Raw genomic sequence first — 57671 nt, 5'->3', positions numbered from 1 at the left:
CGAGGAAAAGGCCTTTCCCAACCCGTGTAGAGGAGACCTGGTCCTGGCACCAACCAGCTGGCCTACGAGGCCGGCAAGTGAGGCGTGGCCGTCAGCACCCTCGTCGGCCGAGCTGGGACCCGGACGCGCTCGTCTGCCGGAAGGACGGTGCGCCAAACCCGCAGCCGGATGAGACGGGCGGCGGGCTCATCGGCATAGGCCTCAGCCCGCGACGCGAGTACGCATGACAGAACGCCCCCTGCACGACGACCACAGTCGTGCAGGGGGCGTTCTGTCATGCCCAGGGTCAGCGCAGCGTGGCGGTCGGCGTGAGAATGACATGGCCTTTCGTCACTCAGGTCAGCAACAGGTGAGCATCACCCGTCAGCGCCAACGACCAGGTCACCGCGCCTGCGCCACTGACGCTCAGATGACGAAGTTCAACTGACACTCCCCCGCAGACCATCACCAAGCGCCCTTCCTCCGGCCGCACCAAGGGCGGGATCACCGCCGTTCAGCCCGGCGGTGACAGCGCCTTCACCGAGAGCCTGTCGTACCGGTCGGGCAAGGACATCAAGCCGCCGTCCCGTAAGCGGCCGGTGCAGCAGATGGACGTGAGCGTCCGGTACACCTACCGGGCGCCCCACGAGGTCTACGGCAAGTCCGGCTACAGCGTGGTCTCCAACGACTTCCTCGCCGACGTCCGGCCGTGCTGATCGCCCAGCGCGGATCACAGGGGTGGACTGACCCGGCGCAGTGACCGTCACAGGGCTCCGGCGTCCCGGGCCGTCCAGACGCTCGGGTAGATCGGCCGGAAGCCGAGCTCCCGGCGGATCCGCTGGTTGGACACGATCCCGAACCACGGATCGGGGTCCGCGAGCTCGTGGACCCCGGCGGGCACCTCGACGCCGTTGACCTGGTACAGCTCGACCGTCGTGACGGGAGCATCATCGGCGATGTTGTAGATCCGGCCGGCGATACCCGGCGCGTACAGCAGACGCATCAGGCCCTGGGCGACGTCCGCGTGGTGGGCCATCTGCAGGCGCTGGTGCGGCGCCCAACGGGCGGCCCAATGCAAGGAGTTGGCGAGGTGCGGGTCGCCCTCGCCGTAGACGAAGGGGAGCCGCCCGATGCGTACGTCCAGGCTCTTAAGCGCGAGCAGTTCGCGCTCGGCCTCGGCCTTGGACTCGGGGTAGGCGCCCCACATCGCGCCGCCCGGCCGACTCTCGTCCTCCTCGGTCAGCGGGCGGCCCCGTCCGACGCCGTACACATTGCCAGTGCTGACCTGCACGAACCGCTCCACGCCGGAGGCCTGCGCGGCGCGGCCCAGGGCCACCGCGGCGTCCCGGTTGACGGCCCACGCCTCCTCGTCCGGCACCCAGCGGAAGGAGGCGGCGACGTTCACGACGGCGTCCACGCCGGCGAGCGCCTTGCCGAGTGTCTCCTCATCGCGCATATCTCCCACGGCGACCTGGGCGCCCAGCTCCGCGAAGCGCTCGCCACGGGCCGCGTCCCGCACCAGGACCCGCACCTGCTCGCCCGGCTGTCGCTGGACCAGCAGCCTCGGCACGAAGCGGCGTCCAACCTGTCCCGTCGTACCGGTCACCAAGGTCAGCATGATGTGCTCCTCACGCACTGTGTCGCCTGTCGTTGATGACCAGCCTCGGCGGATGCGGGGACGACGGGGAGAGACCTCTTCATCAGGGGATCGGGAGTCCCTGGATAAGCCGGCCAGCGTCCCGCACCCTGGAGAGTTGAAGGCTCCCCTCCCTGAAGGGAGGGGATTCTCCACCCTCCAGGGCTGCGTGGGGATTCACGGCTCAGGCCGCCTCTTGGTCCAGCGGACCAGGAGGTCTTACGCCCTCGGCACCGTCCGGGTTCCAACCTGCCCGGACCAGCATCACGCGGGCGGAGTTCTTGTCCCTGGGGGACACGGCTCCGCACACGGTGCAGGCATACGTTCTCATCGAGAGAGGGAGTGCGTGCTTGGTTCTCGCCCCGCACGTTGCGCAGTCCATCGTGGTGTGCGCCGGGTGCACGAGACGGACGTCCCGTGCGTGCTTGCGGCCCATCTCGAGCAGGGCACGCTTCGTCGCCGCGATGGCCGCGTCGGCCGCCTTGCGGGCCATGGTGGTCTTCGCGAGGAACTTCGGGCGGAAGTCCTCCACCGCCACTCCGTCATGATCGCGCATGACGGACTTGGCCCACTTGCGGCCGGTGTCCTCCCGCTGCCGCGCGATCTTCCTGTGCAGCTTCGCTGCCTGTGCCTGCGCCTTCCGGTAGCCGGTGGATGCACGCTGTCCTTTCGGTCGCCGGCGCCGGGCCATCATCCGCTGGTACTTCGCGAGCCGCTGAGCGGACCGCTTGCCGTGTTCGGCATGCGGAAGGTCGTAGGCGTCGTCCGTGGTGGTCGCGGTCTCCTTCACACCCCAGTCCACGCCCAGGACGTGGCCGGTCTCCACAAGCGGCTCGACCTGGGCCGGGGCGACGAAGGAGGCGTACCAATGTCCGAGCGTGTCCTGGTACACGCGCACACTCGACGGGTCGGCAGGAAGGTCCCGCGACCACACCACGCTCAGCACGATCTGGCCCGCAAGGTGCAGGCGGCCCTCCTTGAGGCGGAAACCGCGCCGGGTGTAGTTCAGCGACGGTCGGCTGTCACGCTTGCGCTTGAAGCGGGGCATCCCGGCCCGGCGGTGCTGCGCAAGCCCGTCCTTGATGTCCTTCAGCGCCTTCGCCCTCGACCTGGCGAAGTCCCGGATCACCTGCTGCTGCGGCACCGAGGCACCCTCGGCCAGCCACGCTGTCACCCCGCGGGCGTCGGTCAGCATCCTGTCCAGCTGCGCCGGACCACACGTCAACTTCTCGCCGCCCGCTCTGCTCTGCGCGTGGGCCTGCCGGGACTTGGCCACGCATTCGTTCCAGATCCAGCGGCAGCGATCCCACTCGGCTTCGAGTGCGCGCCGGGCTGTCTTCGACAGGCGTACACGGAAGGTGTACCGGGCATGCCCGGTGTCCTTCGTGGTCGCTTCTGTCGTCATGCATCCGAACCTACCTGGGAGGACTGACAGTTGAGAGTTCTTGACCGTTGTGGGCGGCATCACGGCCGTGCGGGGTGGACGCCGGATCGCCCTGACGGCGATCCGGCTGTCCCTGCCCTGCTCCGCAGGAGTCCGATTCCTCCCCGGCCTGAAGGCCGGGGCATCCTCGGAGAAAGCCGGTGAACCGAGCCGAACTCGCCGACTTCCTGCGCCGCGCTCGTGCCCGCCTGGACCCCTCCGACGTGGGTCTCACGGCCGGCGCCCGCCGCCGTACGCCGGGGCTGCGCCGCGAGGAGGTGGCCCAGCTGGCTGGCATGTCCGTGGACTACTACACGCGGCTGGAACAGTCCCGGGGCCCGCGCCCGTCCCGCCAGATGCTCACCGCGTTGGCCCGCGCCCTGCGCCTGACGGAGGACGAACGCGACCACCTCTTCCACCTCACCGGTGAAGAGCCGCCGCGCCGGGAGGCGACCAGCACGCACGTGCGCCCGGGCCTGCTCCTGGTGCTGGACCGGCTGCACGACACCCCGGCGATGGTGGTGACCGACTGCGGCGAGGTCCTGGCCCAGAACGCGCTGTCGCGGGCGCTGAGCGGAGACGCTCTCGCCCGCCCGCCCCGAGAACGCAACATGATCCGCCGCTTCTTCCTGGACCCGGCGGCCCAGGAGCTGTTCCCTCCCGAGGACCGCCCGGAGCGCGCCCGCGAGCAGGTCGCCGGCCTGCGAGCGGTGGCCTCGGCCCGCCCCACGGACCCCGAACCCGCCTCCCTCGTCGCCGAACTATGCGCCGCAAGCAAGGAGTTCGCCTACCTCTGGGACGAACACGAGGTCGCCGTACGCCGCGCCGCCACGAAACGCTTCCGGCACCCTGCGATCGGCATCCTCGAACTCGACTGCGAGATCCTCGTCAACTCCGACCACAACCAGCAGCTCGTTATCCACACGGCGCGCCCGGGCACAGAGTCGTACGAGCGCTTGCAGTTGCTGCGGGTGGTGGGCTTGCAGGACCTGACGCCGACGAGCTCCTGACCGCGTGCGCACCTTCCGAGTTCGCTCCCTGCCCACCGCACGTCGCCCACGATCCCGAACTTCGCGCCATCTGGGGCCGACAGCGGCACAACGTCTCCCACTGGCACAGGAAGGCAGACGACCACCCCTGCTACCGAGCACTCAAGCCCCTGCCCGACGGCCACGCCGAGCAGCTGGACGAGGCGATCGACAACACACCGCGCCCCGCCATTGAAGGCTCCTCTCCCTGAAGGGAGGGGATTCTCCACCCTCCAGGGCTGCGTGGGGATTCACGGCTCAGGCCGCCACCTGAGCCGGCGGCTCAGGTGGTCTTACGCCCTCGGCACCGTCCGGGTTCCAACCTGCCCGGACCAGCATCACGCGGGCGGAGTTCTTGTCCCTGGGCGAGACGGCTCCGCACACGGTGCAGGCATAGGTTCTCATCGAGAGAGGGAGTGCGTGCTTGGTTCTCGCTCCGCACTGCGCGCAGTCCATCGTGGTGTGCGCCGGGTGCACGAGACGGACGTCCCGTGCGTGCTTGCGCCCCATCTCGACCAGAGCGCGTTTGGTGGCGGCGATGGCGGCATCGGCTGCCTTGCGGGCCATCGTGGTTTTCGCGAGGAACTTCGGGCGGAAGTCCTCCACCGCCACCCCATCATGACCGCGCATCACGGACTTGGCCCACTTGCGGCCGGTGTCCTCCCGCTGCCGCGCGACCTTCTTGTGCAGCTTCGCGGCCTGCGCCTGCGCCTTCCGGTAGCCCTTGGATGCGGGCCGGCCCTTCGGACGCCGGCACCGGGCCATCATCCGCTGGTAGCGGGCGAGCCCCTGCGCGGCCCGCTTGCCGTGCTCGGCATGCGGGAGATCGTAGGCGCCATCCGTGGTGGTGGCCGTCTCCTTCACACCCCAGTCCACACCGAGCACCCGCCCCGTGAGGGCAAGCGGTTCGCTCCGCGCGGGGGCGACGAAGGACACATACCAGTGCCCGAGCGTGTCCTGGTACACGCGCACACTCGACGGCTCGGCCGGAAGAGCCCGCGACCACACCACGCTCAGCACAATCTGGCCCGCAAGGTGCAGACGACCGTCCTTCAGACGGAAACCCCGCTTCGTGTAGTTCAGGCTCGGCCTGGCCTCCCGCTTCTTCTTCCAGCGGGGCATCCCGGCCCGGCGGTGCTGCGCAAGCCCGTCCTTGACGTCCTTCAGCGCCTTCGCCCGCGACTTGGCGAAGTCCCCAATCACCTGCTGCTGCGGCACCGAGGCACCCTCAGCCAGCCACGGCATCACCCCGCGGGCCTCGGTCAGCATCCTGTCGAGCTGGGCCGGACCACACGTCAGCTTCTCGCCGGACCCCTTGGCTCGCTGGTGGACCTGCTTGGACTTGGCCACGCATTCATTCCAGAGCCACCGGCAGCGGTCCCACTCCGCTTCAAGTGCGCGCCGCGCGGTAGCCGACAGGCGCACACGGAAGGAGTACCGGGCATGCCCCGCCCCCTCCGTGCTCGCGTCTGTCGTCATGCAACCGAACCTACCCGGGAGGACTGACAGTTGAGACCTCTTGATCGCCACGGCTCGCTCACCTCGTCGCGGGTGGACGGTCCTTCGCCCTGGAGGCGAAACCCCTATTTCCTGTCCTGCTCCGCAGGAGACCGATTCCTCCCCGGCCTGAAAGCCGGGGCATCCTCGGAGGAACCCGGTGAAAACAAGCCTGCCTATCGCGCTTCTGTCCAGCGGTCGATGGCTGTACCGAAGCACGATAGTTGTCACCATCGGCGGCCACTGACCTGCGGTTTCAGCACGGCGAGGCAAGGTAGTTGTCACCAAGTCAGCACGCTACTTGTCACCACCAGCGCGGAAAGCACGGCAGTTGTCACCGGCTCCAGTACGCCGACGCTTTCTGCGACCTGCACGACGGGGACCGAGCAACTCAGATGGGTGCGGCTCCTTTGGAGGGACCTTTTTCATCGGAGCCAGTCTTGGCGGCTACCAGGCTGGGGTGCCGCGTCACTCCCTGGCATGATCTCGCCTGTGGGTGTGATGTATGACTACTTCTCCGCGGTATCGGACGAGTCGGCCGCCACGACCATCGACTTGCCCGGCGGGCCGGATGGTGTGGGGGCGAAGCTGCCAATGTCCGTCCCGGAGATCGTGCGACGTTACGGGCGCGACGGCCTTCGCGAGTTCCTCAGGTCGCGGCTTCGGCTGGCCGAGACGGGGTTCCACGCAGTGGCCACCAAGGGGTTCGACTCGACGACCGATCTCGGAGCGATCGAGGGGATCTTGACCGGGGTCGACTTCGACGAGTTCCTGGCACGGCCTCGGACCTCGCACGCCGTCGCCGAACGCGACGGAGGCGAGCGTCTGGTGCTCACCATCAGCGATGAGCTTCAAGCATTGCTCACGTCGCCGAGGATCCGGGTCCGCAGCATGGGCGGGCGTCGAGGTGGTGCACTGCGGCGGTGACCGTTCCCTGGCGTCAGGCGGTAGTTGGCGACGGACCCGGTGAGGCCAGTGACTGTTGACGTGGCGCGCGTAGCCGTGGAGGACCTTCTCGGCGTGGCCGCGTCCGAAGACCAGGAGCCGGTCGGTGCACTCCTCGCGTACCGAGCGTATGAAGCGCCCGGCATGCGGGTTGCAGTCGGGGCTGCGGGGAAGGACCTTGACCACGGTGATGCCCTCGCTGGCAACCACGGCGCCGAAGCCGGCGGTGAACTTCGCGTCGCGGTCGCGGACGAAGTGGACGAAGCCGGCCGCACGGTCGCCCTTGATGATCACCTCGCAGCCGTCCGGGGTCACCACCACCAGGACTTCAAGCGGCGACGTGGTCGGTCAGCCAGCTGAGCAGTGGTCTGAGTTCTTCGTGTGCGGCCAACACACGATCGAAGGCCTCCGACGTCTGCAACCATTCGTCACAGCCGAGATGCCGCACGGCACGCAGCGACCGATAGCGCAACAATGCTGCTCGAGGATGGTCGGCAGGGTACTCCCGGGGCCCACGCTTCAGAATGTCCCCGGTGATCTCGAACCCCTTGCCGCGTAGTTCCGCCAACACGTCGCTCAATACGCCTCCGCTTGCCTCAGCGGCGACCGCCGCCCTGAACCTACTGATCTGATCGGAGTCGGCGTACCACCACGCACCCTGGATGTGCAGGCCGTCCAGATTGAAGCGCAGCCCAACCTCGATGTTCCGGGCGATGCGTACCACAGCGGACTGGTTCTGCCACCACCACGGCGTCTTCCCATACCGCCACACAGAATGGTCCTCAAACGCGGGATCCGCCCACGCCAAGTCATGAAGCAGTGAGACCATCGGTTGTCGCACGAGACGTTCGCGCTCCTTGCGAATCTCACGCATCACCTCTTGTGACGGCTCACCTTCGAGACGCAACAAGATATCGAACGCCGATTCGTCCCAACCGGTGAACTGCCTCGACATGTACGTCAACTCCAGCCGTCGTTACACCAGTGCGGCAATGTTGTTCTGACGGGGCGGCTTCCGGGGCCTGCTGCCCAGTCCAGTCGAGTACGCATCTGCTGGGCGATGGCCGACGCGGGGGCACGGGACCGCTGTATGGCTCAAAGCGGCTCTGGGGCCGACCGGTCAGCAGGACCAGTCAGGGCGCGCGACTAAGCGCGGCGGCGGGGCCGATGACGCCGGGACCGAACTTGTCGCGGATGCGGTCGCTGACCTCTTCGGCGACCAAGCACGCTTCACGGACGCGGTCCAGGATGATCTGTCGGCGTCGGCCAGGTCTCTCGGCTTTGAGGACCTGGCCGGTCAGGCGGCCGCGTTGCAAGCCCGAGGCATCGATCAGCTGGTAGGCCATGAGTCGCAGGTCCTCCTCATGCGCGGAGGCCTCCGGCAGGCGGCGGGTCTTGTCCCACGAGGGTCCGCCGGCGAACCGCAGCGTCAGCGTCAGAGCGCGGGCCGTCTGGCCACGGCGGCGCCGCACGTGTCCGAATAGACCCCCGGCATCCGCGGCACCTCCGCCCCAGCCAGCGGCACCCATGCCGACCACGGAGCAAGGGACATGACCTCCTGACCGATCCGATCCGATCCGACCACGTCCACGGGCTGGGGCATGAGCAATCCTTTCGCCGGAGGTACGTCGCGTGCGCTGCGGCTCACAACCTGCGCCTACCTACAGGAAGGGTGGAACCCAGATGCGCATGCCCAGCTGCCGATAGGCGTCTGCGTTATCGCGGATCGTCCACCAATTCCGGCGGGTGAGTTGCAAAGAGGTCGACTGGCCGGGGTGGCGCTTGCCCAGGGCCGAGCAGATCTCTGTCAGGTCGGGCGGGAAGGCCAGGACGCCCATCACAGTGAACGCTTCGTAGAAGACGAGCACGTACCAGCCGACGCCGGGGATGCTCCGCACAGTGTGCTCGTTCGGCCAGTCGGAGAGAGGGTTGGCGAGGTACTTGACCTGTATGTACTCGCCGTCAGCCGATATCAGGTCGTAGTTCGCCTGCACCCGGGATTCGGCGAGTCGGCCTTGCCACAGGGCCGCGACCAGGTGCTCGGCGAACTCGGAGAGGGGGTCCCGGTTCGACTGACCGAGTCCCAAGGTCCCCAGCAGGGTTTGCCGCGCCAACCGGTAGGAGTCCAAGGCGCTCAACAGCTCGGGTAGGCCAGCGCCGTTCGGCGCAGGACGAAGAACGCTATCAGTCACGCAGCCACTATTTCGCACCAGGCCGCAGACCCACCAGTGGCACTGCGACACCGGAAGAAGTTGGCCGTTGCCCGCTGCGGCAGCGGCCAGCCTGGCCGCGCTCGGCGACGCGGTGTTGGGTCAGCAAGCCGCGTCCGGGCCGCCTTGTCGGTTACACCGTCTGCGGCAAGTCGACCGGCCGGGCAGCGGTGCGGTCACCGGTCACACAGGCGGTTGATCACCGTTTGTGCTGCGGCGATTGCGGCGAGAGCGTCCTCAGCAGCCCGGCCCTGGATGATGGTGGCCGGCAGCGCGGTGGCTGAGCAGTGCGTCGAGGCGGGCGCGGACCTGGGCGACGCCCTGGACCTCCGGCGCGAAGACGGCGCCCGTGCAGCCGAGTTCGTACGTTCAGTGCAGGACGTCCGAGAGGGCGCCTTTGTCGGTGAAGGATGCGAGCATCGGTGCCGCCAGGTTCGGGGCGACGCCGGCAGGGGGCGTGGGCGTGTCGATGGGGAGGGGGCCGGGGATGGGTGCGAAGGGGGACACACGGCGGATCCAGACGGCGGTGCTGGGGCACCGGGAGTCCGACGAGCCGCTGGTGTTACCGCTGGAGGCGTTCGAGTTGGACGTCTTCCGGCATCTGTACCGAGGGGCGACGTTCTGGTGCGGGGTGCTGCTGGGCGGCTGCGGCGGGCGGTTGACGACGAAGCTGTACACAGACCTTCTCTGAACTAAGAGACAGCACAGGCACGGGGCGGTTCGTATCGCATGCGGGGACACGAATTCGGATGCATCCCAACCGGCCACGAAAAGGAATTCCCGGGGTGGACGCCATGACCGCGGTCACCGTGCTGGCTGCGGTCGGGGACTTCCACCGCTTCGGCAGCGCCGACAAGCTCGTGTCCTACCTCGGCCTGAACCCGCGGGTGCGGCAGTCCGGCGGGACACGCCCACCACGGCCGGATCACGAAGGCCGGCTGTGGCAAGGCCCGCGGGATGCTGGTGCAGGCCGCGTTCGCCGCGCTGCGCTCCCCGGGCCCGCTGCGGGCCCTGCACCAGCGGATAGCGGCCCGGCGCGGGATGCAGATCGCGATCGTCGCGGTCGCCCGGAAGATCGCCGTCATCGCCTGGCACCTGGTCACCAAGGAACAGGACTACGCTTTCGCCCGCCCGAGCTTGGTCGCCTCCAAACGCCGCAAGCTCGAGCTGACCGCCGGCGCCGAACGCCGGATCGCCCGCCGAGGGGCGGGCTACGACTACAACAACAAGCAACTGCGCCGCCACGAACGCGAGATCGCCGAGCAAGCCGAACGCGCCTACGCTCTGCTGACCGCCCAATGGCAGCCCACGCGCCCGATCGGCAGGCCCCGCCTGCCCGCCGTTCCCGGCGCCGACCCGTGACCTGCCCTCCTTGACGATTACATCCGTGGTCCGCAGGTGGACCCCGTGCTCGGCCGGGAAGTCGTAGAACGCGAGCAGCTCATCCCGGTCGTCGGTGATCTTCGCGACGGCCTTGGGCCACTTTGTGCCGTACGTGCTTGAGAACGCCTCGATCGCCTTCTCGGCGTGGGCCCTGTCCTCTGCGTTGTAGATCTCCTGCATTGCCTTCGTCGCGCCCGGCTGTGCGGACTTCGGAAGACAGTTCGTCACATTGCGGGCTTTATGGACCCAGCAGCGCTGGTGCCGAGCAGTCGGGAACACCTCGATCAGGGCTTTCCACAGGCCCATCGCACCGTCGCCGATGGCGAGCTCGGGGTCGCGCATGCCGCGGCGGCGGCAGTCGCGCAGCAGGTCGGCCCACGACTCGGTGGACTCCCGCAGTCCCTCGGCCACCGCGATCAGCTCCTTGGTGCCGTCCAGGCGGACGCCGAGGAGGACCAGCACGCACGAGTGCGCCTGGCCGAGCCGCACCTTCGGGTGGACTCCGTCGGCCCATACGTAGACGAAGTCGCGGTCGGACAGGTCCCGGTTCTGGAAGGCGGCGTGGTCGTCACTCCACTGCTTCGTCAGCCGAGTCACCGTCGCGGCCGACAGCCCGTCGTGCCGCCGAGGAACTGCTCCAGCGCGGGCACGAAGTCTCCGGACGACAGTCCGTGCAGGTAGAGCAGCGGCAGCACCTCCGAGATCTTCGGTGACTTGCGGCACCACGGCGCAAGGATCTTGGAGGAGAACCGCTTGCGCTCGCCGGTGGCCTCGTCGACGCGGCGGTCGTTGACGCGCGGCGCGGTGACCTCGACTGGCCCGGCTGCGGTGACGACTGTCCGAGGCCGGTGGTGGCCGTTGCGTACGACCAGGCGCCGTCCGCGCTCGTCGGTCTCGGCAGCCAACTCGGCTATGTACTGGTTGACTTCCGCCTCCAGCGCGGCGGCCAGCATCCGGCGGGCGCCCTCGCGGACGATCTCGTCGATCAGGGAGCCGGACGCGATACTGCCGTCGGCGTTCACTACGCTCAGCGCGGGCGTGCCTTCCCGACCCGCGCTGCGAACGCGGGCCTACTCGGAGACCTTCAAGGGATCATCGGGAAGGTACGCCCTCCGCGTTCCTCCCGGCACCGATCCACAGGTTCCGAGCATTGCTCGTCCCGCCGACGGCGAGGGTGTCGTTGAGCATGGTGCGGTAGACCACGTCGGACAGGCGCTCGAGCGCACCGGCTGGGAGCAGACCCTCGAATACATGGCTGCCCAGCTCGAAGCCGATCAGGCGGCCGACCGCCGGATGGGGCTACGACGCCGCCCGGGGGGAGATGACTCGCCCCGACCGGGAAGGTTCGAGCGACAACCGATGAGCAGAGGCAACGCCTCGCCCTCCCGTTCTCGGTTGCCGACGGCATGTGAGGTGTGTGCCGACGACCTGGCCGATGGGGCCGAAGAGTGGGCGCTGTACTCCGCTGCCGAGCACGCTACGAGCACGCACTCTCCGAGGCCGAGCGGTTGGCCGGGGCGGAGCTCCAACGAGATGATCATGATGCACGGATCCAGCGTCCGACCGCGGCCATCTGGTTGACAGATCCCGGAGCGCTGGGAGACTTGTGGTCATTACCGCCGCACAGTAGTCGGGGGGCCACAGTGAGTCACCAGGACCGGCCCAGCAGAACGCGTCAGTCCCGCACTCTCTTTTGGATCGAAGCGGCGCTTGCTGGTGTGGCCTGCTTCCTGACGGTCCTCACCCTGTTCACCCGGGAGTGGATCGAGGCAGTGCTCAACGTGGACCCGGACGGCGGCGACGGTTCGCTTGAGTGGCTCATCGTCGTCGCTCTTGCCATGGTCACTGTCGTCTTCGCGGTGCTGGCCCGGCTGGAGTGGCGGCGCACGCAGCCGGTGAACGGCTGATGGCCGCCCGCCCGCGGACCTTGCCGGGTTCTCCCGACGAGCGGGCCGCCGACGAGGAGTGCCAGCGTCTGCTCGCCCTGATCAAGCAACGATGCCCGGGCCTGTTCCCGGGCGGCGAGGCCGGCAAGCCTTTGCCAGCCGGGGCACTCGGCCCGGAACTGCCGCTGAACGTCGACGAGACGGTGCAGGCATGCCGTCTCGTCGGGCGGCTCGTCGCGGGACTGCCGACCGTGAACCCCGACGACCCAGGGGTCGTGGTCTGGACCCTGGGGGAGGACGAGCTGGCGGTCTTCGTCGCGCAGATCGAGGTCGAGACGCAGGACGGCGCGATCGCCGTCGTCATCCCCGTCGCGTGCGACCAGACCGGACAGCAGAAGGTGACCGTGCGGTTCGCGGTCGGCAGTGCCAAACGGCCGGCCGGCATGCTGGCCGCCACCGACCACCGGCCGTTCGGTCCGGTCGAGATCGTCGATGTCTGGGGCGACGCGCTTGTGTCGTTCGCGTGGCAGGTGGTCACCGGGGTCAGCGTTCGGCTGGCGAATGCGGCGAACCGCGACGAGGACGGCCTGGGCCTCATCCCGGTGGGGCTGGCGGCCAGCCCGAACGGCCTGTCCATCGCGACGATGGCGCGGCATCAGTTCGACCGGCCCGGTGCCGGTCCCGGGGCGACCCGGCCTGGCATCCGGGTACGGCCGTGAGCCTGACCGCCGGCGACCTCGGCAGCCTTGGCAGCCTCGCCAAGGCGCTCGGCCTCGTCACCACCGCCGGCGACCTCAACAGCGCCTGGCTGAGCGAGCCAGGAACGTACCTGTCGAAGATCCTCGCCGACGACGGGCAGCGCGGAGCGCTGGTCGCGTTCGTCGACGAGGTGCTCGGCGACGCGACCTCGACCACCGACCCGCGTGGCCTGACCTGGCTGCCGGTCTTCGAACGCTCGGGTGACGGCGGGCCGGATGTCACGGTGTACGTGGTGCTCGACGACCACGCCGCGGACCATGTCCGGATCGGAGTCGGCGCGAGCGTGGCCGCCTCCGACCAGGTCGCGAGCCTGCGCACGCACGTCCCGCTCTTCCGCGCCGCCAAGGCCGGCCATCCGCCCGCGAGCAGTCCCGTGGTGCTCGGTACCGCCGACGGTTCGATCTCGCTGGACGTCCGGGTGACGGTGAGCGACCCCCTCCTGCAGGCCCTGGAGCTCGTCGCCGACGTCCCGACCGGCAGGGACGCGCCGACCATCGGCCTCAACCTGCTGGGCCTGCGGCTGCCGGGTGACACCGGGCCGCACGACCTCAGCCTGTCCGTGCACGACCTCGCCGAGCTCGAGGCGACCGTGCTGCAGCTCGTGCTCACCGTGGTGAAAGCCGGCGTCGCCGCGGCGGGCAGCGGACCGCTCGCGGCACTGGCGAGGCTGCTGGGCCTGCGTGACGGCAGCAGCGTCCCCGCGCTGCCGGTCGCCGACCTTGTCTCGCGCGGTGTGCCGGCGCTGACCGCGTGGTTCGAGGCGATGCTGCGCGGTGACGCCACCCGCGCCGCCTGGCTGGCCGAGCTCAGTGACCTCTTCGCCCCGCTCGGGGCCACCGCCGATACCGAAGCCGTGAACTTCTCGCTTGGTCCCGCCCGGGTCCGGCTGGGCGTGCACGTCAGCACGGGCACGGGCGGGCATCCGCTGCTCGTCCCCTTCGTCCGGGCCGAGGTCGGGACGGTGGCCGGCGACGCGATCGCGGCCGTCGAGGCCGATCTCGCCTCGATCGACCTCGGGGCGACGGGCAGCACCCGCGCGCTGGTGAGCTGCGCCGCGCACGCCGTCCTCGGCAAGCGCGCGGACGGCCACGGGACCGCCCTGCTGACCGGGGACCCCGCGGTTGACCGGCTGGTCTTCGGCTTCGGTCTTGACGCCACGCGTCGCCCCGTTCTCGTCCTCGCCGCGGAGCACGTCACCATCGGCGGCCAGCTGCACGACGTCATCGACCTCTCGTCGCCGGACGCGGTCGCGCAGGCGGCGGGGACCGTGCTCTCCGCGGCGCTTGACGAGGTCCTGGCCGGGCTGGGTCCCGTGCTCGCCGCTGCCAAGACCCTGCTCGGGCTGACCGCTCCCGCCGGTTTCCCCACCGTCCAGACCACCGACCTCGCCGCGTTCCTCCATGACCCGCTCGGCGCGGTCGCGGCCTACTGGCGGGGCCTGCTCGATACGCACGCAGACGCGGTGCCCGCGCTGCTCGGCATCGTGCGCGACCTGGTCGCGGATGCGAGCCAGGCCGCCGCGCCGATCACCGGGACCGGTACCGCGGCCGACCCCTGGGTGGTGCCCGTCATCGACCCGGTCGCCCTGCACGCCTGGGCCGTCGACGGCGTCCTGACTCTGGCAGTCGGGGCGCGGCTCGTCGTCGACACCCTCGGCCAGGGGTGCACGCGGCTCACCACGCGGGTGTCCGTCGCGCTGACCGCGATCGATCTCGCAGCGCGGCACGTCACGTTCGTCCCCGAGGTCACCGCCTCGCTCGGCGCTGTGGCGGTGGCGACGAACCAGGCGCTGGTGGACATCGGCCCGCTGTCCGTGCACGCCGACGAGATCGGCTTGCGGGCGGCCTGGCGCCCGGTGGGCGGGCTCTCCGTGGGCGTGAACGCTCCTGGCCTGGCCGTCGACGCAGAGGGCTTCTCGGTGCCGGTCACCCTGCCGGTCGTCGGTGCCGACGGCAGCGTCGTGCTCGACGCCGCCGGATGGGACGCGCTCGAGGGCCTGCTCGGTGCCCTCGGGGCGGCCGCTCCGGTCGGCCTCGTCGGCGACCTGGTCCGGCTGCTCGGCTGGCGGCTGCGCGGGCCGGGGGAGATCGGCGGCGGCGTACGGCTCCGGCTGGCCGACCTCGCGACCGATCCCGTCGCCGCGCTGACCACGTGGCTCGGCGCGCTGGCGGTCGAGGAAGCACCGGAACTTGTGCGGCTGCTGCGCCCGCTGGCGCGCTCGCTCACCGGCGGGCTCGGTAACGCCGGCGCGCTCGCCGGCACCGGCACCCCGACGGATCCCTGGCTCCTCCAGCTCCTCTCCGTGCCCGGCAGTCCGGGGCTGGCGACGTGGGTCGAGCCCGCCGGCCCCGGTCAGCTCCCCGTGGCCAACCCGGTCCCGCTGGCGGTCAACCCCGACCGGCCCGGCCTGCCGAGCGCTGGCCTGGTCCGCACGCTGCGTGAGCTGGCGCCTGGCGACCCGGTCGTTGCCGCCCTGCTGACCGACCGGCCCCGGCTCGCCGAGGGGATCGACGCGCTCGTCACCCGCTGGGCGGATTCCGACGGCGTGGTGATCCCGCCACCGGGCAGCGTCGACGGGGCCGACGTACCCGGGATCGCCGTGACCTTCCTGGACGACCTGCTCGGGACCGAGCTCGCGGACGCTCTTGACCTGGAAGACGTCCTCGGCCGCGTGTCCACGACCACGGTGCGCGTATCCGTCGGGACCGTGCCGTGGCTGGACGGCGCGCCGGCCGGGCGCGTCGTCCATCTGGACACCCCCGGACTGCCGCCGGAGGGGTTCACCCTGCCCGGCGCGGCGACGGGCGACTGGTACGTCGTGCTCGGGAGCCGCGCGGCGTGCCGGCTGCCCAGCGGCGACCCGGACGGCGTCGGAGGCCAGGCGGCCCGGCTGGCCCGGTTCCTGACCACCCTGGGGCCTGTCGACCCCGCCATCGCCGTCGTGGCCTCGGCCGAGGCCGGGCATGCCGCCGCGCGCGCGGCGGGAACGGTCGACGCGGTCTCCGACGTCGTCACGCTGGGCACGCCGTGGAGCGAGGTCACGCTCTCCGTCATCGACGTCGCCCCGGCCGCCGAGGCCGTGCGCGCCCTGGCCGCACTCGACGCGGCCGGCGCGGCCACCGGTACGGCGCGCCTGGCCCGGGCGCGTGCGCTGCTGGGCAGGCTGGTAGCCCAGCTTGGCAGCGACGACCCCCTGCGCGAGTTGCGGCTGCCGGGCGCTGCCGCCCCGGCTCCGCACGCCGGCTTGACCGTGCACGCCGTCTTCGGGCTGCTGTCCCAGGCGCTGGTCCAGACCCTCCTGACGGACCTGGTGCTCGCTGCCGCCGGCGCGCGCCGAGCCCTGGTGACCGGCGCGCCCGAGGCGCCGACGGCGGCGCGAGCCGGCGTCGTCGTCCCGCTCGCCATGAGCGGCACGACCGGGATCAGCCTGTCGGGGGCGGTGACCGTCGAGATGGGCGGTGTCGGGCAGACGTCCGGCACCATCGGCCTGCTCGCGGACCGGGCGGTCCGGCTGCACCTGGAGATCCGGCGACCGGGCGGCTGGCTCGTCGGCGGGCCAGACCCGGGACGCGCGCCCGGCTCCCAGCACGACGTCGACCTGCGCTGGGTCGAGGCCGACGTGACCGTGCCCGTCCAGGGCGGCCCCGGTCGCGCCGACGCCCGGATGGTGCTGCACGAACCGCGGGTGTTCGGGCAGACCCGCCCGCGGTGGGTCGTACGGCCCGCGGCCAGCACGAGCGGGGACCCGGCCAACGATGAGACCACCCCGGCGTTGCCGGAAGTCCGGGTCCTGCTGTCCGCCTTCTCTGCCGCGCTGACACAGGCATCCGCCACCGACCCGGCGCTGACCCGGGTCGCCGACGCCCTGCGCGCGCTCGGCGTCGTCGACGCCGCGGGCGGCTCGGTGCCGGACGCCCTCGACCACCTCCTGCACGACCCCGTCGCGTTCTCGGCCAGCCTCCTGGCGGACCCGGCCCGGCGCGGCAGCCTGGCCGCGGCGTTGCGGGGCCTGGTGAGCGGCGGAGGCGTGGGCGAGGTCGTCACCTGGACCGTGGGCGGTGCCGCGATCTCGGCCGACCTCGGCGGGCGCTCCCTGTCGGTCGACGCCGCGGGCGCCGGGGCGGTCCCCTGGGCATTCCAGGCCTCCGTCCCCGCCGCCGGCCGGCCCGCCCTGCAGGTCACGCTGGGGACCTCAGGGAGCACGCCGGCCGGGGGCGCCGAGCTGGCCCTCACCACGAGCCCCGCCACGTCGCTCGTCGCCCGCTGGCACCCGCCGGGCGCCGCAGCCCCCACCATCGTGCGGCTCTGGCCGGACCCCGACGCCGCGGCCGGCCTCGCCCTCCTCGCGCGCCTCGTCCCCGCCGAGCTCGGGCGCCGGGGGCTGGAGTACCTGCGGCGCTTGGACGAGGACGTACGCCCGGTCGCCGACGCGGCCCTCGACGCGATCGGGCTGCTCGCCACCGGGGTGCCCGGCGACGGCCTGCGACCTGTGCGACTGCCGCTCGCCCTCGTCACCGACCCCGTCGGCTGGTTCCGGCACGCGGGTGCGCTCGGCGGGTCGGCGGGCCTCGACCCGGCCCGCGTCATCGGGTTGCTCGACGCCCTCAAGCCGATCCTCGGCGTCCACGGCGGTCCGGGCCGCTGGGAGGTCGCCACCGGGGTCACCATCGTGGCGACGGACAGTGCCGGCCGGACCCGCCTCGGCCTGCAGGTCGCCAGCGGCGCGCTGACACCGGCCCCCCCAGCCGACGCCACCGTCGAGGTCACGCTCGACGCCGGGCTTGTGCTCGCGCCGGGCGGCCCGCCGATCGTGCAGGCGGACCTCGCGCTCGGCCTGCCGGGCGCGACGACGCCGGGTACCCAGGCCCTCCACGTCACTCTCGACGCCGACGCCGACGCCGGCGTCGCCGTCTTCGTCCGTCCCGGCGCCGGCGCCGACATCCCCCTCTACCCGAACCCGCCAGGCCTCGGCTCGCTCGCGTCCGCCGCCACCCACGCGCTGCCGTTCGTCCTCAACGCGCTGGCGGACGAGACCGGCAACGACCTGCCGGGCAAGGCGGGGGCGGTCGTGCGGGCCGTGGGCGACGCCATGGCGCTGCGGACCGGCAACCCCCTGTCGTTCCACGACGCCGAGCTGCAGGCCTGGGCCGCCGATCCCGGCGGCCAGCTCGCCGCCAGGCTGCCGACGCTCGCGGTGAGTGTCCTGGCGGCACTGCGCGACGCGATCGGTCCGGCGCTTCCCGCCGGAGTCGGCATCGCCGTCAGCGGCACCGAGCTGCAGGTCTCGACGGCGTCGGTCGTGGTGGGAGTGACCGCGAACCCCTTCGCCGTCCGGCTCCTGGCGACACCGGGCGGCTTGCCTGGCGTCGAATCCGCGCGGGTCGAGGCCGTGGTCGACGGCTCCGGCCTGCGGGTGCTCGACGTGACCGTCGGCCCGGCCCGCCTGGATGTCGAGGAGGCGACGCTGCGCCCGTACGCGCGGATCAGCGCCGGCAGCGCGCCCGCCGCCGGGCGACGGGTGGAGATCGGGCTTGGGCTCACCGACGACGGCGCGCGCCGGTTCGCGGTCAGGTGGAACCTCGGCGGCGCCCTTGACCTCGTCGCGATCGACGGGACGACGGTGAGCACGGATCCCGCGGCCGTCGCCGGCGCGGTGGTCGAAGCGGTGGTGGACCTGGCTGGCGGCATCGTCGTCGGCCTCGACACGGTGCAGGAGCTGCTCGGCCGCTCCTGCGGCGCGTCGACCATCGGTGCCGTCCTCGAGGGCGTCCTCGTCCACGACGACGCGGGTACCTTCCGGCTGCTGCCCGCGGTGTTCGACCTGACCGCGGTGCTGGCCAGGCTGCAGCAGCTGGCGCTCAACCTGTGCCGGGTCGCCAAGCCCAAGCTTGACCTGGCCGAGCTCAGCCTGGCGCTCGTCGAGTCGCCGCCGGGGACGCTCGGCGTCGAGCTGATCCCGAAGGCGCGGTACGCCCTCGGCGGCGACGACGTCACCATCGCCCTCGAATTCGACTCCTCGTGGATCGGGAAGGACCCGGTACCCGATCCAGGCCTGCTGCTGCGCGTCCTGCACGTGGGCGCCGCACCCGGCGACTTCTCGTTCACCCCCGGCATCGAGATCGACGGGATCGGCATCCGGGTGGCGCGCGCGAGCGGACCACTTCTGGAGCTGTCCTCCCTGACGATCGCCTCCGTCGCCGTGCACGCATACGGCGAGGTGGGCGTGGGCACCGGTGTCGGCGGCGGCATCCAGCTGCAGCTGTCCGATCTCGCCGTGGGGACGGCCGGTGCCACCGGCGGCGGTAACGGGGTGGCGCAGGGGATCATGAAAGACGCCGGCAGCGGCCCGGCCAAGCTGGCGCCCAGGTTCAGCCCGTCGGTGTCGGTGCAGAAGGTCCCGGCCGGGCCTGACGTACTCGTCGGGCTGCGCGCCGGCGACCCCCCGGGGCCGTGGTGGCTGGCCATCCAGAAGGGCTTCGGCCCCGTCTACATCGAGCAGGTAGGCTTCGACGCCCGCGTCGAGCAACGCCACCTGCAGTCGATCTCGCTGCTCCTCGACGGCCGAGTGTCGATCTTCGGGCTCACCGCGGCTGTCGATGACCTGTCGTTGACATTCGTCGTAGCCTCGGACCGTTCCTTCTTCGACCCGTCCCGGTGGGACGTCGACGTGGCCGGGTTCGCGATCTCCTCCGACCTCAGCGGGCTCACCCTCGTCGGCGGCCTGCGCAAGTTCACCGAGCCAGGACCGCCCAATCAGCCCGCCACGATCCAGTACATCGGCATGCTGCTGGCCCGGTTCGGGACGTACGGACTGTCGGTCTTCGGCGGGTACGGCACCGGGCGCGCCGCCGACGGCAGCGAGTTCGCCAGCTTCTTCGCGTTCGGGGCGGTGAACGGCCCGATCGGCGGCCCGCCGGCCTTCTTCCTCACCGGAATCGGCGGCGGACTCGGCATCAACCGCGACCTGGTGTTCCCCGCCGACCTGTCCAGGTTCGGCTCGTTCCCGTTCATCGCCGCACTCGACCCGGGCTACACCCCGCCGTCGGACCCGATGGCCGTCCTGCAGCAGTACAAGGACACCTTCCCCATCGAGCAGGGCCAGTTCTGGTTCGCCGCGGGCATCAGCTTCAACAGCTTCGCCCTCGTGGACGGCGTCGCCGTGGTCGCCCTCTCGGTCGGCGACGGCTTCGAGCTGGCGCTGCTCGGACTCGCCCGGATGGCGCTGCCGAGGCCGCAGTTCGCGCTGGTGTCGATCGAACTCGGCCTCATCTGCCGGTTCTCCACCAAGGAGGGCGTGCTCTGGATCCAGGCACAGTTGACCGACAACTCGTGGCTGCTCTTCCCGGAGATCAGGCTCACCGGCGGGTTCGCGTTCGTGTCGTGGTTCAAGGGGCCCAACCGCGGCCAGTTCGTCCTGACCATGGGCGGCTTCCACCCGGACTTCCACCGAGACGGGTATCCCACCGTCCCCCGCCTCGGCTTCGTCGTCGACCTCGGGTTCATCAGCATCAAGGGCGAGAACTACTTCGCCCTGACCTCCGAGGCGGTCATGGCCGGCGGCCGCCTTGAGGGCTCGGCGGAGCTGGGCCCCGCCTGGGCGCACGTGGTCTTCGGCGCCGACGGCATCATCTTCTTCGACCCGTTCTGGCTGGACGTGCGCGTGTACTGCCGGATCTCGGCCGGCATCACTATCGATCTGTGGTTCGCCACGATCACGATCTCCATCAGCATCGGCGCGCAGATCCACGTGCAGGGGCCGAAGTTCCACGGCGAGGTGGAGTTCGACATCGGCCCGGTGTCGCTCACGCTCGCCTTCGGCGACGAAGGCAGCGAACCCCACTTCATCGACTTCGCGACGTTCGTCCGCAAGTACCTGGAGGAGGCCGCCGGAGGAGCGGCCCGGGCCCTGTCCTCGGTCACCGGGCGCGGCACGCTCACGCCGCGGCCCGGGCTGGGCGGCCCCAAGGACGTCAGCGGGCCGGACGGCACCAGCGACCACCCGTGGGTCGTCGTAAGCGAGTTCCAGTTCTCGGTCACCACGACGATCCCCGTCGTGACGATCCGCGTCGACTCCGTCCCCGATGCCCGCAACAACCCGAGCCAGGCGCTCGGCGTCGCACCGATGAACCAGGGCTCCTTGGAGCCAGGTCTGCGACTGCGCCTGACTGACGCCGCCGGCCACGACCACCTGCCCGACCTGCTCAACGAGCCGGGCCAGCCGCGGATCGCGCTCTCCCTGCGCACCACCGGCACCTTCCCGGTCGCCGTGTGGGGGCTGCCGCAGAACAAGGACGCGAAGAAGGTCCCGCAGGGCGACGTCATCGCCGCCGCCGACGGGCTCGCCGTCGACCTGCACGCCAAGGTCCTGCCCGGGCTGCCGCCGGTCGCCTACCACCGGGTGGAGACCAGCACACGGCGGCCGCTGCCCTTCGTCCAGCCGCAGGTGCGGTCCGGCCTCATGGCGGCGGCCAGTGCCCTGGCCGCGCTCGTGCCCGACGAGCCACCCCTCGAGCTCGCCCAGCACGTCCTCCCCAAGGCCGGGAACAGCGTCACGGCGATGGCCGCACTGGGCCGGGACCGGGCGGCACCGCCCCGTCTTGGCAGCCTGACCGAGGGCCTCGCCGACGACGGGACGCCCCTCGGCGACCGGCCGCCAGGAACGCCCCCGGCCCCGCCGCAGGTCGACCACCGCGTCCTCGCGCCCGTCGCGGTGGCCCTGCTCACCTCGGCGCTCGCCCAGCCGGAACGGGTCGCCGCTCGTACGACCGTGAGCGACAACCCGGCCGCACCCCGCACAGCCGCGCCGACCCTCACGGATACCATGGCCGCCCACGACGTCGCGGTGCCGGCCGTACTCCGCCGGGTCCCGCTGGCCGGCAGTACGGTCCAGACCGCCGGCGGTGTCACCATCGCCCCCACCACCAGCGCGCCGCTGACCCGGGCCAGCCGCGGGCCGGTGACCGCACTCGCCGGGCGCGGCACCCAGCTCGACGGCCAGCTGCGGCTGACCGCGGTCACCGGGTCGCTCACCGGCTCACGCGCCAGCAAGGTGCGGGCCGCCCGCGATGTCGTGGGCAACGCCCTCACGGCCGTCCTCGCCGGAGAGGTCGCCGTCCTCGCATTGCCGAACGCCCGCCGCGACGCGGCCGACGGGGACCGGCCCACGATGGATGTCGCGGGCGACGCCCGGGTGGTCCAGCTCGGCCACGGCGGGCACGTGCTCGCCGACGAGCTGCACCCTCAGCAGGTCACGGTGGTTAAGGGCGCCGAGCGGATCGTCGTCGTAGGGCTCGGCGACCGCGAGGGCGACTCGACCGGAGACCGGCTGGCCGGCTGGCACAGCGGACAGCAGCTCGCGCTGGTGGGCTGGAACGTGGCGCTCGGCGCGCGCTGCTCGCTCCGCACCGAGGGCTCGACGACGAGAGCGCGGCGGCAGCGTACCGGCGCCGGGTGGACGCGCGGCGCGGAGCTGGTCCGCGGCACGACGACGGTCACCACCCGGTTCGTGGACCGTCCGGGTGCGGTCGCCGTGATTCTCGACCAGCCGGTCGGCAGCGAGGCCGGCCGGGGCCTGGCCATGACGCTGGCGGGTGCCGAGCGGATGACCGCGGCGGACGGCGCACCGGTGCCGCCCAGCGTCATCACCGGGGCGGTCCGCAGCGTCGTCGTCTACCCGATCGTGCCGGGTGACCCCGCATCCGGCGCGGGGCCGGTGACCGTCACGGTCGCCAGCGAGGACGGCTGGCACCTAGTCGGCGTGCTCGCCGGTCCTGACGTCGCCACCGTCGTCGCGACCGTGGCTGCCCGGGGCGCCGACGACGCGGTGCGACCCATGACCTCGGGCACCGGTGCCGTCCGCCTCACCTGGAACGGCGACGTGCCAGGGCGGGGGAGAGTGCGCACCCCGCCCGCCAGGCCGACGGTCATGCGCACGTCCCGTACCCCGCGCCGACCAGGGAGAGCGTGATGGTCCAGCCTGGCTTCTTCGTCCTGCACCCGGCGGTGCTGCCGCCCCTGCCGGCCGGCACCTACACCCTGCACGGTGAGGTAGAGGACGTACCCGTCGGCCCGGTCGCCCCGCTGGACAGCGCGATCACGGTCTCCTCGCCGCGCTGGACGATGCCGCCGGACCAGATCCTGTCGACGTTCCCGCCAGCCAACAGCGAGGGCGCGTACCGGGCGACCTTGCCGCAGATCGTGCTGAAGCGCCGTACCCTGCCGTGGGAGCGCAAGGTCGACGCGAACGAGCGCATCCCCTGGCTCGCGCTCGTCGTGATCGCCGAGGGCGAGGGGTCGCTCTCGGCCGAGAGCCCGGTCGAGCAGTGCGTCACCGACTTCACCAAGGTGCCGCAGCCCGCGGACCGCGACGTCGCGACCAGCGTCTACCTGTCGGTGACCCAGACCGTCGTCAACGGCGTCTTCCCCTGCAAAGAGGACCTCGAGCTGCTCGCCCACGTCCGTGAGGTCGACCTCTCGGACAGCGAGCTCGCGGACGGTGACGACGACGGCTTCCTCGCGGTCGTCGTCGCAAACCGGCTGCCGCAGCCGGGGTTCGACCCGAAGGCGGGACACATCCCCCGCAAGTACCTGGCCTGCCTGGTCAACCTCGAGACGCAACTGCCGGTGCTGCCGCCGCCGACGCCTGACGAGACGCTGGTGTTCGAGTTCGACTCGCAGGCACTGGTACAGGACCTGCGGCCGTTGGCGCAGCAGTACGTCGCGAACCCGGACGCCTTCGCCATGGGGGCGTCGACCTCAGCGCCGTTCGCCGCCCAGCGCGACGTCCGCGACCGCGCGGCCCGCCCCGCCGACGTCACCGGCGCGTACGTCGGCGCGGCGGAGTCGGTCGAGACCGTCAGCCACGCCGTCCACACGGCCTCGTCCTGGTCCCCGTCGCCGGCGCAGATCGAGCAGGCCGCCGTGTCGTATGCCGCCAGCGACGCGGCCAAGCTCGTGCGCGACGCGATGGCCGGCTCCTGGCGGCTGCCGGTCGGCGCCATCACCTTCGAGCCCGTGTACCGCTTCCCGGTGCTCGCCCACTGGTCGTTCACCGTCACCGCGGACGGGACGTTCGAGCAGTACATGCAGAACCTCGACGTCGGCCTGCTCGGCACCCTCCACGGCGACAAGCCGGCCCAGCCGGCGCCGACCACAACCGCCGGCCCCCCGCCCGATGCCCGCCCCGCCCCCGAGCTGGCCGAGACCGGGCACGTCGGCCTCGACCACCTGACCCGGCGCGGCGACCAGGTCCGCGCCTGGTTCAGGGGACCGGCTGCGCCGCACCCGACCGTTCGCGAGCAGGCGCCCGCGAGCGGTCCGCAGCAGGGCCGCCTGCCGTTCGCCCACACCTCGGACCAGCTCCGGGTCGTCGTCCCCGACGGCCGCGAGGACGTCTCCTACGCCGCGGCGTACGAGATCGGCCGGCTGCTCGCGCTGTCGCAGTCCGCGGTGGTCAGCGCGCTGATGCGCTGGCGGCAGGAACAGTTCGGCGCCGAGCGCGCGGCCCTGCTCGCGGCGCTGGCGGCGCACCCGGCCGGGTTCCTCGACGACACGCTGTTCGAGCACCGCAACCCCGGTCTTGGCGCGCTCGTCGGCCGGCACATCGTGCTCGGCGCCGCCGGCAAGGCGGATGCCGTGTTCGCCTCGTCCCGGCCACTGGCCGACCCGGGTCGCCCGCTGGACTTCCTCGACGGCAACCTCGACCAGGTCATCGCCGCCGGCCTGGGCCTGGACTTCGAGGCGCTGCAACAGAAGGCGGAACGGCTCAGCATCGTCGGTGCGCTCGTGAGCACGGCCGTCCCGGTGGGCGCGCAGCCCGACCCCGCCCTCGGCGGCCCCGCCTTCAGCGGGCTCCAGGCCGACCTCGACCGGCAGGTGGGTGCGCTGGTGGCCCAGAGCGGCCGTATCAGGGGAGCCGCCGCCGACGCGCTCGACAACCTGCTGGCAGCATCCGAGGAAAGGCAGTGACATGGCAGAGCTGAAGGCCTACCTCGATGCCAGTTTCGTGCTTGAGGCGACGGTCACCGGCCTGATGAACCTCACCCCGGCACCCGCGGACGAGGACGACGAGGGCGGCGTCCACGTCGTCCCGTTCGACATCCGGCAGTGGCTCGCCCGGCTGCGGCTGCTCGAAGGAGTCCCGTTCGCCTATCTCGCCGCCGACAGCGAGCTGCTGCCCCGCGAGTCGATCCGGTTCTTCTACCTCGACCGGCGCTGGACCGACGCGCTGGTGCAGGGCGCCCTGGGCGTCGGCACCGTGTCGAGCGCGGACCGCGCCCAGCTTGAGCAGCTGTACGACGTGATCCGGGCCGAGGTCGACGACGAGGAGCACCGGGTCCGCCCGGTCGGCGGCGAAGGCGCTACCTCGACGTCGCAGACCATCACCGGGTTCCTCCTCCGCTCCCGCGCCGTGAGCGGCTGGCCTGGGCTGCACGTACGCGCGTACGACCGCGAGCTCGCCGAGGGCGACAACGCGATCATCCCCGAGGGCGACGCCCGGCGGCTGCGGCTGCTGCGGATGGAGCGGCTCGCGCCGGCCGTCCTCCTCGTCCTCTTCGACGGGGTGCCGCAGATCGTCCACATAGAGGAACCGCGCCGCGGGATCCAGTTCGGGGTGCGGCTCGACTCCGACCCGGACGGCGTGACGTTCTCGCCGTGGATCCCGCCCCGCGACGCCACCGACCCGCAGAAGGACATCGCCGACAAGGTTGCCGTGCCCTGCCGGCCGGGATCACCCGGCGTCCTGGACTTCCGCCATCTCAACAAGAAGCTCCTGGCCCGGCCGGACACCCACATGTCCGGCGACGGTGTCGTGGACAGCGCCGAGTTCGCCCTTGAGGCCATCCGCTTCCCCTACCGGCAGGTGTTCGGTGACACGGCGCACCCGGTCGAGGAGCTGCTTGACGTCTTCCGGCCGACCGTCTCCATCGAGGCGCAGCCGGACGAGAAGACCGTGGCCCTGACCGAGCGGTTCACTGCGGGGCTGGCATGACCGTTCCGCTTCCCGACCCGGACGCCATCAAGGCCGCGATGGTCAGCCCGCGCTGGTCCGCGCTGGTGCGGGCCGATGCGACCGTGCAGGACATCCGGCTGTGGGACCCGTCCCTGCTGCGCGAGACGCGGGTGCTGGTCCCGGTCGACGTGCAGGCGTTGTATGTCGACCCGACCAACACTTCCGAGCACGTCTTGCTGCCGTTCGGGCTCACCGAGCCGGACGGCCAGCCCGCGGCACCGATGCCGGCCCCCTTCGACCCTGGCGTGCCCCGCGCCCCGGGCGTCTACCTCCACTGGGCCATGCCCGACGCCCTGCTGCGCGGGTCGCTGACCAGGCAGCCGGACGACGCGACGAACCGGCTGGGACTGCCCGCGCTGCCCGACCGCTGGCTGGTGCTGCGGATGCTCGTGATGTCGGGGGCATCGACGGTGCAGACGACAGGCTGGGTGGTCCTCGCCGACACCGGGACGATCGTCCCGCTCGACGACTGGCACGGCGAGCAGGCCCTGCCCCCGGCCGCCCGGCACACCGTGGCGCCCGCCGAGCTGACCGGCAGCGTCGGCGGCTCGCCGCAGTGGGCTTCGACCTACGACGCCGTCGTCGACCGGCTGGCCTTCTACGACCCGCTGAACGTGTTCTCGAACAACGCCGACCCGGCGACCGAAGGCAACCAGGTCGGGTACCTCGTCACCGGCTGGTGGTCCCAGGCCGCACTCGACCCGCTGGACGCGGCGCGCACGGACGCCAGCCTGCACGACACCCTCGACGGCCTCGGCTGGCACCTCGCGCAGACCGCCGGCGACCCGCAGCCGGGCATCGAGGAGCGTACCGTCGACGCGCTCAAGCGGGCGTCTCTGGGGCTGACGACCAGGGAGCGGTATGCCGCCGTCGGCCCGGCTCCCGCCGCCCGGCCTGGTCCGCTGGCAAGCGGGAGCCCTGCCACGACGTCCGCCATCGCGGACGCGATCGAGCCGACGACGAAGTTCGTCAGCGCGGTCACCCCGTTCGCCGACCTGGCCAGCCGGGTCGTCACCGCTGAGCCGAGGTTCCCGCGGTCGACGCTGCTGCACGGCATGGTGCACGGCATTCCGTTCAAGGGGCCGGTGGACCCGTCGCTCGTCAACCAGCCGGCTCCCGCTGACCTCTCGGTCGAGCTCGGCCACCACGGCGACGACGTCGCCGCCACCGTCGCGTCGGACGGGTTCGGCGAGACGACACCGGAGTCGCGCCGGGCCGCCGAGCGCCTCCTGTCGGCCTTCAGCGGGCACCTGCTCGACAGGCTAGCGACTGCCGACGGCCTCGTCGACGTCGAGGAGCACGAGCACGCGTCGGCGTTCACCGCGCTGTCCGGCGGCACGTCGGGGACCGACCGGGTGAAAATGGGCGACGCGTCGGCGCCGCTCACCGCCGGCGGGGCCGGGCGCAGCACCGCGAACCGCCTGACGACCGCGGCGGCGGCGCTGAACGAGACGAGGATCGCGTGGGCCGGCCGCACCCGGTTCGAGCTGCAACCGGACGACGGCGTCGCCCTGCGCCGCCAGGTGCTGGAGTGGACTGCGCCGCAGCCGGTGTCCGAGCCGGTGTCCGAGGTACGCGAGATCGCCAGGCCCGCGCCGCGGTACCACGTGCCGACACCCCCCACCGTGGCCGTTCGCGGGCTGAAGCGCAGCATGCGGCAGCGCGCCACGAAGCTGCACTCGCCGGACGAGCAGTTGCAGGTGCGCTGGCCGTCACAGGTGCTCCACGCGCCGTCGCTGACCGATTTGACGACGGTGCTGCCCGCGGTGCCAACCGGGGCGCTCCCGCCCGAGGTCGTGCCGCTCAGCCGGGAGGCGCTGCTGCTCAACCCCTACCTCGCGCCGTGGCTCGCCCGCGTGACGGCGGACGACCCGACGTCGCGGGCGCAGGGCATGGACGGCACGGCGATCCAGGCCCGGTTCCTCGCCGAGTCGGCGATGCGGTACGGCGCGCAGGCGACGTACACCGGGCGCTCCGCCTTCCTCGGATCGGACGCGGGAGAGCTGACGGCGGTCCAGGTGGCCGACCAGCTGCGCCGCTACTCCGTCTATGAGGGCGTCGAGCCGTCCCCGGTCGCCGTGACCGCCTGGTCGCAGCCGTGGCAGCCGATCTGGCTCGAGTGGGAGGTCGCCATCACCGAGACCGACGACCTGCCCGCCTGGTCGCTGGGTCAGATCGACCTCGACCCACCCGACCCCGTGACACCGACCGGGCGCGTGCTGTCGGCGACCGGGCGCAGCGTGCTCACCACGGGCGTTGCCACCACCATGGCGGCGGCGATCACGGACTGGCTCGCCGCCGAGGAGGCCCGGGACGTGGCCGGCACCGGCGAGCTCGACCCGGCCGACCAGAACGCGCTCGCGTCGCTGCGGTCCAGGCTCGACACCTTCGACGTCCTGTCGGTCGTGCTCGACGGGCTGCGGGACCAACTGCTCGGGGTGCCCTATCTCGACGGCCGCACGGACAAACCCGTTCCCGACGACAGCGTGCCGGAGCTGCTGCTGCGCGGTGAGCTCCGACTGGTCCGCGCCCGCCTGGTCGACGCGTTCGGGCAAGTGCTTGACCTGCCCGACGTGAGCCAGCCCGGGCTGCCGGCCCGCGACGAGGTCGACACGCTGGCGCCGGCCCTGCGTGTCCGGCCACGGCTCACCGTGCCCGCACGGTGGCTGTTCCGGTTCGTCGACCCGGCCGGCCCCGCCGCCGACGCCCCCGAGGCCCGGCTGGACCAGGTCGACACAACGCAGACCGTCAACCCGGTGGCCGGGTTCCTGCTCCCCGACCACATCGACGAGGCCCTCGAGGTGTTCGACGTGGCCGGCAACCCGCTCGGGCAGCTGCTGCACGAACCCTTCGGCGGAGGCGTCGTGTGGGAGCCCGCGCCCGGGCGGCCGCTGCCCCAGGACGCCGGCCCGCTCGACGGGCTCGGTCCCCGGCAGCAGCTCGTCGGGCATCTGGCGGCCGGCGTCGTGGCCGCCGACGCAGCCCACCGCGGCGGACGGCCGGCGCAGCCCGAGACCGAGTCGTGCCTGTCGGCCATGCTGCGCGCCATCGACACGACGCTGTGGTCGGTGGACACGTACGCCGCGCTCGGCAACGAGCACATCGCCGGCCTCGTCGGCCGCCCGGTCGCCGTCGTCCGGGCCCGGCTGTCCCTCGACATCCGCAGCGACATCGACACACTCGACCTCTCCGACCCGGCGAAGCTGGCCCGGCGCGAACAGGCGTACCGCGATCTGGCCGCGCTTTCGTTCCCCGTCCGGATCGGCGAGCTCACCCGGCAGGACGACGGCCTGCTCGGCTTCTTCGTCGACGACGACTACCTGCACTTCCATGTCGTCGACAAGGTCGTGGCATCCTCCGCGTTCGTGTCCGGTCGCGGCCGGGGGCAGCTGGGCCCGTACGGCGAGACGCCTCCAGCCGACCAGCTCGGCACCGAGCCGCTCACCGCGGACTACGTCGTCGCGCAGGACGAGCTGCGCGTCCACCCGGGCCAGAGCGTGACCCTGACCCTGCTCATGCATCCCGCCGGCCGGGTGCACCTTACCTCCGGCGTCCTCCCTCGCAAGTCGATCGCGCTGCAACGCGACTGGGTGGCACCGGGCCTGACGGTCATGGCGCCCTCGGCCCGTATCGGGCCGGTGCTGGTGGACCCGGCGAAGATCGCGCTGCCGCTCATCTCGTCGTTCGGCAAAAACCAGCTGTGGACCCGCCGGGACACCCCGCTGACGTGGAAGGACGACCCCATCCTGGCGGCCACGCAGACGGCACTGCTGCCCGACCTGCCGCACGAGGTGCAGGAGGGCTACATCCGCATCGCGCCCGCACCGCCACCGGGTGCCAGCGGCGCGACCGCCGGAGGTGGCTGATGCCCGGGACGACCCGCGGGCGCGGTCGCAGGACAGCGACCGGGCGCGCCGCGCCGCCCACCGGCCCGGACCGGCTCAAGGACCTCTGGCTGCCGCTCGGTCCGTCGACCGTGATCGGCGGGCAGATGGACGGCACGGCCCACACCACCGGACGGGTCCGCCAGGTCGAGGTCAGCCCCGACGGCAGGCGCGTGTACGCCGCGACCGCGAGCGGCGGGGTCTGGTACAGCCGCGACGAGGGCTCGACATGGATGGTCCTTGGCGGGTGGGCGGTGACGCCGGACGTCCGCAACCTCGACTTCTTCGCCAACACGCTCGTGTGCGGCGCGATCCTCGTCGACTGGGACACCACCGCGGGCGGCGAGAACGACACGGTGTACGTCGGCACCGGGGAGCCGTCGCCGCGCCGGCAGAGCTATCCCGGCGGTGCCCTCGGCGGTATAGGGGTGCTGCGCAGCGTCGGCCCGGTCGCCAAGACGCGCGCCGACCCGTTCGCGCAGGTGTGGGACCGGGAGGGACCCGAGCTCGCCGGGCTCGGGATGTACCGGCTGGCGTTCGACCCGGCCAACCACGACCGGGTCGTCGCGGCGACCAGCGGCGGGCTGTGGACGCGCAGCGTCAGCGGCGGCACCCCGTCCTGGGGAAAGGTCAGCGCCGCACCGTTCGACGACGCGCCGCTGACCAGCGACGTGGTCTGGCTGCCCGACGGCCATCTCTGGGCGGTCACGTGGAGCGGGTCGGCATACGTCTCCGACAACGGCACCGCCTCCTTCGCCAAGGTCGACCTGGACGACCGCAAGGACGGGCGCCTCGCCCTGGCGGGCGCGGCGGACAGCTCGGTCGTGTACGTCCTCGGCAACGGCCCCATGCTGTGGCGGGTGACCGGGACCACCGCCCTCAAGGTCGGCAACGTCCCGAAGCTGCTGTTCGGGAAGGGCGAGGCCGAGCCGAGCGCCGGCCAGGCCGGCGGCACCCGCGCGCAGCCGCTGGACACGAACGACCCGACCGGCAACCAGTCCCACTACGACATGGCGATCGCCGTCGACCCCGGCAACGCGAACGTCGTCGTCCTCGGCGGGTCGGCGGTCGAGACGAGCAACGCGTCGCTCTTCAAGTGCGCCGTGCTCAACCCCGGCGCGACGCCCACCTTGAACTACGCGAAAGCGAACGACCCGACGGCGGCGACGCCGAACGGGACCGCGGGAGCGGATCCGACCTACATCGGCCGCGGCGTGCACGCCGACGTGCACGGCGTCCGCTTCGTGCCGCGCGGCGGGTCGACCGATCTGTGGGTGACCTGCGACGGCGGGGTCTACCGTTCGACGGCCGGCGGCGCCAACCACACCTGGCAGAGCCGCAACAACGGGCTCGGCGTGCTCGAGCCGGGTTACCTGGCCTGTCACCCCACGCAGGAGTCGGTCGTCGTCGTCGGAACCCAGGACAACGGCGTGCTGCGCCGGACGGGTGACACGACCTGGACCTGGGAGGTCGCCGGGGACGGCGGCGGGGTCGCCTTCCACCCGGGCAAACCCGAGCAGTACATCTGCCAGTCCACCGGATCCCACTGGCGCGACCAGGCGCAGCGCGACCGCAACCCGGTCCTGCGCAACTGGCCCTACCTCGACCATGAGCAGAAGGAGAACGACAAGGCGAACTTCTACTCCTCGCCAGGGGTGGTCACGGCCACCAACCCCGCGGGGGTGCGGCTGGCCGTGGGAACGAACCGCACCTGGGTCAGCGAGGACTTCGGTGGCACCTGGTACACCGTCAAGACCGGGTCTGACCCCCGCGGCGGTGGCCGGAGCGACACCAACCAGGACGTGTCGTACGACGACGAGCGCGGCAGGGTGCAGGTGTGCCGGTGGTTCGACGAGAACACGCTGTACGTACTCGCCGAGCACTCGCTGGTGCGGTTCACCCGCGACCCGGGGCCTGGCACGTGGACGCGGTCCGTCATCAGCGACCACAAGAACAAATGCTTCGCCTACAAGGAGTCGGACATCGCCGACGGCACGATGTCCTACCTGCCGCCCCTGGGCTCGTGGAGCGACGTGGCGCTGCACATGCCCGGCGCGAACGGCGCGAACTCGCTCTACGTCGCGTGCGCGGGGGTCAACAGCGCGCCGAAGATGGACACGCTGTGGTGGTTTGACGGTGACAAGACGTGGTGGAAGACCGGTCTGCGCGGGGCGTCCAAGGCCCCGGCGCTCGCCGTTGTCCAGGACCCGACGGACCCGACGCTCGTGTATGCCGGCACGTCGACCGGCGTGTTCCGGGGGACGTTCACGCGAGCGGTGGGCGGTGACCCGGCCTGGGTGTGGACGGACTACATGGTGGGGCTTCCCGAAGCGGCCGTGCAGGATCTGGCGATCTTCAGCGACCCCGCCGCATCGCTGAAGCTATTGCGCGCCGCCCTGCAGGCGCGGGGCGTGTGGGAGGTCGACCTCCTCGGCCCGTGCGACGAGAAGACATACCTACGGGTGCATGGCTTCGACATGCGGCGGCGGCCGTCGACCTCCCTCGTCGACCCGCTCAAGGCCGCCGGGTCCCCCGACCTGCAGCTGTTCCGCAGTCCCGACATCAACGTCCGGCCGGCGCCGCCGGCGACGGCCGCACAGGTCCCAGGGCCGCCGGCGATCGCTCCAGCGTTCGGTGGCCCGGACCCGTCCTTCGCGCTGTGGACCTTTCAGACCGCGTTCCGCAACCTCGTGCCCGCGTGCCGCCCCACCGGGCGGTGGAGCAAAGCCTTCGAGTCGCAGCTGGTGGGCTACAAGTCGGCGAACGGCCTAGGCGCCGGCAAGAGCGTCGACAACGCGACCTGGACCAACATCGTGACCCAGGCGCGCGTCTGGCAGCCGCCGTGGGACGGCGACGGGCCTACAGAGGCCGACCTGCTCCAGCTTTCGGTCGGTGCCGACGACGCGGCGCCCGCGGTCCGGATGGGGGTCCGCCGCGTCAACGTCGACGTGCTCGTGCACCATCGCGGCCTGCAGCAGCTGCCCGGTGCGTCCGCCTCGGTCCTGCTGCTCATCCGCAGGATGACCGAACCAGCCCATACCTGGAAGACGCTGGCCATCCCCAACGCCTTCGCGGGTCAGGTGGTCGCGGCCCTGGGCGGGACGTTGCCGGCCGGTGGCAAATTCGTCGGCGGGTGGACGATCGCGGACACGACGCCTGTCCGGCACCCGGTCGGCAACCTCGACGCCGCCCACCCGCAGGCCACCTCGTTCGAGGTCATCTTCCCTACCACGACGAAGAACGATTCGTTCCTTCTCCTGGCTGTCTGCACCTCAGCCACCTTCCCGGCCACCGCGGCCAGGCTCGCTGGCGCAACGCTCAGGGACGTCCTGACGAACAGCCCGCACACCGCCTGCCACCTGCTGACTATCAAGGTCGCCCCCTGACGCCAGCGGGTCTGTCAGGAACTTCGTGAGTGAGCTCGGCGTGACCTCCGCGGCTGGGTGTGGCTCTTCTGGAGGGACCTGGCTGGACTGGGAATCTGCGGCTTGACCGGTCCTGAAGCCGAGTTGTCTTCTACCGTGTCGGGCAGGAGCGAGGCGGTGCCCGATGAGTTCGTTTCTCGAGGAAGTCCAGCGGCGTGAAGCGGCAGCCCGCCGGGCCCATGCCCTTAAACGATCAGGTGATGGTCCGATTTGCGTGGGCCGCATTTTGCCTGGTCGGCCAGCGTTCCTGAGGTTCGTTCTAGTAGTCGGGTCGCCCGGGGGAATCTCACCCCCGGGCTCCCACGGAACCGTACGTGACAGTCTCCCGTCATACGGCTCTTGTCGTCCTGGTCCTCGACCCCGCCGGGGTCACCCAGGTCCAGTGAGCGAAGTACTTTGGACGCCGCGTGTGGCCCTCGGCCAGCCGCCGCAGGGCCTGTTTCATCCCGGTCCGGTACTTCTTCTGGATCCACCGCAACAGGTAGGCGTTGATGCGGTCGAGCAGCGGGTACAGCGCCGAGCGGTAGAAGCGCCCGTAGTAGTTCATCCATCCCCGGACCACCGGATTGACCATCCGGGCCAGATCGGCTGACTCCTCCGCGGTGCGACGGTGCAGTCGCCAGGACCGTACCGTCCTACTCAGCTTCTTCAGGGCTTGCTTACTGATCGCGGGTAGGAACGCGGTGAACATCACCCCGTGCTTGTCCTTGGCTCCTCGCGGCCGGAACGTGAACCCCAGGAACGTGAACTCGCAGACCGGAAACCGGCCCCGTCGGTTGTCGTCCTGTCGGGTGGCCCGGGGGAATCTCACCCCCGGGCTCCCACAGATCCCGGCGTGAACTTCTCAGTTCACCGGGCTCTTACTGTCCTGGTCACCAAACACGCGGAACCGAGGGAACCCATTGCCAGTGCGCGAGCAGGCGAGGGTAACGCTTGACAATCCCCTGCCAGCTCTCCTGGGCCTTCTTCCTCGACCGCAGCCGTTTGTATTTCTGGCGAATCCACCGCACCAAGTAGGCATTGATGCGTGCCAGGAGGGGATATAGCGCCGATCTGTAGAAGGCGCCGTAATAGTTGGTCCAACCCCGCACTACTGGATTGATCATCCGCGCGAGGTCCATGAAGGTATGACCAGTACGCACGTGCAGTCTCCAGGACCGCACCTCTGCGCTGATCTTGTTCAAGGCGTCCTTGCTGATCGCGGGCAGGAAAGCGGTGAACATCTTCCCGTCCTTTTGCCGCGCTCCGCGAGCCCGGAACGTATACCCCAGGAAGGTGAACGACGTGTGCTCATGTGAGCCGCGTCGATTTCCGTCCCGGCAATAGACGATCCTGGTCTTCTCCGGATGCAGCGCCAGCCCGACCTCGTCCATCCGCTCCGTGAGCGCCTTCAGCACGAAACGTGCCTGACGTTCACTGAAGCAGTGCAACACCGCATCATCCACATAGCGTTCGAACCTGATGGCGGGGAACTTCCTGGCCATCCATGTATCGAGTGCATAGTGGAGGAACAGGTTGGCGAGTACGGGTGAAACCGCTGACCCCTGAGGAGTCCCGCAGTCGCGCTGCTGCAAGGTCCCGTCGGGTAGTTGCAGCGGGGCATTGAGCCACCGCCGCACGTACAGCACCACCCACGGGAGGTCGGTGTTCGCCTCCACCGCTTTGACGATCAGGTCCCACGGAACGCTGTCAAAGAACTTCCGGATGTCGAGATCGATCACCCAGTCCGCTTTCCAACAGCGTCGCCGGCAGACCTCGACGGCATCCAACGCGGAACGCCCCGGGCGGTAACCGTAGGAGTCGGGATGGAAGATCGGCTCGACCTTCCGCTCCAACTCCTGAGCCACCACCGTTTGTGCGATCCGGTCGCCTACAGTCGGCACTCCGAGATCCTGGTGCCTCCGCCATGCGTCTTGGCGATCTCCACCGCCTGCACCGGAGGCGGGAAATACGAGCCGGAGGACATCCTGTTCCAGATCTTGTAAAGGTTTCCCTTGAGATCCTTCTCGAACTCCTCGATCGATACCCCGTCGACCCCCGATGCCCCCTTGTTTGCCTTGACCTTCTTGTATGCCTCCCAGACAGCCCGCTTTGATATTTCGAACGGCTTGCCCGGCGATTTCAACTCGTCCACGCGACTCCTCCCGGGAACTCAGCCCGGTTGATCGAACGAACACCAGTCACGGACAGCCCGGCCCCTTCGCTCCACTCCCATTACAGGAGCTTCGTCACTACTACGAACCGGTCCGCCAGCGGACCCCGACTCGGTACTCAACCCCTTGTGGTTTCTGCCACTTGGGGCGCTCCCTTTCGTCCACCCGAGGCTTGACGGCATCGGGGCACGCCTTCTCCCGTTCCGTACGGAAGCGGCAGATCAGGATCACGTCGTCTACATGCCGGACATCGCCTGGCCAATGAGCGGGTACCCGCCAGACTCGTCCCGGGATAACTGCAACATCCCGGTTTTGATGTCAGTTGTTCGTGTTACGACACGTCAGCAACGATTCGCTTGCGCTCGTCTTCCTGACCCCTACCTGACGCCTCTGACGACGCCTTTTCCTCATCGCTCACCACGACGGTCTTCAACCCAACGCAGCATGAGGTCGAGTAGCCGGGGGAATTTCACCCCCCGGCCCTCACAGATCCCGGCGTGACAGTCTCCCGTCACCGGGCTCTTGTCATCCTGATCACCAGAACGTGGGAACCCATGCCCAATGGGCGAAGAGCCTGGGGTACTGACGGGTGATACGCCGCCAGCACGCATGGGCCTTCTTGAAGGTCCGCAGCCGCTTGAACTTCTTGCGGATCCAGCGCATCAAGTAGGCGTTGATGCGCTCCAGGAGGGAAGCAGCGCCGTCCGGTAGAACGCACCGAAGTACTGCATCCAGCCCCGAACGATCGGATTGATCGCCCGTGCGAGCTCGGCGAAGGTCCGGCCGATCTGTCGGTGAAGCCGCCATTGCCGCACTTCACCACTGATCTTCTTCGAGGATTCCTTGCTGATCGCCGGCAGGAACGAGGTGAACCTCTCCCCATTCCTGTCGATGGCCTTGCGAGCCCGGAAAGTGAACCCCAGGAAGGTGAACTCCGTCTGCCCGTACGGACGTCGGCGCTTATTACCATCCCGGCAGTACACGATCTTGGTCTTGTCGGGATGCAGCCGCAACCCAACTTCCCTCATCCTGTTCGCGATTGCCTCCCGTAGTTTCCGGGCCTGACCCTCGCTGACACAGTGCACAACACCGTCGTCTGCGTACCGTTCGAACGGTACGCCCGGATACTCCCGGGCCATCCACATGTCGAACGCATAATGCATGAACAGGTTAGCCAAAACAGGCGAAATCGCAGAACCCTGCGGGGTTCCGCGATCGCGCTGCTGCAAGGTCCCGTCAGGCAGTTGCAACGGCGCCTCAAGCCACCGCCGCACATACAGAACTACCCAGGGGAGATCCGTGTGGGCCCGAACCGCTTTGACGACAAGGTCCCAGGGCACGCTGTCAAAGAATTTCTGGATGTCCAGATCGATCACCCAGTCATACTTCCAACAGCGTTTCCGGCACGCCGCGACCGCATCCAACGCGGACCGCCCAGGACGGTAGCCGTAGGAGTCCTGATGGAAGATCGGTTCGACCTTCTCTTCAAGACGCCGGGCTACTACCGTTTGAGCGATTCGGTCAGCCACGGTGGGCACACCGAGCAAACGAACCCCACCACCATGCGACTTCGGGATCTCCACACCCTTCACCGGAGGCGGAAAGTAACTCCCCGAAGACAGACGATTCCAGATTCGATAGAGATTACCCTTCAGATCCTTCTCGAAGTCCTCGATGGAGCGCCCGTCCACCCCTGCCGCACCCTTGTTCGCCTTGACCTTCTCGTACGCCTCCTGAACCTCCCACTTCGAGATCTCAAACGGCTTGTCCGATGATTTCAACTGGTCCACCCAGCTCCTCCCGGAGAACTTCCGGTTGACCGAACGAACAATCAGTCACGGATGACCCGGCCCCTTCGCTCCCCTTCATTACAAAGGGTTCCTCACTACTACGAGCCGGTCCGCCAGCACACCCCGCGTCGGTACTCAAACCCTCACGGTTCTTCCGCTTGGGCCGCTCCCTCTCGCCACCCGCATGACTCAAGCGGCACTATCAGGGCATGCCTTCTCACGTTCCATGCGAGAGCCGCAGATCAGGCTCACGTCGCCTCCGTGCCGGACACCGCCTGGCCAGTAGACGGGACTCCCGCCAGACTTATCCCGGAGCAACCACAAATCTCCGGTTCTGATGTCACCTGTTTTCTAACGACACTTCAGCAGCGATTCACTTGCGTTCGTCTTCCTGATCCCCACCTGACGGCTCTACCGCCGCCTTTTCCACATCGCTCACCACGACGGTCGTCAACCAACGCAGCATGTGGCGGTTTGGCACCATCCCCCGCAGGACGGAACCGAGGGGCCAAGTCCCTCATCTCTCGCACAGCACCGCATCGCGAAGCTCTCCTACCTGAACTCCCCTCTGCGTTCGTGACACACGCGGTTTGAAATCTCCCCCGCAGGGCGATTCCGAAGGGCCTTCCTTCATCTTCCGTACAGCACCGCATCAAGCAGCTCTACCTACATAAAGCTCCCCTTCGCGTTCGGGACACACTGCAGTACACGATCCGGGTCTTGTCCGGATGCAACTCCAGACCGACCTCGGCCATCCTGGTCCGCAGCGCGGCCAGAACCCGTTCTGCCTCTGCCAACGTTCGGCAGTGGACCACCCCGTCGTCGGCGAAGCGCTCGAACGGGCAGCCCGGGTACTCCCGGACCATCCACGCGTCGAGTAGGGTCGGGGACTGGCGCGGTGGATGAGTCTCCGTTTCCAGTCCCCGCCGCTTCAAACCGGACATGCGGTTCTCCCGCATCCGGCTTTCCGACATCGTTCACCGCTGGGCATGCACCGTCGCCCCGTGCCACTTTCCGGACAGGCGGAAGACCCCGAGCCGACTGATCCACCCGTAGTTGTAGCGGGCAGCCCAATTCCGGCCTGAGAGGCCATGTTTCCTGCTGGTGAAAATCGCCAGCCGCTCGTGGACGTACTGGTCCACCGCTTCGAACTTCCGCGCAGAATTTCCCTTACGGAAGTACCCGGCCCATCCCCGGAGCACGGGGTTGAGCTCGGCCACCACGGTAGCCACCGGCCGCTCGGTCCGAGAGCGCGAGGTAGCAGCGCGGACCTTGTCCCGCAGCACCTTCAACGCCCGTTGCGAGGGCCACCGGTACAGGTAGAACCTGCCCCGCCACTTCCACGACTCCACTTTCCGGTGGTGGAAGCCGAGGAACTCGAAGCCCTGCCCACCTCGGGTGAGGCAGGTGATGCCGGACTTCTCGGGGTGCAGTCGCATCCCGAGAAGTCCCAGCACTCTCGCCGCCAGCTGCTGAGCCTGCTCGGCCCGTTGTCTGGTCGGCGACAGGACCACGAAGTCATCGCAATACCTCACCAGCACCCCCAGCCGGCGACCCTCGCCCTGCCACGCCTCATCGAGGACGTGCAGAGCGATATTCGCGAGCAATGGGGAGATTGGTGAGCCCTGTGGGGTTCCCGCCCCGGTCGGGGAGGTCACCCCACCCTCCAGTACTCCCATCCGCAGCCACGACCGGATCAGCTTCAGCATCGACCGGTCCACCACGCGCCTCGCCAGCTGAGCGACGAGTGCGTCGTGCCCGATCGTCCCGAAACAGTTCCGGATATCGGCCTCGAACACCCACTCCCGACCTTGGTTCGCCGCAACGCGCACAGCATCGCACGCGTCGGTCGCGGACCGTTTCGGCCGGAATCCGTAGCTCGCCTCAGTGAACCCGGCCTCGAAGACCGGTTCGAGAACCATCTTCGCGGCCGTCATCACCACCCGGTCCGCCACGGTGGGAATCGACAGCGGCCGGAACTCCCCCGGCCGCCCCGGCTTGGGAATCTGGACCCGCCGCAGCACCGACGGACGATACGTATACGTCCGCAGTCGTTCCGCCAGGTCCTGGAGGAATGCGTCCACCCCCGAGGCCGCCACCGCGTCAACGGTCACACCGTCCACGCCAGGGGCTCCCCGGTTCGCGCACACGACCGACCATGCCCGCCACAGGACGTCCATGCGGTGGACGTGGACATACAGAGCATGGAACCGTCGTTCGGGTTCTTGCTTGGCACAGCGGTAGAGCGTCCACTGCAAGGCTCGGACCTTGTCCAGAGGACGGCCATCCAGTCGTGCGACGCCTTCCTCCCGGCGGATGGAACTAGCCGAAACGGCACTCATCCGGGCCCCTCCCTGTTCGCGAATCGCATCGATGAAGCAGGGGCCCTTCGCTCCCGGCGGGTTATGTTGTCCCGCCGATCGGCACTACTACGACCCCCTCCGACTGCCTCTCGACAACCCGCCACTTCCCGGTTCCGCCGGTTATAGGCGAGCCACGCTCCCGGGCCGCATACCCGGGGCCGAGTAGGCCCTCTCCAGTTCCCAGGACAACCTTCCAGCCGTTCCACGCCCCTTAACGCCGGGAGGTTCTTCGGCGCCCGCTCCAGGTTCCCGGACGCCTTCCATGGCCTTCGCCCTACGCATACGGACTCGGCACCCCCTTGGCCCACCCCAACGGGCGGGGTCTGCATATCGACGCTGCAGGCTTCACTTGATGTTGCGGACCGGCCGTTCGCACGCCCCCGAAGGACGCTTGTCACCCCACTTCGACGCCGCCCTCTCGAACGACGCCGGGAGTCAGCTACCGGGGACCCTGGCGTCTCCCCGGACCGGACTTGCACCGGCTGGCTGCCCTGAGCTTGACGTCCGGTTACATCCCCTCCCCCTCTTTCAAGCTGGAACGATGCCCGAACTCCTGGACGTACACGCGTAGTGCATGAACAGGTTCGCCAGCACGGGCGAAACCGCTGACCCCTGGGGAGTCCCACGATTCCGCTCTTGCAAGGTGCCATCGGGCAGTTGAAGCGGAGCTTGGAGCCACCGCTTCACATACAGCACTACCCAACGGGCATCGGTGTGCGCTTCCACGGCTTTGACGATGAGGTCCCACCGGACGCTGTCGAAGAACTTCTGGACATCGAGATCGATCACCCAGTCCCTCTTCCAGCAGCGTTGACGGCAGCGTTCCACCGCCTCCAAGGCCGATCGTCCGGGCCGGTAGCCGTAGGAGTCTTCATGGAATACGGGTTCGACCCGGTCCATCAGATGCCTGGCCACCACCGTCTGGGCGATTCTGTCGGCCACCGTGGGCACGCCCAAGATCCTGACGCCGCCTTCGGGAGACGACTTGGGAATCTCCACCGCACGCACCGGCGGCGGGAAGTACGTCCCTGACGACATCCTGTTCCAGATCTTATAAAGGTTGCCCTTCAGATCCTTCTCGAAGTCCTCAATGGAGCGACTGTCCACGCCGGGCGCGCCTCTGTTCGCTTTCACCACTTCGTACGCCCCCCAGACTTCCCGTTTCGAGATGTCAAACGGCTTGCCTGATGAATTCAACGCGTCCATATAGGTCCTCCCGGGAAGCCCGGTTGTCTAGATAAACAACGTCACGAATGGCCCGGTCCCTTCGCTCCACTCTCATTACAAGAGCTTCTTCACTACTACGAACCGGTCCGCCAGCGCGCCCCGCGTCGGTACTCGATCCCTTGTGGTGTCCGCCACTTGGGACACTCCCTCTCACCCGCCCGAGGACAGGGCAGTATCGAGGCGCGCCTTCTCCTGTTCCATGCGAGAGCGGCAGACCGGGCTCACGTCGTCTACATGCCGGACACCACCTGGCCAGTAAGCGGATTCCCGCCAGGCTCTTCCCGGAGTTGGCTAAAGACCCCGGTTTTGATGCCATCTGTCTGCTTAACGACACTTCAGCAACGATTCGCTTGCGCTCGTCTTCCCGATCCCCACCTGACGCCTCTTGAGCGCCTTTTCCTCATCGCTCACCACGACAGTCTTCGGCTAACGCGGCATGAGGTCGAGTAGCCGGGGGGAATTTCACCCCCCGGCCCTCACAGATCCCGGCGTGACAGTCTCCCGTCACCGGGCTCTTGTCATCCTGATCACCAGAACGTGGGAACCCATGCCCAATGGGCGAAGAGCCTGGGGTACTGACGGGTGATACGCCGCCAGCACGCATGGGCCTTCTTGAAGGTCCGCAGCCGCTTGAACTTCTTGCGGATCCAGCGCATCAAGTAGGCGTTGATGCGCTCCAGGAGGGGAAGCAGCGCCGTCCGGTAGAACGCACCGAAGTACTGCATCCAGCCCCGAACGATCGGATTGATCGCCCGTGCGAGCTCGGCGAAGGTCCGGCCGATCTGTCGGTGAAGCCGCCATTGCCGCACTTCACCACTGATCTTCTTCGAGGATTCCTTGCTGATCGCCGGCAGGAACGAGGTGAACCTCTCCCCATTCCTGTCGATGGCCTTGCGAGCCCGGAAAGTGAACCCCAGGAAGGTGAACTCCGTCTGCCCGTACGGACGTCGGCGCTTATTACCATCCCGGCAGTACACGATCTTGGTCTTGTCGGGATGCAGCCGCAACCCAACTTCCCGCATCCTGTTCGCGATTGCCTCCCGTAGTTTCCGGGCCTGACCCTCGCTGACACAGTGCACAACACCGTCGTCTGCGTACCGTTCGAACGGTACGCCCGGATACTCCCGGGCCATCCACATGTCGAACGCGTAATGCATGAACAGGTTAGCCAAAACAGGCGAAATCGCAGAACCCTGCGGGGTTCCGCGATCGCGCTGCTGCAAGGTCCCGTCAGGCAGTTGCAACGGCGCCTCAAGCCACCGCCGCACATACAGAACTACCCAGGGAGATCCGTGTGGGCCCGAACCGCTTTGACGACAAGGTCCCATGGCACGCTGTCAAAGAATTTCTGGATGTCCAGATCGATCACCCAGTCATACTTCCAACAGCGTTTCCGGCACGCCGCGACCGCATCCAACGCGGACCGCCCAGGACGGTAGCCGTAGGAGTCCTGATGGAAGATCGGTTCGACCTTCTCTTCAAGACGCCGGGCTACTACCGTTTGAGCGATTCGGTCAGCCACGGTGGGCACACCGAGCAAACGAACCCCACCACCATGCGACTTCGGGATCTCCACACCCTTCACCGGAGGCGGAAAGTAACTCCCCGAAGACAGACGATTCCAGATTCGATAGAGATTACCCTTCAGATCCTTCTCGAAGTCCTCGATGGAGCGCCCGTCCACCCCTGCCGCACCCTTGTTCGCCTTGACCTTCTCGTACGCCTCCTGAACCTCCCACTTCGAGATCTCAAACGGCTTGTCCGATGATTTCAACTGGTCCACCCAGCTCCTCCCGGAGAACTTCCGGTTGACCGAACGAACAATCAGTCACGGATGACCCGGCCCCTTCGCTCCCCCTTCATTACAAAGGGTTCCTCACTACTACGAGCCGGTCCGCCAGCACACCCCGCGTCGGTACTCAAACCCTCACGGTTCTTCCGCTTGGGCCGCTCCCTCTCGCCACCCGCATGACTCAAGCGGCACTATCAGGGCATGCCTTCTCACGTTCCATGCGAGAGCCGCAGATCAGGCTCACGTCGCCTCCGTGCCGGACACCGCCTGGCCAGTAGACGGGACTCCCGCCAGACTTATCCCGGAGCAACCACAAATCTCCGGTTCTGATGTCACCTGTTTTCTAACGACACTTCAGCAGCGATTCACTTGCGTTCGTCTTCCTGATCCCCACCTGACGGCTCTACCGCCGCCTTTTCCACATCGCTCACCACGACGGTCGTCAACCAACGCAGCATGTGGCGGTTTGGCACCATCCCCCGCAGGACGGAACCGAGGGGCCAAGTCCCTCATCTCTCGCACAGCACCGCATCGCGAAGCTCTCCTACCTGAACTCCCCTCTGCGTTCGTGACACACGCGGTTTGAAATCTCCCTCCGCAGGGCGATTCCGAAGGGCCATACCTTCATCTCTCGCACAGCATCGCTTCCAGAAGCTGTCCTACATCAACTCCCTTTCGCGTTCAGGACACAATCAACCAACGCAGCTCGGGGCGGTTTGACGCCTCCCACCGCAGGGCGACGCCGAAGGGCCACAAACCTTCATCTTCCGCACAGCACCGCATCAAGCAGGGTCTCTACCTCCATCAACCTCACTCTCAGCGTTCGTGGCACACCTCCAGCTGTAGATCTTGATCTTGGCGTTTGAGCGGGTGCCGTCTCGGTTTGGTTGATCACGTTCTGCCGGCTTCCGGCAGGTAGACCGAATCCTGTTGAGTAGGCACTATGCCCCGGTGAGCATCATCATCAAGTTCTTCGTGGCGCCGGACCGCGATGCTGCCGCTGCCGTCGTGGAAGGCGGTCCGGACGGGGTCTTCGAGTCGCTGACGTACGGCACCTTCGATGCCGAAGAGGCGCTGATCGAGTGGGAGAGCATCTTCACCGGTCGGGGCTTCGAGGAACTCGTCGCCGCTGATGAGCCCGAAGTCCTTGCCGACCCAGGCGATGGCGAGGGCCCGGTTGTCCTCGCTGCTTCCCGGGTGCTTCAGGATGCCCTTGCCGTTGCCGATGAGCACCGGCTTGTCGAGGTCAGCCAGTTGTGGGTGCAGGAGCGAGCGGCAGATGGCGAGGTATTCGGCCTGGAGGCGGCAACTGAGGTCCTGAGCGGCCTGGCCGACCTGGCGCGGGCCATCGGCGAGCAGGAGGAGAGCCTGTACTGCTGGATGGCATAGAAGCGGACCCGATGGCGCGGGTGGCGGGCCGTTTCTCCCGGGTGGAGCCGCGACGCAGGGCACGGGCGTTCGTTCTGGGCCTGCTCGCGGAGCTGCCGCGGAAGAACTGCTGGACGATCGCCGAGCATGCCGGTGACGTCAGTCCGGCCGGCATGCAGCACCTGCTCAGCCGTGCGTCCTGGGACGCCGACCGAGTCCGTGCCGACGTACGGGACTTCGTGGTCGAGCATCTCGGAGACGACGACGCCGTCCTGGTGGTGGACGAGACCGGTGATCTGAAGAAGGGGACAGCGAGCGTCGGGGTGCAACGCCAGTACACCGGCACTGCGGGTCGGATCGAGAACTCCCAGGTGGCCGTCTACCTCGTCTACTCTTCCTCAGTCGGGCACGCCGCCGTCGACCGGCGCGTCTACATCCCGCGCTCCTGGACGCAGGACCCCGACCGGCGCCGGGCAGCGGGCATCCCGGAAGACTTGAGCTTCGCCACCAAGCCCGCCCTCGCCGCCGAGATGATCGCCCAGGCCTTGGACGCCGGCGTGCCAGCCGCATGGGTCACCGGCGACGAGGTCTACGGCGGTGACCCTCACCTGAGTGCAGAGTTGGAGAGACGCCAGATCGGCTACGTCCTGGCCGTCTCGCGCAAGCGGCCGATTCACACGCGCGCGGGCATCTTCCCAGCAGGCGTGCTGGCCCACTGCCTGCCGAAGAAGGCCTGGCAGCAGCTCTTGGCGGGAGACGGTGCCAAAGGCCACCGCTTCTACGACTGGGCCCAGGTCGAGATCGACAGCCCGTCGGGCAGTACGGGCCAACGGTCGCTGCTCATCCGACGCAACCAGCGCACCGGTGAACTCGCCTTCTATCGTTGCTACTCGGCGTAGAGGGACGCCAGAAAATCATCGACCTGTACAGCGACTACGGCGACTACATCACGCTGCGCAGCGCGGACAATCTCCGCGTCCACCGGGACCCGGAGACCTCGACGGTCGTCCTGGAATACGAGGTCCACGGCACGTCGGCCGTGACGGGACGGCCATACGACAACCGCTTCGTGTCCGTCGTGACCGTCCAGGAGCGCAAGGTGACGCGCTGGCGCGACTACCTGGACCCCATCGCCGTATTCGACGCACAAGGATGGCCGCAAGACCGGCGCTCGTAGCAGCCAGTCGTCGTAGGCATGTTCCGGGGCTACCTGTGATCACACGCGAGCTGGAAGCCGACGCTCACCCGGCGTGCCGACCACGAACCCCGGAGTGTCGCGGACAACTACACCGTCGGGGAGGTCGGCGTGCTGTCACCTCCGGCGATGTCCCGGAAGGCCGGCATACCGAGGTCGACGGACCGGCCTCGGCGCGCCTGGTCGGCGTCGAGTTGGGCGAGTTTCCCCTGCGCGCCGGCGAGGCTGACTTCGAGTCCTTCCAGCTCGCCCACCCAGCCCTCGCGTTCGGCCTCCGTGATCCGGGAGAGGAGGTTGTCGCGGATTTCGACCAGCCGCGGGCGCTGGGTGGGTTCGGGACGGAGCAAGGAGCAACGGGGCATGCTCGTGGATGCAAGGGGTTCCGAATGCGCGTCCGCAGATGCCGATCGAGAGCTTCCGCTTCTCGAAGTGGCCGAGGAACTGATCCCACTCTTCCGCGCTGGGCGTCCGGTATTCCTCCGCAGGTCGCAGGGCCCGACGGCGGGCGATGAAGGCTCGATGGGCTTCGATCGCATCGTGTGGGTAGATCGCGTTGTAGCCCATCGTGGTGTTGATGTCCTTGTGGCCGCAGATGATCTGGGCGATGTGCGGGGGCATGCCGTTCGCGATGGCGTCGGTGACGAAGATCCGGCGAAAGTCGTGCGGCTGGAAGCGCAGGGGCTTGCCGTTCTCGTCGATCAGGCCGGTGGCTCCCAGAGCCTCGTTGAGGGCCTTGCGGATGCTGGCCGGCGAGACGGGCCAGCGGCGTCCTGCGGATTCCCATTGGAATAGCAAGGGCAGGGGTGGGTTCCAGAGCCGCTCGCGGTCATCGAACGATGCGACCAGGGGGATTGCTCCGGTGCGGTCACGAACTCGCCAGACGATCGTGCTCAGGACGTCGGCGAGTTCGGGACTGACGAGCAGTGCTCGCTCCTCGTCGGTCTTTGATGGCGCGATCTGCAGCAGCGGGACGATCTCTCCGGTGCTGGGGAGTTTGTATTGCGTGATGCTGTGATGGCTGGTTTCGAGCATTTCCTCGATGCGGACGCCGGTGTGGCGGAGGACCTCCACTGCGGCCCAGGCCCAGAAGGCTCGGTGCTCGTCTTGGGTGAGATTGCGGCGGCGTCCTTGCTGGTCCCAGGCCGATCGGGTGAACCGCGTAACCCGTGCGGCCGACGACTTCGGCTTGATGAACGTCTCTCCGAGGACGGTGAACTCCCCGCCTGGTTCGGCCTGTTGTAGGGCTTCCAGCCGTGCTCGTGCATCGTGGAGGCGTTTGGTGACGAAGTCGACCAAGGTGGGAAGGACTGGAAGCCGTTCGCGCGTCCGTCTTCGGCATCGTGACTGCCGCTGCTTTTCGTGCTTGGCCGTCCGGGTCTCGTCCGCGCTGATGGGGCAGCGGACGGCCCAGGGGCCCCAGCGGGCGGGATCCTCCGCGGCCCATTGTGCGAGGTCGAGGTAGAACGCGCGGATGAGCATCAGGACGGAGATGTAGGAGATCCTCGGCTTGGTGCTCTCAATGACGCTGCCGTCCGGTTGTTTTCTCTGCTTGGTGATGGTGCGGAAGCGCTCCTTCCAAGCGGTGGCGACGTCAGCTGGCAGGTTGATGGAGTCGATCCCCGGGTGGTGGCGTTCCAGGTCGGCCCAGAAGTTGTGGGCCAGCGCCCGGGAGAGGTTTTGCGGCTCTCCTGTCGCTTCCGTGGGTCGCTGACCAGGGGCGATGAACGCAACACGCCGTACCACAGGTACGTTTCGACTGCTGAAAGTACGAAACGGAAGAACCTGGATACGGCGTGCGATCTACAAGCATATGGACTCGGCTGCTCGGAGTCGAACACACGGTGATCGACTTGGTCGAGGCCGAGGAGGATGACAGTGCGGAGGCGGGCGCCGAGGATGTGGTGATCGTGGCCCACGCCCACCCGGCGAAGCGGCGGCGGCAACGCTGCGGGGTCTGCAAACGCCGGTGTGCCAGGTTCGACAGCGGTGAGGGCCGCCGTCGCTGGCGGGCCCTGGACTTGGGCGCGGTCCGCGTGTTCATCGAGGCCGACGCGCCGCGTGTGTCCTGCCCCGAGCACGGCGTGGTCGTCGCCCATGTGCCCTGGGCCCGTCACGGTGCCGGACACAGCCTGGCCTTCGACGACACCGTGGCCTGGCTGGCCACGCACTGCGCGAAGACCACGGTCACCCAGCTGATGCGGATCGGCTGGCGCACAGTGGGCAACATCTGCGCCCGAGTGTGGGCGGACGTCGAAGCGCGTGTGGACCTGCTCGCCGGACTGCGCCGGATCGGCATCGACGAGATCTCGTACAAGCGCCACCACAAGTACCTGACGGTGGTGGTCGACCACGACAGCAGCCGTCTGGTGTGGGCGGCGGCCGGCCGGGACAAGGAGACACTGCGGTCCTTCTTCGACCTCCTCGGCGAGGAGCGCTCGAAGAAGATCACGCATGTCAGCGCGGACGCCGCCGAATGGATCGCCACCGTGGTGGCCGAGCGCTGCCCCAACGCCGTCCGCGTGATGGACCCCTTTCACGTGGTGCAGTGGGCCACCGACGCTCTGGACGAAGTCCGCCGGGCGGTGTGGAACGCCGAGCGCGGCGGCAAGGGCCGGGTCACCGCAGGGTCCAAGGCGCTGAAGAAGGCCCGTTGGGCGCTGTGGAAGAACCCCACCGGCCTGACCGAACACCAACGTGCGCAACTGGAGTTCATCGCCAAGGCCCATCCCGTTCTTCACCGCGCCTACCTACTCAAGGAAGGACTACGCCTCGCGCTGAAGGCCGGCCCCGACACACCCGAGACGCTGCGGGACTGGGTGTCATGGGCTCGCCGCTCCCGCCTGGAGCCCTTCGTCAAGCTGCAACGGTCCATCGTCAAGCACTGGGACGCCATCACCGCCGCCGCCGAACACGGCTTGAGCAACGGCCTGGTCGAGAGCATGAACACCAAGATCCGACTGATCACCCGCATCGCCTTCGGCTTCAAGGACCCCGACGCTCTCATCGCGCTCGCCATGCTCAGCCTCGGCGGCCACCGCCCCCACCTACCAGGCCGTCAAGCTGCATGAACCACCCACGGAAGCGACAGGAGAGCCGGTTTTGCAAGGTGCTGTAGTCGACGCTGGGCTGTCGTTCCTTGAGGTAGTCGACGATCAGGTTACGGACGGGACGGCTACGCAGTCGGAAGCGGTCCACGAGTTGCTCGACGGTCAGCTGGCCAGGTCGGAGGTTGCGCAGACGCAGGCTCACCGGTGCGTCCTCGGGGAAGATGCCCAGTTGGCGAAGCCAGCTGTAGAAGTGAGTGTGGACAGAGCCTTTGTGACGGACGTCGTGCTCGATCAACCGGAGTTCGAGGCAGTCGCCTACCGTGATGTCGCCGATGCCACCGCCCTTGGCGATCATGATGCGGATGATCTGGCTCTGCGCCGTCGCGGCATTGGTCGAAGCCCAGACCTCTTCGCCCAGGAGACCGGCGAGCTTGGCGAAGCCCTCGGGATCGCGGTGGTCGGCGACCGCGGTGCGCAGGTGCAGCGACGGCCGCATCGCGACGAGCCACGGGAGTTCCGGGCAGATGATGTCGTACGCGAGCAGAATGAGCTTGCCCGAAGCCAGGTCAGACCGTTTGGAGATGGAAACCGGTCGGCCCTGACGGTCAGTCCAATCGGTGCTGGTGGACATCCACTCGGCCGGATCCAGACTCGGGGCCGGGCTGGCCTGCCAGCGTTCCTGCCAGGTGGAGCCGGGGAAGTTCTCCAGCCAGGTCAAGATGGCGGCCGCTCCGCGCCGCCGAGTCGACCACTTATGGCTGCCGTCCTGGCCTCGGCGAGGCAGCGGCATGCGGTCGATGATCTCCTCGCGGGACCAGGTCGTCGCCGGCCAGCAGGCAGCTGGCTCCCGCGGCGGGAACTGCTGCAACAGCGCAGCCTGGGCTTCCCCGGACATGTCAATGATGGCCACCGGGTCCGGACGTGTGGTGTGCGCGGCGGCCGTCGTCATGAACGGCCTCCGAACAGGACGCTCAGGGACTCGGGGTTGTAGCCCGGTGCCGGCGGCGGAGGAGTCGGCTTCTGCTGACGGCGCTCGAAGTGGGCAAGGACGCTGCGGACGACTTCTTCCTGGCTCGGGTTGAGATACCGCTGAGTGGTGCTCAGACTCTGGTGGCCAAGGACCCATTGCACACTGACGAGGGGCATCTGCGGGTCCTGGGCCATGCGGTAGGACGCGGTGTGCCGAAGATCGTGAAGCGTCCAGTTCGAGCCCAAGAGCTCGTTAGCGCGGACGAACATCGCCCGGGCGGCGTGATACTCCAGCGGCCGCCAGGGACGCCGCAGAGTCCACCACAGCGGCTCCCGCCGGCCGCGGGGAAGCCCTCGCCGCCATACCTCCTCCTGGTAGAGGCGGAGCCAGACGAAGGCGTCGACAGAGACGGGAAGCTGCTGGTATTCGCGGCTGCCCTTGCGGACGACTCCGATGAGCTGTTCGCCCGGCAGCGGGTCGGCCTGCGTCGTGGTCAGCAGTTCGTCGGCGCGGGCCCCGGTGGAGACCCAGAACGCCAGCAGGGCGCGATCGCGGTGATACTTCAGTCCCGCGAAGAGCTGGTCGAACATCTCATCCGGCACCCGTCGCAGGATACGGTCGGGGACTTTCGGCCGGTAGCGGCCCCGTCGCTCACCCCGGAACGGCTCCCGCGGATCGTGATGGGCATGGGCCCGACGCCCCCGGTGCGACCGATCCAAGGGGAAGGGATTGATGATCGGGCCCGTGCCCACATCCAGGTGGAAGTCGTAGAAGCCCCGCAGCACCGTCTCCGCATGCGCCCGGGTGGCGGGCGCGTACTTCGTTCCCGGTGACGGCTTGCCGGTAATGGGATTCGGCGTACCGGGTTCTGGCCTCGTCGCCGACGGAGGGCTAGGGGTCGTGATCCCACGTTGCTTGAGCCGCCAATGAACGCGAACCGGCTTGTCCGCGATCTGCATCCAGCGGGCGAAGTCCCGCGCTTCCGTCCTGGTCGCACGGTCCCATTGCACATCCAGGGCCCGCAGGAACCGCCACCACCGCAGCAAGTCCAAGGCGTACGACCGGATCGTCGTCGCCGGCTGTCCCCGAGCCTGCAGGTCTGCGAAGTACACGGCGGTCGCCTCGATACGCTCGCCCTCCGGGCCGAGCAGCCGGTACGGCTCCCACGGATCTCCCGTCTCAACTAACCGACCAATCTCAGGCAGCACAAAAGCAGCCAAGTCCCTCTCAGGGAGCGCTGGTTCAGGCATAGCCGGGGAAGCTAGCAGGACCCCGCCTGACCTGCCACTTTTTCCTCACTAGTTCAGTCAACTCACCGGGCCTGCCACTTCGCGCACTACCCCGACCCCGACGAAGCACCGACAGTGTGCTCGCGCACCCATGGGGGCGTTGGTAGCGCCGACCACCTGTACCTCAAGACCGCGACGACCGCGTGGCTACGGGAGCAGGGGCGCGGCGCGCACTTCCACTTCGCCCGGCACGAAGGCGCGCCGGGCGGGTCCGTGGTCGACATCGACGTCGACGGCGGCATGCAACTGCGAGTCCACATCAACGGCGAGGTCCCGGTGCGCTGGGACCCCACCGGACGAACCGAGACGATCCTCGGGCCGGGGGTAGAGGTGGAGTACGAGACGCTGGCCCGCCGCCGGTACGTCAACCGGGTCCGGTTCTACAGCGACGGCCCGTGCCGCCGGATCCAGATCGGCACCGAGGCGCTGGGCCGGGGCACCGAGTGGTCCGCGCTCGAGAACTGCACGATGACCCCGGACGGGCTGGTGACGCCGGTCGTCGCCGAGCTGCGGCGCCGCTGGGAGCGACTCACCTCGCCTCGCCCGGCAGCCGAGGCGCCGGGCACGAGCCATACGACCGCAGGTACCGCCCCCGCAGCGGCAGCCGCCAGCCCTGCGGTCTCGGACGCAGGACCGAGGGAGGTCCACCGCCTGGTGCTCCGGCTGGGCAGCGCGCAGCGCGCCGTAGGTGGCCGTCTGGGGCAGCTCTGGCCTGGTGCTCCGGATTAACCCGCCCTCGAGACTGCGCGATCGGACGCTGTGCGCCTCAGACGCCTCGAAGCGTAGCAACGGTCTTCCCGGTGCGTTCGCGCAGCAGGACGCGCAGGGTGTTGGGGTGTTCGTAGCCGACCTTGCGGGAGATGGTTTCCACGGACATGTCCGTGGTGCGCAGCAGGTGGGATGCCCGTTCGATGCGCAGGTCCTGAATGAAGCGGATGGGTGAGGTCCCCAGGGTGCGCTGGACGGAGCGCTGGAGTGTGCGTTCGCTGACGCCGATGGACTGGGCGGCGTGGGGAATGCTGATTGGCTCGGCAAGGCGATCGCGGGCCCAGCGTTCGAAGGCCGCGACGGTGGGATCGCTCTGCGCCAGTGCGCTGGGGATGGTGTACGCCGACTGTGACGGGCGCTCGTCTATGACCAGGTAACGGGCCACCAGGTCGGCCAGCGCGGGGCTGCCCGCGCGGACGATCGCCAGGGCCAGATCGACGTGCCCGAAGGCGGCGCCCGCGGTGGTGATGCCGTCCGAGGTGACGACCATGTGGCTCTCTTCGACCTGGACTTTGGGATATCTGGCCCGGAAGGCCGGCGCCAGCCACCAGGTCGTCGTCGCGCGCTGGCCGTCCAGGATCCCCGCCTCGGCCAGTAGGAAGGTGCCGGCGCACGCCGAGGCTATCGTCGTGCCGCGCTCGCGGGTGCGGGCGATCAGGTCGCGGACCGGGAGTGATTGGTCCCCGGCGACGTAGTCGAGCAGCTCCGCGGGTCCTTGTGCGCCCGGGGCGGGAACGATCAGCAGGTTCGCCGCCTCCGCGTGCGCGAGAGGCTTGGTGTCCACGAGGTGCCCGGCTCTGGTGCGCACCTGGGGTTGTGGTCCGACCGTCGCGACGTTCCAGGTGGGTGGATCGGAGATCTGCGCACCAATCGCGTTGGCGTTGTCCAGCACGTCGAGGATGGCCGCGAGCCCGGAGTCGAACACGCCGTCATAGACAAGAACCGCTACATCCATGACGGGAACCGTATCATCCGCGTCGTTTCTGCCACTGATGTAGGACCCGACCGGCCACGTACGTTCTGGGCATGCCGGAAATCCGGCAGATCCTGACGCAAGGAGTGACCGCGATGAAGATCGGTTTGCTGGTGCGGATCGAGGCCAAACCCGAGTACGCCGACGAGGTTGAGGCGGCTCTGCGCGGCGCGCAGGGGTTGGCCGAGCAGGAGCAGGGCACGGTGACGTGGTTCGCGTTCCGCCAGGACGCCACCACCTTCGGGGTGTTCGACACGTTCAACGACGAGCAGGGCCGTCAGGCGCACTTGGAAGGTCAGATCGCTGCCGCGCTTGGGGACATCGCGGGGACCAAGCTCAGCGCGGCACCCGTCATTGCTCCGGTGGACGTGCTGGGCGCCAAGGTCTCCTGAACAGCCGTCGCTCACAACATCTGATCACAGGAAGCAGTTAAGGCCGAACAGCGGCCGCAGATCAGCGGCCGGGGATTGAACCCGGCCCCGAAAATACAGTAGGAGCTCGACATGGTTGACATGAATCTTGAGGTCAACATCATCCCTGTGTCCGACGTCGATCGGTCCAAGCAGTTCTACGACAGCCTGGGCTGGAGGTTCGACGAGGACGCTGCCCCGGCGGACGGTGTTCGCATCGTCCAGTTCACGCCCCCGGGCTCCGGGTGCTCGATCACCTTCGGCCAGGGCCTTACGGCGGCCACGCCCGGATCGCTGCAGGGAGCACTGATCGTCGCCGACATCGAAGCGGCCCACAAGGAGCTCGTCGACCGCGGCGTCGAGGCGAGTGACGTATGGCATGGCGCCCCGTTCCCTGCCGAGGCGCGGCTCGAGGGCCGTCACCCCGAGCGCGCCAGTTACGGGTCGTTCTTCTCCTTCGCCGATCCCGATGGCAACACGTGGATAGTCCAGGAAGTCACGACTCGCCTCCCCGGCCGCATCTGATGCAGCATTCGTGTCCAAGGGGGGCCTGCCAAGTGCGATCGCGAGCTGGCAGTATGGGAGGAACGTGCACCGGCTGGTGAACCGCTAGAAGCGTCGGGGCTGCTAGTACTCCACCAGTACTTTGACGATTTCCCTGCTCAGGGGCGGTTTGGGTGAGTGCATTGGGCTGATAGCCGGCCCGTGTTCTCTTTCCCGGGCCGCCCCTCGATCGTGTGCAGCCGCCGCTGATAGTGGCAGCGGCGTGCGACGGCTTGGCGTCGTCAGCGCCCAGTGGGACCATCTCAGCGCGCGTGCGCCGATGAGGCACTGGTGGGTGCGTGGGATGAGGTGAGTAGCCAGTTGCCTGCGCCCTTCTGCCACGGGGGGCACGAGGCAGGAACCGTTTCTGGCCTCCTTTTGCTGCGGCGTCGGCGGCCCTGACCGCCAGGAACGCATGCGCCGATGTGGCCAGGGCGATGTGCCGCATCCAACCGGTGTAGCGGCGGACTTCGTACCGATCAAGGCCACACTCGTTCTTCGCGGCCTGGAAGGCACCTTCGATGGCCCAACGCCTCCCGGCGACGCGAACCAGGTGCTCGCCGGTGGCGCCCAGCGGCGCGTGGGCGACGTAGTAGGCGATCTGATCAGGCTTGCGGATGCCGCGGCGTGCCAGTGCCCACCACTGGTGGAAGGGCATCTCAGCGTCGACGTTCTCGAGGGACGTGATCCGCAGGGCGACCCAGTGGTAGACGCGGGCCCTTCGTCGCCGCACGCATGTCTCTCCCCCACTTCGTCGGGGCCGGGAGAAGAGGTGATCGATGCGTCCGCAATGTTGGACTTGTTGGGGCTTGGGAGCCGCGAGCACATGCCCGTGGCCAGTCTCCTCCAGCATGCGGCACAGCCGCCGCTCCTGGCCGTAGGCGGCACCCGCGGTCACCCAGGCGATCGGCAGCGGCGAGGCGATCGCCCGCAGCACCATGGCCGCGGCCAGCTCGCACACAAGACCAACGGCGCGTTCGCGACGGCCAGCGCACCCACGGTTCCTGCCGTCGTCTTCTGCACCACAATGCGACCGGTTAGTGCTCTGACCGCATAGGTTCGCCGGGTCGTCGGTAGGCCGCGGTGGTTCCACTGCCAACAGGAGGCCTTGTAGCCACGGAGGAGAACGTGTTTTCGGGTCTAACCTGACTGTGTGACGCAGCGATTGAGCACGGTGGTGCTGATGTGCGGTCTTCCGGGAGCAGGCAAGACCACCTATGCGATGGAGTTGGTGCGACGCGGTTTCGCTCGGCTGTCGATCGACGAGGTGGTCTGGCAACGACTCGGGCAACGCGACGCCGGCCTGGTGCTGGGGGTTGAGGCGTTTGACCAGCTCAAGGAAGAGGTCCGCTGCCAGCAGCGGCAGGAACTGGTCGAACTGATGCTGGCCGGGCGCGACGTGGTGGTGGACTACAGCTTCTGGAGTCGCGCCGCCCGCGACGACTACAAGGCGCTGGTTGAAAGCCACGGCTGCCGCTGGGAACTGGTCCACCTCAAGGCCGACCGGACGACACTGGAACGTCGCCTCGAAGTGCGGAACAGCGAAGCAGGCGCCAACTCCGTCACCGTGGATAAGACGCTGTTCAACCGGTACCTGGCCAACTTCGAGGAACCGAACGGAGAGGGTCAGCAGGTCGTCATGCAATCCTCGACTTGAGGATCTGAAGCCCTTCGGCGGGGAGGGGACGCCCGCCCCAGCGGGGGCCCTTCTCACTGACAGCCGGGCCATGACGATGGCTTTCCCGGGGTATTGGGGAGGAGCGCCCACCGTGTTCCGCGGCAAGGTTTTGGCCTCAGGTCTTGAGTCAGGTCCGAGAGTCAGCGCAGGTGCTTGATGACCTCGGCGAACGTGGCCATGTGCGGCTCCAGGACGCTGATGTAGCTGAGGCCGAACTCCTCGCGGTACCGCAGCAGCCGGTCCGCGATCTCACGCGGCGAGCCGAGCAGCACGCCGGGCAACTGGGTGAGCTGGGCGTCGTCGAAGCCGCTGGCCTGGCGGATGATCGCGAGGTCGACCTTCTCCGCGCTCTCGCCCACCGCCGCGACGAATAGGTTCAGCTCGACGTCGTCGAAGCGGTCGCCAGCGGCCTCCCGCAGCACCTGAACGCGGCGGGCGAGCGCATCCTCCGGGGCGACACCCGCCATCACCCCGGCCATGATGGAGAAGCTGAAGATGTCGGCCTCGCGGCCGGCGAGAGCCAGCATGCGGTCGCCGGCGCCACCCAGCATGATCGGCGGCACGGGGGTGTCGGCTTCCGCGGCGAGCAGCGTACGCGTCGCCGCCAGGGTCGCCTCCAGTTTCCGCAGTCGCTGCCCTCCGGTGCAGAATGGCACGCCCACGGCCTCGAACTCGGCCGGGACGTAACCGGCACCGAGCCCCAGTTCGAGGCGTCCGTCGGTGAGGCGGTACACGTCGGCGACATCCCGGGCCAGGTATGCGGGGCTGAGAATGGCGGCATTGAGCACGAACGTACCCAGTCGGATGCTCGTCACGTCGGCCGCGGCCACCACCGCCGGGAACGGCGCGGCCATGCCGAGGTGGTCGGGTACTTGAAGCACGTCGTACCCGAGGTCCTCGACCTGACGCACGCGGGCGCGCCAGGCCGACCGGGAGCCGACGTTGAACAGACTGACCCCGAAACGGAACGGGTGATTGGTCATGACAGCCCTTCGTGTTGATGAGTGGGTGAGCCAATGCGGCCCTGGGCGTAAGCTGAACAGCCCGCCGAGTACTCGGATTTGGGCTCCTGGCGAATAGCAATAGCAATAGCAATAGCAATAGCAAACTGCGAGCGGGATACCAGCCTGCGCGTTTCACTTGCGGCGGCGAGCGAATCTTGAGCGGGAAGTGAAACTGCCTTCCGACACGTTCTTCTCTATCGGACATCCCGTCACCGAGCCGGTCCGCCCGCGCGATCCGTGCTCTGCCTGAGCCCGTCTGGCACCCCGCGCTGGAACAGGCGGCTCCCTGCGCGTAGGGCCGAGGTCGCCGAACTGACCGGCCTGGTCGGCTTTCTGGCCACCCCGGTGGGCACACGGATCATCGTGCGACGCGAGTGCCCTCTGTTCGCCCTAGCGAGGCATGGGCCACCAGGTCTTCCTCACGCCCCTAGGTCCAGGGCTCCCTGCAACCAAGCATGGCTGGAGCTGTCCCGGACAGCCCTGGACCTACTCGCCTGGACACGCATCCTGCTGCTGGAGGGCGAACTGGCTATTGCAGAGCCGAAGGAGCTCCGCTACCAACTCCCGTACGCCGCCGCCCTCATCACCCGTCTGCGCATCGCCCATGAGGACACGCACTCGTCAGCGCCTTCGCCCGTCTCGCCGTCCTCCCACGACCGGCCACCTGACCTGTGGTGCCGCCTTCCAGCCGTATCCCACAAGTGGCGCCTTGCGGGTCAGTGACCTGCGCTCATGCCGCCGTCGACGTGAAGGATCTCGCCGGTGACAAACGGCGCGTTCTCCAGGTAGATCACTGCATCGACGATGTCGCCGGGCTCACCCATCCTGCCGACCGGATGCAGACCGGCGAGGACCTCATGAGCTTCCTCGGCGTGCATGGGAGTCTTGATCAGGCCCGGTGAGACTGCGTTGGTGCGGATACCGCGGGTGGCGTACTCGATGGCGAGGGCCTTGGTGGCCGATTGCAGACCACCCTTGGTCAGCGAGGCGAGAACGGAGGTGACGTTGGAGTCAGCGTTGTCGACCAGGCTGGTTGTGACGTTGACGATATGCCCGGCGCCCTGGACGAGCATCTGCTCGATCGCCAGCTGCGTGATGCGGAAGAAACCCGCCAGGTTCACACCGGTCACGGATGCGTAGTCGTCCTGGGTGTAGTCCGTGAAGGACTTGGCGATGAATACGCCTGCGTTGTTGATCAGGGTGTCGATACGGCCGAACCGCTCGAGGCCGCTGGCGATGACACGTTCGGCGGTGGCGGGGTCGGCGATGTCACCCCGCACGGTCAGGACACCCGCGTCGTGGGAGGGGTCGATCCCGCGTGAGGTGGCGACGACCGCGTATCCGATCTTGCGATAGGCCTCGACGAGGGCGGCACCGATGCCCCGCGAGGCGCCGGTTATGACTGCGACCTTCTGGTTCTGAGAACTCATGGTGATCTTCTCTCTTGTCAGATGAGGGCTTCTCGGCCGGTAAACCGGCAGGCTTTTAAATTGAGATGAGACGAATGAATGGACTGAGTACCGTCCCGGCCAAACGGGGTGCCCCGTCTCCCGACTCGAATCCAGAATCAACCTTGCTGCGCGCGAGGTATTCGGTCGGTGCCTTTCCGGCGGTGGGCTGGAAGTCAGCGATGCCGGCAAAGATCGGACCTAGCTACGAATGTCGGCACATCCTGCAGCATGTGGACGGCAACCGATACAAGTCACGCATCCTCGCGCCTGCGGACGGATTGCGGTATCGGGCGGCGCTCCGTAGTCCTGCACTTAGTTCGCGAACCGGTCGACACCGAACTGTTCCAGAAAGCTGGCGCTCACGTCGCAAGCGAGCCGAATGCAGAGTCGAATCCGTCGACCGTCGGAATGACTGACTAGCCGAATCCGTCATGTCGGGTGCGGTGATGCTACAAGTTTCGGCGAGTTCGGGGATCAGGTTCCGGGACATGAGCGAGCTCTTCGAAAACCCGCGCCTCAGCGCGAGCGCCTATTCCTGCAGGTTCCCTACGCCCGGCGGAAGACGTCCATGCCGCTGACAGTG

At 68.8% G+C, this 57671-nt stretch carries 41 protein-coding genes and 5 pseudogenes (1 of these 46 cut by a window edge); 21 read left to right on the top strand and 25 right to left on the bottom strand.

The genetic code is table 11. The features are described 5' to 3' along the window. Positions 1-16: pseudogene (locus ACQEXA_RS55530) on the top strand (IS110 family transposase) (its annotated part extends 164 nt beyond the left edge of the window); the annotation flags it as partial. Positions 17-742: 726 nt separating this feature from the next. Here the strand turns inward: ACQEXA_RS55530 and ACQEXA_RS55525 are convergent. Then, positions 743-1597 carry an NAD-dependent epimerase/dehydratase family protein gene (locus tag ACQEXA_RS55525; RefSeq protein ID WP_432920783.1) on the bottom strand — a complete coding sequence of 285 codons (855 nt, stop codon included), beginning with the start codon at positions 1595-1597 and terminating at the stop codon, positions 743-745. A gap of 202 nt (positions 1598-1799) precedes the next feature. Continuing rightward, positions 1800-3020, bottom strand: coding sequence for an RNA-guided endonuclease InsQ/TnpB family protein (locus tag ACQEXA_RS55520; RefSeq protein WP_433134007.1), 1221 nt, complete (start codon positions 3018-3020; stop codon positions 1800-1802). A gap of 179 nt (positions 3021-3199) precedes the next feature. Here ACQEXA_RS55520 and ACQEXA_RS55515 point away from each other — a divergent pair, with 179 nt between their 5' ends. Then, positions 3200-4048 (top strand): helix-turn-helix transcriptional regulator, encoded by an 849-nt coding sequence (locus ACQEXA_RS55515; protein ID WP_361003542.1) that lies wholly within the window; start codon positions 3200-3202, stop codon positions 4046-4048. A 276-nt stretch (positions 4049-4324) separates the two neighbouring features. Here the strand turns inward: ACQEXA_RS55515 and ACQEXA_RS55510 are convergent, their stop codons facing one another. After that, positions 4325-5545 carry an RNA-guided endonuclease InsQ/TnpB family protein gene (locus ACQEXA_RS55510; RefSeq protein ID WP_433134004.1) on the bottom strand — a complete coding sequence of 407 codons (1221 nt, stop codon included), beginning with the start codon at positions 5543-5545 and terminating at the stop codon, positions 4325-4327. 498 nt (positions 5546-6043) lie between these two features. Here ACQEXA_RS55510 and ACQEXA_RS55505 point away from each other — a divergent pair, with 498 nt between their 5' ends. Together ACQEXA_RS55505 and ACQEXA_RS55500 are read left to right on the top strand one after the other, a co-directional pair. Then, positions 6044-6490 (top strand): hypothetical protein, encoded by a 447-nt coding sequence (locus ACQEXA_RS55505; RefSeq protein ID WP_432920790.1) that lies wholly within the window; start codon positions 6044-6046, stop codon positions 6488-6490. A gap of 48 nt (positions 6491-6538) precedes the next feature. After that, on the top strand, positions 6539-6868 hold the full coding sequence (locus ACQEXA_RS55500; RefSeq protein ID WP_432920793.1) for a hypothetical protein: 330 nt from the start codon (positions 6539-6541) through the stop codon (positions 6866-6868). On the opposite strand, the gene ACQEXA_RS55495 is transcribed toward ACQEXA_RS55500, so the two are convergent. The 3 genes from ACQEXA_RS55495 to ACQEXA_RS55485 form a co-directional block, all read right to left on the bottom strand. Continuing rightward, positions 6837-7463: a DUF2461 family protein gene (locus ACQEXA_RS55495; RefSeq protein ID WP_433134001.1), complete on the bottom strand. Its 627-nt coding sequence runs from the start codon at positions 7461-7463 to the stop codon at positions 6837-6839. The genes ACQEXA_RS55500 and ACQEXA_RS55495 overlap by 32 nt on opposite strands. A 178-nt stretch (positions 7464-7641) precedes the next feature. Further along, positions 7642-7980 carry a hypothetical protein gene (locus tag ACQEXA_RS55490; RefSeq protein WP_432920805.1) on the bottom strand — a complete coding sequence of 113 codons (339 nt, stop codon included), beginning with the start codon at positions 7978-7980 and terminating at the stop codon, positions 7642-7644. 189 nt (positions 7981-8169) lie between these two features. After that, the gene (locus tag ACQEXA_RS55485) at positions 8170-8700 is read right to left on the bottom strand and encodes a hypothetical protein (RefSeq protein ID WP_433133999.1); all 531 of its coding nucleotides are present in this window, start codon (positions 8698-8700) and stop codon (positions 8170-8172) included. Positions 8701-9205: 505 nt separating this feature from the next. Here ACQEXA_RS55485 and ACQEXA_RS55480 point away from each other — a divergent pair. Next, on the top strand, positions 9206-9409 hold the full coding sequence (locus tag ACQEXA_RS55480; protein ID WP_432920813.1) for a hypothetical protein: 204 nt from the start codon (positions 9206-9208) through the stop codon (positions 9407-9409). Positions 9410-9467: 58 nt separating this feature from the next. Continuing rightward, entirely contained in the window at positions 9468-10094 is a 627-nt protein-coding gene (locus ACQEXA_RS55475) for an IS110 family transposase (RefSeq protein WP_432938739.1), read from the top strand. Here the strand turns inward: ACQEXA_RS55475 and ACQEXA_RS55470 are convergent. Further along, a pseudogene (locus ACQEXA_RS55470) lies at positions 10015-11132 on the bottom strand (IS256 family transposase); the annotation flags it as partial. The gene ACQEXA_RS55475 and the pseudogene ACQEXA_RS55470 sit on opposite strands and share 80 nt — an antisense overlap. Positions 11133-11819: 687 nt before the next feature. Between ACQEXA_RS55470 and ACQEXA_RS55465 the strand changes: the two are divergent. Genes ACQEXA_RS55465 through ACQEXA_RS55435 form a run of 7 tightly spaced genes read left to right on the top strand, consistent with a single transcriptional unit; the run spans position 11820 to position 33028 of the window. Further along, complete coding sequence (locus tag ACQEXA_RS55465; RefSeq protein ID WP_432920822.1) at positions 11820-12008, top strand: ABC transporter permease; 189 nt, start codon at positions 11820-11822, stop codon at positions 12006-12008. After that, entirely contained in the window at positions 12008-12706 is a 699-nt protein-coding gene (locus ACQEXA_RS55460; RefSeq protein WP_432920824.1) for a hypothetical protein, read from the top strand. The genes ACQEXA_RS55465 and ACQEXA_RS55460 overlap by 1 nt, the downstream gene beginning before the upstream one ends. Then, on the top strand, positions 12703-22713 hold the full coding sequence (locus ACQEXA_RS55455; RefSeq protein ID WP_433133997.1) for a DUF6603 domain-containing protein: 10011 nt from the start codon (positions 12703-12705) through the stop codon (positions 22711-22713). Before ACQEXA_RS55460 ends, ACQEXA_RS55455 begins: the two co-directional genes overlap by 4 nt. Next, positions 22713-24713: a hypothetical protein gene (locus tag ACQEXA_RS55450; protein WP_432920830.1), complete on the top strand. Its 2001-nt coding sequence runs from the start codon at positions 22713-22715 to the stop codon at positions 24711-24713. Before ACQEXA_RS55455 ends, ACQEXA_RS55450 begins: the two co-directional genes overlap by 1 nt. 1 nt (position 24714) lies before the next feature. Then, positions 24715-25737, top strand: coding sequence for a hypothetical protein (locus ACQEXA_RS55445; protein WP_432920833.1), 1023 nt, complete (start codon positions 24715-24717; stop codon positions 25735-25737). Beyond that, positions 25734-29624, top strand: a complete 3891-nt coding sequence (locus ACQEXA_RS55440; RefSeq protein ID WP_432920836.1) for a hypothetical protein — start codon at positions 25734-25736, stop codon at positions 29622-29624. Before ACQEXA_RS55445 ends, ACQEXA_RS55440 begins: the two co-directional genes overlap by 4 nt. Further along, positions 29624-33028, top strand: coding sequence for a hypothetical protein (locus ACQEXA_RS55435; protein ID WP_433133994.1), 3405 nt, complete (start codon positions 29624-29626; stop codon positions 33026-33028). The genes ACQEXA_RS55440 and ACQEXA_RS55435 overlap by 1 nt, the downstream gene beginning before the upstream one ends. A gap of 367 nt (positions 33029-33395) precedes the next feature. Here ACQEXA_RS55435 and ACQEXA_RS55430 read toward each other — a convergent pair whose 3' ends face one another. The 10 genes from ACQEXA_RS55430 to ACQEXA_RS55385 form a co-directional block, all read right to left on the bottom strand. Continuing rightward, positions 33396-33878, bottom strand: a complete 483-nt coding sequence (locus tag ACQEXA_RS55430) for a group II intron maturase-specific domain-containing protein (protein WP_433128707.1) — start codon at positions 33876-33878, stop codon at positions 33396-33398. A 61-nt stretch (positions 33879-33939) separates the two neighbouring features. Next, on the bottom strand, positions 33940-34950 hold the full coding sequence (locus tag ACQEXA_RS55425; protein WP_433133991.1) for a reverse transcriptase domain-containing protein: 1011 nt from the start codon (positions 34948-34950) through the stop codon (positions 33940-33942). Then, on the bottom strand, positions 34938-35201 hold the full coding sequence (locus ACQEXA_RS55420) for a hypothetical protein (protein ID WP_433133989.1): 264 nt from the start codon (positions 35199-35201) through the stop codon (positions 34938-34940). Before ACQEXA_RS55420 ends, ACQEXA_RS55425 begins: the two co-directional genes overlap by 13 nt. A 553-nt stretch (positions 35202-35754) precedes the next feature. Further along, positions 35755-35886, bottom strand: a complete 132-nt coding sequence (locus tag ACQEXA_RS55415) for a hypothetical protein (protein ID WP_433128713.1) — start codon at positions 35884-35886, stop codon at positions 35755-35757. Continuing rightward, on the bottom strand, positions 35883-37010 hold the full coding sequence (gene ltrA, locus ACQEXA_RS55410; RefSeq protein ID WP_432937481.1) for a group II intron reverse transcriptase/maturase: 1128 nt from the start codon (positions 37008-37010) through the stop codon (positions 35883-35885). The genes ACQEXA_RS55415 and ltrA (ACQEXA_RS55410) overlap by 4 nt, the downstream gene beginning before the upstream one ends. A gap of 662 nt (positions 37011-37672) precedes the next feature. Further along, positions 37673-37876, bottom strand: a complete 204-nt coding sequence (locus ACQEXA_RS55405) for a reverse transcriptase domain-containing protein (RefSeq protein WP_433134808.1) — start codon at positions 37874-37876, stop codon at positions 37673-37675. Positions 37877-37987: 111 nt separating this feature from the next. After that, positions 37988-39352 (bottom strand): group II intron reverse transcriptase/maturase, encoded by a 1365-nt coding sequence (gene ltrA / locus ACQEXA_RS55400; protein ID WP_433133987.1) that lies wholly within the window; start codon positions 39350-39352, stop codon positions 37988-37990. 549 nt (positions 39353-39901) lie between these two features. Beyond that, a complete protein-coding gene (locus tag ACQEXA_RS55395) occupies positions 39902-40579 on the bottom strand; it encodes a reverse transcriptase domain-containing protein (RefSeq protein WP_433128719.1) in 678 nt (225 codons plus the stop codon). A gap of 548 nt (positions 40580-41127) precedes the next feature. Continuing rightward, positions 41128-41928, bottom strand: a complete 801-nt coding sequence (locus tag ACQEXA_RS55390; RefSeq protein WP_433128394.1) for a reverse transcriptase domain-containing protein — start codon at positions 41926-41928, stop codon at positions 41128-41130. Continuing rightward, complete coding sequence (locus tag ACQEXA_RS55385; protein WP_432931328.1) at positions 41877-42383, bottom strand: reverse transcriptase domain-containing protein; 507 nt, start codon at positions 42381-42383, stop codon at positions 41877-41879. The genes ACQEXA_RS55390 and ACQEXA_RS55385 overlap by 52 nt, the downstream gene beginning before the upstream one ends. Before the next feature lie 960 nt (positions 42384-43343). Between ACQEXA_RS55385 and ACQEXA_RS55380 the strand changes: the two genes are divergently transcribed. The 3 genes and pseudogenes from ACQEXA_RS55380 to ACQEXA_RS55370 all read left to right on the top strand — a co-directional run bounded on the left by ACQEXA_RS55380 (position 43344) and on the right by ACQEXA_RS55370 (position 44937). Beyond that, complete coding sequence (locus ACQEXA_RS55380) at positions 43344-43781, top strand: hypothetical protein (protein WP_432920851.1); 438 nt, start codon at positions 43344-43346, stop codon at positions 43779-43781. An 11-nt stretch (positions 43782-43792) separates the two neighbouring features. Beyond that, a pseudogene (locus ACQEXA_RS55375) lies at positions 43793-44653 on the top strand (IS701 family transposase); the annotation flags it as partial. Beyond that, positions 44644-44937: a nuclear transport factor 2 family protein gene (locus ACQEXA_RS55370; protein WP_432920854.1), complete on the top strand. Its 294-nt coding sequence runs from the start codon at positions 44644-44646 to the stop codon at positions 44935-44937. The pseudogene ACQEXA_RS55375 and the gene ACQEXA_RS55370, both read left to right, overlap by 10 nt. Before the next feature lie 107 nt (positions 44938-45044). Here the strand turns inward: ACQEXA_RS55370 and ACQEXA_RS55365 are convergent, their stop codons facing one another. After that, positions 45045-45302, bottom strand: a complete 258-nt coding sequence (locus ACQEXA_RS55365) for a hypothetical protein (protein ID WP_432920857.1) — start codon at positions 45300-45302, stop codon at positions 45045-45047. 259 nt (positions 45303-45561) lie between these two features. Then, positions 45562-46434: pseudogene (locus ACQEXA_RS55360) on the bottom strand (site-specific integrase); the annotation flags it as partial. 314 nt (positions 46435-46748) lie between these two features. Here ACQEXA_RS55360 and ACQEXA_RS55355 point away from each other — a divergent pair. Next, complete coding sequence (locus tag ACQEXA_RS55355; protein WP_433133985.1) at positions 46749-48023, top strand: ISL3 family transposase; 1275 nt, start codon at positions 46749-46751, stop codon at positions 48021-48023. Here ACQEXA_RS55355 and ACQEXA_RS55350 read toward each other — a convergent pair. Continuing rightward, the gene (locus ACQEXA_RS55350; RefSeq protein ID WP_432920874.1) at positions 47974-48951 is read right to left on the bottom strand and encodes a hypothetical protein; all 978 of its coding nucleotides are present in this window, start codon (positions 48949-48951) and stop codon (positions 47974-47976) included. The genes ACQEXA_RS55355 and ACQEXA_RS55350 overlap by 50 nt on opposite strands. Next, positions 48948-50180, bottom strand: a complete 1233-nt coding sequence (locus tag ACQEXA_RS55345) for a tyrosine-type recombinase/integrase (RefSeq protein WP_432920877.1) — start codon at positions 50178-50180, stop codon at positions 48948-48950. Before ACQEXA_RS55345 ends, ACQEXA_RS55350 begins: the two co-directional genes overlap by 4 nt. A gap of 156 nt (positions 50181-50336) precedes the next feature. Here ACQEXA_RS55345 and ACQEXA_RS55340 point away from each other — a divergent pair, with 156 nt between their 5' ends. After that, entirely contained in the window at positions 50337-50990 is a 654-nt protein-coding gene (locus tag ACQEXA_RS55340; RefSeq protein ID WP_432920880.1) for a hypothetical protein, read from the top strand. Between the two features lie 37 nt (positions 50991-51027). Here the strand turns inward: ACQEXA_RS55340 and ACQEXA_RS55335 are convergent, their stop codons facing one another. Next, entirely contained in the window at positions 51028-51984 is a 957-nt protein-coding gene (locus ACQEXA_RS55335) for a GlxA family transcriptional regulator (protein ID WP_432920883.1), read from the bottom strand. A 71-nt stretch (positions 51985-52055) separates the two neighbouring features. Between ACQEXA_RS55335 and ACQEXA_RS55330 the strand changes: the two genes are divergently transcribed. Then, complete coding sequence (locus ACQEXA_RS55330; RefSeq protein WP_433133983.1) at positions 52056-52394, top strand: putative quinol monooxygenase; 339 nt, start codon at positions 52056-52058, stop codon at positions 52392-52394. 111 nt (positions 52395-52505) lie between these two features. Then, the gene (locus ACQEXA_RS55325) at positions 52506-52937 is read left to right on the top strand and encodes a VOC family protein (RefSeq protein ID WP_432920889.1); all 432 of its coding nucleotides are present in this window, start codon (positions 52506-52508) and stop codon (positions 52935-52937) included. Between the two features lie 966 nt (positions 52938-53903). On the opposite strand, the pseudogene ACQEXA_RS55320 reads toward ACQEXA_RS55325, so the two are convergent. After that, positions 53904-53996: pseudogene (locus tag ACQEXA_RS55320) on the bottom strand (2-phosphosulfolactate phosphatase); the annotation flags it as partial. Positions 53997-54108: 112 nt separating this feature from the next. On the opposite strand from ACQEXA_RS55320, the gene ACQEXA_RS55315 reads away from it, so the two are divergent. Beyond that, the gene (locus ACQEXA_RS55315; protein ID WP_432920892.1) at positions 54109-54612 is read left to right on the top strand and encodes an AAA family ATPase; all 504 of its coding nucleotides are present in this window, start codon (positions 54109-54111) and stop codon (positions 54610-54612) included. 161 nt (positions 54613-54773) lie between these two features. On the opposite strand, the gene ACQEXA_RS55310 is transcribed toward ACQEXA_RS55315, so the two are convergent. Both ACQEXA_RS55310 and ACQEXA_RS55305 read right to left on the bottom strand, forming a co-directional pair. Continuing rightward, positions 54774-55616: a TIGR03621 family F420-dependent LLM class oxidoreductase gene (locus tag ACQEXA_RS55310; protein WP_433133980.1), complete on the bottom strand. Its 843-nt coding sequence runs from the start codon at positions 55614-55616 to the stop codon at positions 54774-54776. A gap of 737 nt (positions 55617-56353) precedes the next feature. After that, positions 56354-57067, bottom strand: coding sequence for an SDR family NAD(P)-dependent oxidoreductase (locus ACQEXA_RS55305; RefSeq protein WP_432920899.1), 714 nt, complete (start codon positions 57065-57067; stop codon positions 56354-56356). Positions 57068-57671: the final 604 nt, after the last annotated feature.

It is taken from the genome of Streptomyces sp. CA-106110 (genome assembly GCF_050936285.1).
Classification (GTDB): domain Bacteria; phylum Actinomycetota; class Actinomycetes; order Streptomycetales; family Streptomycetaceae; genus Streptomyces.
Note: the sequence above shows the minus strand (reverse complement) of the source record. Positions and strands in the feature narration are given on the sequence as shown.

Coding starts and splice junctions, on each gene's coding strand:
- ACQEXA_RS55520 (WP_433134007.1), bottom strand. CDS start 3,020: ATGACGACAGAAGCGACCACGAAGGACACCGGGCATGCCCGGTACACC.
- ACQEXA_RS55395 (WP_433128719.1), bottom strand. CDS start 40,579: ATGGACGCGTTGAATTCATCAGGCAAGCCGTTTGACATCTCGAAACGG.
- ACQEXA_RS55335 (WP_432920883.1), bottom strand. CDS start 51,984: ATGGATGTAGCGGTTCTTGTCTATGACGGCGTGTTCGACTCCGGGCTC.
- ACQEXA_RS55405 (WP_433134808.1), bottom strand. CDS start 37,876: ATGGTCCGGGAGTACCCGGGCTGCCCGTTCGAGCGCTTCGCCGACGAC.
- ACQEXA_RS55390 (WP_433128394.1), bottom strand. CDS start 41,928: ATGGGACCTTGTCGTCAAAGCGGTTCGGGCCCACACGGATCTCCCTGG.
- ACQEXA_RS55450 (WP_432920830.1), top strand. CDS start 22,713: ATGGTCCAGCCTGGCTTCTTCGTCCTGCACCCGGCGGTGCTGCCGCCC.
- ACQEXA_RS55440 (WP_432920836.1), top strand. CDS start 25,734: ATGACCGTTCCGCTTCCCGACCCGGACGCCATCAAGGCCGCGATGGTC.
- ACQEXA_RS55330 (WP_433133983.1), top strand. CDS start 52,056: ATGCCGGAAATCCGGCAGATCCTGACGCAAGGAGTGACCGCGATGAAG.
- ACQEXA_RS55460 (WP_432920824.1), top strand. CDS start 12,008: ATGGCCGCCCGCCCGCGGACCTTGCCGGGTTCTCCCGACGAGCGGGCC.
- ltrA (WP_433133987.1), bottom strand. CDS start 39,352: ATGAGTGCCGTTTCGGCTAGTTCCATCCGCCGGGAGGAAGGCGTCGCA.
- ACQEXA_RS55510 (WP_433134004.1), bottom strand. CDS start 5,545: ATGACGACAGACGCGAGCACGGAGGGGGCGGGGCATGCCCGGTACTCC.
- ACQEXA_RS55445 (WP_432920833.1), top strand. CDS start 24,715: ATGGCAGAGCTGAAGGCCTACCTCGATGCCAGTTTCGTGCTTGAGGCG.
- ACQEXA_RS55325 (WP_432920889.1), top strand. CDS start 52,506: ATGGTTGACATGAATCTTGAGGTCAACATCATCCCTGTGTCCGACGTC.
- ACQEXA_RS55495 (WP_433134001.1), bottom strand. CDS start 7,463: ATGTCGAGGCAGTTCACCGGTTGGGACGAATCGGCGTTCGATATCTTG.
- ACQEXA_RS55505 (WP_432920790.1), top strand. CDS start 6,044: ATGATCTCGCCTGTGGGTGTGATGTATGACTACTTCTCCGCGGTATCG.
- ACQEXA_RS55310 (WP_433133980.1), bottom strand. CDS start 55,616: ATGACCAATCACCCGTTCCGTTTCGGGGTCAGTCTGTTCAACGTCGGC.
- ACQEXA_RS55525 (WP_432920783.1), bottom strand. CDS start 1,597: ATGCTGACCTTGGTGACCGGTACGACGGGACAGGTTGGACGCCGCTTC.
- ACQEXA_RS55480 (WP_432920813.1), top strand. CDS start 9,206: ATGGGTGCGAAGGGGGACACACGGCGGATCCAGACGGCGGTGCTGGGG.
- ACQEXA_RS55305 (WP_432920899.1), bottom strand. CDS start 57,067: ATGAGTTCTCAGAACCAGAAGGTCGCAGTCATAACCGGCGCCTCGCGG.
- ACQEXA_RS55350 (WP_432920874.1), bottom strand. CDS start 48,951: ATGACGACGGCCGCCGCGCACACCACACGTCCGGACCCGGTGGCCATC.
- ACQEXA_RS55475 (WP_432938739.1), top strand. CDS start 9,468: ATGCATCCCAACCGGCCACGAAAAGGAATTCCCGGGGTGGACGCCATG.
- ACQEXA_RS55435 (WP_433133994.1), top strand. CDS start 29,624: ATGCCCGGGACGACCCGCGGGCGCGGTCGCAGGACAGCGACCGGGCGC.